We start from the raw sequence: 45,607 nt of genomic DNA, 5'->3' as shown, positions 1-45,607 counted from the left end.
CAGTTAAGCTCTCCATCGTCGATGATACTGCGCATTCTTACGTGGGAAAGTAGAACAACGCCAAGACTTTATTTCCAAAGGGCCGTCCTATCCAGGACGGCCCTTTGTTTTGCCCGAACTCATCCTCATCACAGGCCACCCCTCCCCAAGCCCCAGGCTAGGCGCAAGCCCCTCCTGCTCTTTCTCCCTCAGCCTTCCCTCCCCCTCGGGTTTCCTCCTCCCCCAGCTTCTTTTTCCTACGGTACCCGCCCGGTTCGCTCCTTAATCGGATCATTTGCTTCTTCTCCGCCTTCTTCTCTTTTCCCGCAAGCCTCATCGATTTGCCGAAGAAGGGCTTTAGATGCTGTGTCCGGAAGTAATGCATCACTTTTAGGCGTGTTGGGAAATACTTCCCTCCCAAGGGCATTGGGGGGCGCGTTGTTTCCGAATGAAAAAGAGATGAGAAGGTACAGCATAAGATGAAAAACCGTATGGATTTTCCTCATCATGAAAATACTGTACAAGCGAAACTAGTGCAGGAAGAGTATTCCCAAAGCGGCGAGTACTGTCAGTATGAGGCAAACACCGAGGCAACCCTTTTCTTTTCGTTTTTTCTCAGGTTGTGCCTTTTTTGAAGGGGTTGTAGGTTGATACTGGGGCTTTTGCTGATTTGACGAGGCCGCTTTCTCAATCAGGTCTTTCTTTTCGAAAAACTCTTGCATCTCGTGCGTAAAACGCTGCCTCCAGTCTTCAAACCAGTGTTCAGGGTGCTGGCGCTGATATTCCCGTTCAAGGTGTTTTGTGAGGTCGTCCGGATCAGAGATTTCCGCTGGAATGGCTGACGTATCCAACGGATAGAAGGACGTCGTGATTTCCCTAGCGATCTGAACGAAATATTTCATGCTGTGTTTGTCATCAAGCATGACTCCGGAAAGGTAGAGGAGCTTGGCGCACGCCTCGATGTTTCTTCTGTTCAGATGGCACTGGGTAAGGTTTACATAGAAATTGCCGGAATTCAGTTCAATGAACGATCCCAAGTATTGGCAGCAGCCGGCTACCCACGTGGAAAATTCTTTGTTGAACTCCTTTTTGATCTGGATGAAGGTCACAACAGGATGCTCATCCAGCTCATCCAGAAAACTGCCGGGAAGGGAGTAGGGCGCAGGGAAGGACGGAAGCTTGGCCGGAGTGCGCTTCATGACGCCGGCAGCGTTCAGGGATGCTTGGGCCATTTTTTTGATGGCCTCAGGATCAATGAGCGTTTGCTTGTATTCGTGTGGCAACGAATCGAAAGCTTCCCTTTTTTTTTCCGGGAGGCTGTTTCGGAACTCTTCAATCCGCTCGTCCAGATCCATGCGTGCACCTTGTTTGCTTGGAGTGGTGGCCAGCCGCGGTACGGGGCCGTGGGGAACGCCGCAAGTGTTCTATGCGGGAGAATATGATTCCAGCAGCATATCTGAGAATCATTTCCGTGACAACAGATGTCTTGAAAAGGTGCGTTGCTTGGGAATGTTTTCTCACACGATCGTTGAAAACGTGAAACGAAGAAGAGTGGGGAGAACCGGAACTGAGCGGCAAAACGGCCGGAAAGCACACGTCGTTATGTGCAGTTGGGGCATCGGAATTGCGGATTTACAAGGCATTCTCGGTATGCTAAGACTGAAGTCCTTATTGTTCGGCGTTGTATCCGTCCGTATGTAATCACACAAAGTGTAACGAAATTGTTAGGTTGTCTAGATGGACCTTCTCACGGAACTTGAAAGCCTGATCCCGGAACTTGAAAAGGGTTTGGATCAGGCTTCTTCGTTGCAGGAAATGGAAGCGCTCCGGGTTGAATTCCTCGGACGCAAGGGCCGCATTGCCCGCATCATGTCTCGTCTTCCCGAACTTGAGCCTGCGCAGCGTCCTTTGCTGGGGCAAACCGCCAACCGGGTGAAGGAAAGCCTGACAGCTCAGTTCGAAGCCAAGAAGACGGCTCTCGACAACGCCGAAGAGGCCGCCGCACTGGCACGCTTTGACGCGGGCCTGCCCGGCCGTTTGCCGTGGCGCGGTTCGCTGCATCCGGTGACCATGGTGATGGAAGAAATCTGCACCATCTTCAAGGGGCTTGGCTACGACATCGTGTCCGGTCCGGAAGTGGAGACGGATTACTACTGCTTTGAAGCGCTGAACATTCCGCCGGAACACCCCGCGCGCGACATGCAGGATACCCTGTACGTATCCGACGGCATCGTGTTGCGTACGCATACGTCCCCGCTTCAGGTGCGGACCATGCTCAAGCAGAAGCCTCCCGTCGCCGTGGTTGCGCCCGGACGCGTCTACCGCCGCGACTCGGACATCACGCACACGCCGATGTTCCATCAGGTCGAAGGCCTGCTCGTGGACAAGCACGTGACCATGGCCGATCTGCGCGGGACGCTTACCGCGTTCATGCGTGAAGTGTTCGGTTCCGACACCCGCATCCGTTTCCGCCCGAGCTTCTTCCCGTTTACGGAACCCAGCGCCGAAGCCGATATTTCCTGCTGTATGTGCGGCGGGAAGGGGCATGTCAACGGCACTACGTGCCGCGTGTGCAAGGGGACCGGCTGGCTGGAAATCCTCGGGTGCGGCATGGTCGATCCTGAAGTCTTCAAGGCCGTTGGCTACGACCCGGAAGAAGTGACCGGATTCGCCTTCGGGCTTGGCGTGGAACGTATCGCCATGCTGAAGTACGGCATCGGGGACCTGCGCATGTTCTTTGAGAACGATGTGCGTTTCCTCGGTCAGTTTGCCTAGGGCCAGTATCCCTCCTTCGGACAGGGAATCGGGATCGGACTTCAGTTCTTCTTTAAAAGGTATTTCTTCGGCTCATTCCGGAAAAATGCTGTTTGCGGTCCCGATCAAGAGAAGAATGCGCCGTCGTTGTGGGAAGGCTTTCCTCGGCGGTTTTTGGGGCGATGCCCCGAGAGGATTGAGCAATGCTGTTAAGTCTGAAATGGTTGCGCGAATTTGTTCCGGTGGAAGCCGGGGCTCAGGAAGTCGGCGATCGCCTGACGATGCTTGGGCTGGAGCTGGAAGACATCATCCATCCGTATGATGCCATCAAGGACATCGTCGTCGGGCACGTCCTGACGAAAGAGGCCCATCCCGATTCGGATCATCTGGCCGTATGCACGGTGGATGCCGGACAGGAAGAAGTGCTGAACATCGTGTGCGGCGCACCCAATGTGGCCGCCGGACAGAAAGTGCCGGTGGCGCTGGTGGGCACGACGATGCCCGGAGGTATGGTCATCAAGAAGGCCAAGCTGCGCGGCGTGCCTTCGTTCGGCATGATCTGCTCCGAGCGTGAGCTGGGGCTTTCCGAAGATCATAACGGCATCATGGTGCTGCCCGAAGGCTTCAAGGTCGGCACGCGCCTCATCGACGCGCTGGATCTGGATACGGAGATTCTGGAAATCGGCATCACCCCGAACCGCGGCGACTGCCTGTCCGTACTCGGCCTTGCCCGCGAAGCGGCGCTGGCTTTCAAGCTGCCCCTGACGCTGCCCAAGGTGCATGTGGAAGCACAGGGTGCGGATTGGTCGTCGGAATGGGCCGTGAATATCCCGAATCCCGACCTGTGCCCGTTCTACCAGCTGCGTCTCGTGGAAGGCGTGACCATCAGGCAGTCGCCCATGTGGATGCGCCACCGCCTGCACGCTGTGGGCGTCCGCCCCATTTCCAACATCGTGGACGTTACCAACTATATTTTGATGGAGCTGGGGCAGCCGCTGCACGCCTTTGACCGCGACAAGCTGGAAGGCGGACGCACGGAAATCTCCGTGGCCCGCGACGGTGAACGCATTGTGACCCTTGATGGGCAGGAGCGTGTGCTGACCTCCGCCGACCTGTTGATCCGTGACGGCATGAAGCCTGTTGCGCTCGCCGGCGTCATGGGCGGGCTCGATACGGAAATTTCCGACGCCAGCCGCAACGTCATGGTCGAGAGCGCGGTGTTCCGCCCTGAAACCATCCGCAAGACGGCCCGCCGCCTTGCCTTGGCCAGTGAAGCCTCCTACCGTTTTGAGCGCGGTGTGGATCAGATCAATTCCCGGTTCGCTATGGACAGGGCCGTCAGCCTGATGGCGGAACTTTCCGGCGGCGTGGTCCGCACAGGTGCCTGCACGCAGGAGCCCAAGCTGTGGGCAGCCCCGCACCCGCGTTTCCGTGTTCAGCGTACCGTGGATCTGCTCGGCATGGATGTCGAGCCCGCGTTCTGCGCGGATACGCTGGAACGTCTGGGTTGCGGCCTTGACCGCTCCGACGAGGCGGACTGGAAGGTCACGACCCCGAGCTGGCGTTCCGACCTGAGCCGCGAAGTGGACCTCATCGAAGAAATCGCGCGCGTGAAGGGCATGGACACCATCCCGGAAACCCTGCCCGCCGTTTCCCGCCCTCTCGATCGTTTCGGCCAGCCGGAATCCCGGTACGGTTTCCTGTCCCGCATCAAGGCGTGGGGACGTGGCCTCGGCCTGAACGAAGCCGAGAACTACAGCTTCGTCGGCCACAAGGATCTCGATCATCTCGGCCTTTCCAAGGAAGGCCGCATCGATATCATCAACCCGCTGACCGAAGAACAGAACGTGCTCCGCACCGAGATCGCCCCGAGCCTGTTGCAGAATGTGCGTACCAACATCGCGCACGGCAACATGGGCGTCCGCCTGTTCGAAGTGGCCAACGTGTTTGAGGCCGATCCCGCTTCCCAGACCACTGCGAAGGAAAGCGCCCGTCTCGGCATGGTGATGTACGGTTCCCTGTACGACACGGCGTGGCCGAATGCGGAAATCGACGCCGGATACGCGGACATCCGTGGGCTGGTGGAACATTTCGCGGCGTTCCTGAATCTCTCCGCGCCCGTGTTCACCCGCGACGAAAACACGCATCCGTTCCTCGCTCCGTGCGTGCGCGTGACCGTCGACGGAAAGCCCGTCGGCGTGGTGGGGCAGGTCAAGGCGCAGCTCGCCGACGCCTACCATGCCCGCAAGCCCATCTGGCTGGCGGAATTGGATCTGGAAACCCTATGGGATCTGCACCGGGCGGCCCGCATCGTGTTCAAGGCGCTGTCCGTGTTCCCGGCGTCCAGCCGCGACGTGACGGTCATTGCTCCGCTTACCCTGTCCGTGGCCGCCGTTGAGAAGCACATCCGCGACATGCGCATTGCCATCCTCGAAGACGTGACCCTCATCGACCTGTATGAGCCCAAGGATACGGAAGAACGTAACCTGACCTTCCGGCTCACGTTCCGCAAGGCCGACCGGACTCTTAAAGATGCCGAGGTGGACAAGGAGCGGGAAAAGGTGGCACAATCGCTCATCAAGAATCTGGGCGTCCGCATCTGATCGTGACGCATCGATGACGAGGCATGTCTTTTTGTCTGTAATCAATGGAGCATGACGCGTTCCGCATGGGAACTCTATGACTGGACGGACGTATCGCATCGGGGAAGCGGCTCGGCTGCTGAAGCTGGAAGGTTACGTATTGCGTTTCTGGGAAACGGAATTCGAGCAGTTGCGCCCCTTGCGTACGCCGAAAGGGCAGAGGTTGTATTCCGATGCGGACCTCGTCGTGCTCCGGCGCATTCGCACCTTGCTGCACGAGCAGGGTATGACCATCGAAGGGGCCAGGCGCGTTCTCGAACGGGAATGCGCCGAGTCCGGCGACGGAAAGGCCCGGACAAGCGCGGAAGACATGCTCCGCCATGTGGAAAGCGAACTGATGGCCCTGCAGGCATTGCTGGGGCGGCAGCGTCTTAAACCGACAAGGTAAGCTCCGATGATTCTTTCTCCTTCTCTTCTTTCCGCTGACGTGGGCAACCTTGCGGCGGAACTTTCGGCTTTGGAGGCCGCCGGTCTCCGGTGGGTGCACTGGGATGTCATGGACGGGCGGTTTGTGCCGAACATCACCTTCGGGCAGCACGTCATCAGGCAGTTGCGCAAGCGCAGCGGCCTGTTTTTTGATGTGCATCTGATGATTGTGGAGCCCGAAAACTATCTTTCCGAATTTCAGGCTGCAGGTGCCGACATGCTGGTCGTGCATGCCGAGGCTACCCGGCATCTGCAGCGTACGCTCGCGGAAATCCGGCGTCTGGGCATGAAGGCCGGAGTCGCGCTCAATCCAGCCACCCCGCTGTCCGCGCTGGAATACGTGCTGGAGGATGTCGATATGATCCTCCTCATGAGCGTGAACCCGGGATTCGGCGGGCAGAAATTTTTGCCGATCACCTATGAAAAGATCCGCCGTCTTCGCCGGATGCTGGACGAACGCCGCCTTGAGACGCTCATCCAGATCGACGGCGGCGTCACGCCCGACAACACCGCCGATCTCGTGCGTGCGGGTGCGGACGTGCTGGTGTCCGGTTCGGCGTTTTTCTCGGTTCCACCCTATGAGGCCCGTCGTCTGGCGTTTGAGAGCAAGGCGGAGGAAGCCCGTTCACTGACTTTGTAAGCTGACGGAGAGTAGTCATGCGTTCCCGTAAAGAACTTGCCGATGCCATTCGTATCCTTTCCATGGACGCCGTAGACAAGGCCAAGTCCGGCCACCCCGGCGCGCCTATGGGCATGGCCGACATGGCGGAAGCCCTGTGGCGCGGCGTGTTGCGTCATAATCCCGCCGATCCCCATTGGGCTAATCGTGACCGGTTCGTCCTGTCAAACGGCCATGCCTCCATGCTGCTCTACAGCGTGCTGCATCTCACCGGCTATGACCTGAGCATGGACGATATCAAGAATTTCCGCCAGCTCGGCTCCCGTACGCCCGGCCATCCCGAAAAGGGTGTGACCCCCGGCGTGGAAACCACCACCGGGCCGCTCGGACAGGGCTTTGCCACCGCCGTGGGCATGGCTGTGGCTGAAAAACTGCTCGCCGCCGAGTTCAACCGCGACGGCTTCCCCATTGTCGATCACCACACATACGTGTTCCTCGGCGACGGATGCCTCATGGAAGGGCTGTCGCAGGAGGCCTGTTCCCTCGCCGGGACTCTCGGCCTCGGCAAGCTCATCGTCATGTATGACGACAACGGCATTTCCATCGACGGCGACGTCCACCAGTGGTTCGGCGACGACACGCCCGCCCGTTTTGAAGCGTGCGGCTGGCACGTCATTTCCGGCGTGGACGGTCACGATGCCGCCATGCTCGACGCGGCGCTGGTCCTCGCCCGCAAGGAAACCGAGCGTCCGACCCTGATTTGCTGCAAGACGACCATCGGTTACGGTTCCCCCAAGAAGGGCGGGACGGCATCAAGCCACGGCTCGCCGATGGGGGCGGATGAAAACGCCGCCGTGCGTGCCGCGCTCGGCTGGAAGGACGAACCGTTCGTCATGCCGCAGGACATCAAGGATGCGTGGGACGCCCGCGAGCGCGGCGCAGCGCTTGAAGGCGAGTGGAAAGCTCTGTTTGCCGCCTATGCGAAAGCCTATCCCGATCTCGCTGCCGAATTCGAGCGCCGGATGAGCGGCACATTGCCTGCCGACTGGGAAAGCGTTTCCTCCTCCGCCATCGCCCGTTTTGACGCGGACAAGCCGAAGGTCGCCACCCGTATCGCCAACCGCGACGTCCTGAACGCCATCGCTCCGCATCTGCCGGAACTGTTCGGCGGTTCCGCCGACCTGACCGGTTCCGTGGGCACGTGGCACGAAAAGGCTTCCCGCATCGGCCGCAACGACTGGAACGGCAACTACCTGTCCTACGGTGTGCGTGAATTCGTCATGGGTACCGTCATGAACGGCCTTGCGCTGCATGGCGGGTTCATCCCCTACGGCGGCACGTTCCTTGTGTTCTCCGATTATGCCAGAAACGCCATCCGCCTGTCCGCGCTCATGAAGCAGCGCCTTGTCTGGGTATTGACGCACGATTCCATCGGCGTCGGAGAGGACGGCCCCACGCACCAGCCCGTCGAGCATGTGAGCAGCCTGCGCCTTATTCCCGATCTGCTCGTGTGGCGTCCCTGCGACGCGGTGGAAACCGCCGTGGCGTGGAAGGTGGCTCTTGAGTCCGCCCAGCCTTCCTGCATGGTGCTGACCCGTCAGGGCCTGACGCCGCAGACCCGCACGGAGGAACAGCTTGAAGCCGTGAAGCGCGGCGCGTATATCCTCAAGGATTGCGAAGGCACACCCGAGGTAATCCTCATCGCTACGGGTTCCGAAGTGCAGCTCGCCGTTTCCGCCGCCGAAGCGCTGGCCGGGAAGGGCCGTAAGGCGCGCGTGGTTTCCATGCCTTGCGCCGAGTTTTTTGACGCGCAGCCTGCCGAATACAAGGAAAACGTGCTGCCCCGCGCCGTGCGTGCGCGCGTGGCGGTCGAAGCTGCCTCCGTGGACGGTTGGTGGAAGTACGTGGGGCTCGACGGCGCGGTGGTCGGCATGTCCGGCTTTGGCGAGTCCGCCCCCGGCGACGTGCTGTTCAAGCACTTCGGGTTCACCGTCGATCATGTCGTTGACGTTGCCGAAGGCTTGTTGAAGTAGAAAAACGAATCGGGGGAGGGAGCTTTTTGCAAAAAGCTCCCTCCCCCGTACCCCCACCCGCAAAAACTTCAACTGGTGGGGAGGGGACACGGAAGGAGTTCAGGAAGGACGAGCGTTTTTTCTGTATTGTCGACGTGTCCCGTTTTTGTGTCCCGTAGTATTCTCCCTTTTTTCCATATACGGGAAACCTGCGGACAGGGATTCGATAAGGGCGAAAGTCTTGGGAAGAGAGGGGATGGGGTTTGGGGAAGGGGGGAGAAACCTTTCTTCAGAAAGGTTTCTCCCCCCTTCCCCAATCTTCATACAAAACAAAGCAATGCGAATTAATATACTGACTCTGTTCCCGGAATGGTTTGCATCCCCGCTGGATACGGCGCTGCTCGGCAAGGCGCGCGAGGCGGGGCTTGTCGAATTCGATATCCTGAACCCCCGCGACAGGACGGAAGACCGCCACCATATCGTGGACGACCGTCCTTATGGCGGCGGGCCCGGCATGGTCATGATGCTGGAACCGCTGGTAAAGACCTTGCGGGAACTGGAAACGGAGCGGGGCGGAGCGGGGCGGATCATCATGCTCGCCGCCGCCGGTAAGCCGCTCACGCAGTCGCTGGCCCGCGAGCTGGCGCGGGAAGAGACGCTGACGCTGGTATGCGGCCGGTATGAAGGCATCGACGCCCGGCTCATGGACATTTTGCCGGTCGAGCAGGTCAGCGTGGGCGAGGCCGTGCTCAACGGCGGGGAGGCCGCCGCCATGATGCTGGTGGAGGCCGCGACCAGGCTCATCCCCGGCTTCATGGGAAAAGAGGAATCCGGAGACGACGAAAGTTTTTCGGCGGGCCTGCTGGAGTATCCGCACTTCACGCGGCCCGAAGTCTTTGAGGATGTGCCCGTGCCGGATGTGCTGCGTTCGGGCGATCATGGCCGTATTGCCAAGTGGCGGCGCGAGCAGTCGCTGCGGACGACGCTGCGGGTCCGGCCCGACATGCTGGACGGGGCGCCGCTGACGTCGGACGACATGGAGTACCTGCGGGAAACGGTGGAGGCCGCTGGACGGCTCCGCCTTGGCCGCAACCTCCATTGTGCGCTGGTGCATTATCCCGTTTTCCTTGGCGATCGCAAAACCGGCGCAACCTCTTTGACAAACCTCGACGTTCACGATATAGCACGGTGTTCTCGCACATATGGACTGGGGAGTTTCACGGTTGTAACCCCCTTGAAGGATCAGCAGACCATTCTGGAAACGCTGGTCCGCCATTGGACGGAAGGGCCCGGCGGCGTCTCCAACCCGGATCGCGCCGAAGCGTTCAGCCTCGTCCGTATGGCTTCCGATGTGCAGGGAGCCATTGATCTTGTGGAAGCACGCACGGGACAGCGCCCGGTTCTGCTGGGAACCAGCGCGCGGGACAACGGCGTCATGACGCCTCAGGCTGTGCGGGATCTGCTTGTGGACCGTCCGGTCCTGCTCCTTTTCGGGACAGGGCACGGGATGGCCCCGGAGATTCTGGATGCCTGCGACGGCATACTGAGGCCGCTGCGGTGGATGGATGCGTACAACCATCTCCCGGTGCGTGGGGCGGTCGCCATTACCCTTGATCGGGTGCTCGGCGACTGCTGTTAGAGCCTCTTCACGGCCGCGCCTTTGCGGTACGGTGCAATGCTCTGTGTTGATACCTCCCCCGGCGACGGGGCGAGAGAGCGCAAGCGACAGCCCGTTTCGGGAGTCACCGACAAACGAAGCGACATAACTTCAGGTTGCCCGTCAGACGGGGCAACGACTTCTTTGAGGAGAAGGACATGACCATCATCGAAAAGATCGAACGCGAACAGATGCGCCTTGATATTCCCGCTTTCAAGCCCGGCGACGCCGTGAAAGTGCACTTCCGTATCGTCGAAGGTGAAAAGGAACGTATCCAGGTGTTCCAGGGCAACGTGATCCGTATGCACCGCGGCACCGTGGGCGCTACCGTGACCGTTCGTAAGGTCTCCGACGGCGTGGGCGTGGAACGTATCTTCCCCCTGCACTCCCCCTTCATCGATCACATCGAGCTGGTGACCGAAGGTTCCGTGCGCCGCAGCCGTCTGTACTACCTCCGCGATCTCAAGGGTAAGGCTGCCCGTATCAAGCCCAAGAAGCGCTACTAGTTCCCCATCAGGGAAGAGGGGAGTTTTTCCCCGCAGTGAGGCGTTTCCCGCCCGGCGACGGGCGTTCTGGAAAAAGGGATCTTTCCTGCAAAGATCCCTTTTTCCCTTTTTGGTCTTTTGTTACGGAGAGTGTATGGCTGGCCGCAAAAAATCCGTATCCGTGCAGGAAGAGCTGCTTCTGTGCCCTTCCGCGAAGCCGGGCGACTGGTTCCCCGGCATACCCGTTTCGGCGGTTGCCGGGATCGATGAAGCCGGGCGGGGCTGCCTTGCCGGTCCCGTGGTTGCGGCGGCGGTGATTTTGCCCGAAGGCGCGGTTATTCCCGGCCTTGCGGACTCCAAGGTGTTGTCGCCTACCCGCCGGGACGGTCTGGCCGCCGAGATCGGGGCCGTGGCGCTGGCTTGGGGGCTTGGCGTCGTCTGGCCTCCCGAAATCGATCGCATCAATATTTTGCAGGCGACGCTCAAGGCCATGTGCCACGCCGCCAGCGTGTTGAAAGTCCGGCCCAAAGGGTTGCTCATCGACGGCAACCAGACGATCCCCGAGCCGCTGTTCCGGCAGCGCGCGGCGTGCTGGCCATCGTCCCCGCGCCAGAAATCCATTGTGGACGGCGACGCGCTGGTCCCGGTCATTTCGGCGGCGTCCATCATCGCCAAAACATTCCGTGACATGCTCATGGATAAGCTCGACCACCGCTATCCCGGCTATGGTTTTGCCAAGCACAAGGGCTACGGCTCCAAAGAGCATTTTGCCGCCCTGCGCGAGCTTGGGCCGTGCCCCATGCACCGGAAGACGTTCCGGGGCGTTTTGCCCGAACAGCAGACGGCGCGGCAGGGCTCGCTTTTGTGACCTTGCGGCAGGAAAAGGGGCGCGCCGGAGAGGATGCCGCCGCGGATTGGCTGAAAAAGGCCGGGATGCGGATACTCGCCCGCAATTGGCGCAGCGGTTCGTATGAACTGGATCTTGTCTGCCGGGACGGGGACGAACTGGTTTTTGTCGAAGTCCGTCTGCGCGGCAAGGGGAGCCTTGCTTCGCCCGAGGCGAGCATGACGCCCGCCAAATGCCGCAGCGTGGTCAAAGCCGCCCGAGCCTACTTGTCCGCAAGCGGGGAATGGGATGTTCCCTGCCGATTCGATCTTGTCTGCGTCCGTGACGCGGGCGCAACCTTCGAACTGGATTATTACCGCCATGTCTTTGACATCTCCGAAATTATGGGTAGTGGCGACGCCGCTTGGCAACCCTGGTGATCTTTCTCCCCGTGCGCGGGAAGTGCTGGAAGGCGCGGATATGGTCCTTGCGGAAGATACCCGCCGGGCGGGGCTGCTGTGCCAGCGCTGTGGGGTGAAAGCCAAGCGGTTCATGAGTTTTCATGACCATAACGAAGAGAGCAAGCTGGACGAAGTGCTGGGCCTGTTGAATGGAGGCCGGACGCTTGCGCTTATTTCCGACGCCGGGCTGCCGTTGGTGGCTGACCCCGGCTACCGGCTGGTCCGGGCCTGCCGCGCGGCGGGGATTCCCGTATCGGTGGTTCCGGGGCCGAGTGCGCCCGTGACGGCGCTCGCCGGGAGCGGCATCGCGCCGCAGCCGTTCGCGTTTTTGGGGTTCCTTCCCCGCAGCCGCTCGGATCAGGAAAAGACGCTGGCGCCCTTTGCCAATCTGGCATTGACGCTTATCTTCTTTGAACGTAAGGACCGATTGAGCGAAACGCTCTCTGCTGCCCATGCTGTGCTCGGCCCACGGGAACTTTGCATTGCCCGCGAACTGACCAAAACGCATGAGGAATACCTTCTCGGGCGGTTGGAGGACGGCGTCCCGGCGGGCGTTGAGTTGCTTGGCGAGATCACGGTGGTGGTCGGACCGGCGGAGGCCGGAGGCGTGACGGACAGGGAAGAGGTGTTTCGCCTCATCGCCGAGGAGCGGGAACTGGGCGGTTCGCCCCGGGACGTTGCGCGCCGGGTGCAGACCCGGACGGCCGGATGGACGGTCAAGAGCATTTACGCGCTGCTGTCCGCAAGGAGGTAAGCTATGAGCGCCAAGAAATCGGGCGGCCCCCTTATTGGGGATAACCGTAAAGCCCGTCATATTTATGAATATCTGGAAACCATTGAAGCGGGTATTTCCTTGACCGGGCCCGAGGTGAAAAGCCTTCGTGCCGGGCAGGTGAACTTCACGGACAGTTATGTGGAGTTCAGGCGCGGCGAAGCGTGGCTGATCGGCCTGCACATTGCCCCGTATACGAATGCCGGGTACGTGGAGCAAAACGCGGACAGGCCCCGCAAACTGCTGATGCACGCACAGGAAATCGCGTCGTTTGCCGCGAAAGTGGAACAGAAGGGCCTGACCGTGGTTCCGTCGAAGCTGTATCTCAAGTACGGGAAGATCAAGGTGGAGTTGGCTCTTGGACGGGGCCGCAAGCTGCACGATCACCGCGTGGAACTGAAGCGCCGTGCCGAGACCCGGGATATGCAGCGCGAATTGCGCGGATAACGGCGCCATCGGGAAGCATGACGGGAAGACGCTTTCGGAGCGCTTCGCCAGCCGTGTTCCCTTTGGGATGTTCACGGGATTGAGGGGTATACGATGGAGGCGGCGTTTGGGAAAGCCCCGCTCATTTCTCGCAAAGGGAAAAATACGGATGCCCTGGGCCGTTTTGCTTGACAGCGTGAGGGTGATCCCGTATAGAGATTCCCGTTGCTACGGCGACCTTTGGGGATGTAGCTCAGCTGGGAGAGCGCAGCGTTCGCATCGCTGAGGCCAGGGGTTCAATCCCCCTCATCTCCACCAGAAAGACTTCTCAAGAACTCCCGTGAGTGCTCATAAGTGCTCACGGGAGTTCTTCTTTTGTCCTTTTCCCGTGCTCAAATGCGCTCATGTTTTCTCGATTGAAACCATTGCAGCTCACATTTTTTTGGGGCAACAATGTCTCTGACAGATACGCGCATCAAGACTGCGAAGCCCGCTGAGAAAATCTACAAGATATACGATACCGATGGGTTCCACAGGCCGTATATTCACAAGAAAGAAAAATAAAAATGGTACGTGGTCGCCTTGGTCGTCAGTTATCACTGACTCTCAGATTGGCGACGGCATCACTAACACCAACGGCATCATCTCCGTCCCCGAAGTCATTTCTTCCGGCACACAGTTACTCCCGCTTTTGGGGCTCCTTGCGGGGAGCCTGATGCGTGTGTGTTTGCACCGTCTGTGGACTCACACTGGTTGCTTTCTGTGAATGCAAGCCGATCGCGCACAGGCAAAGGCCCCTTTCCGTTGTCGAACGGGAAGGGGCCTTTGCCTGTTTATGGATATTCCGGAGTGCGGTGGTAACGCTAGGCGTCGTTTCGTGGCCCTTGGGGCATGAGAGGCATCCCTTTGCCACCCGAGGGCAGGGCCTTTGTTTCCGTTTCTGGCACTTCCCCGTACACGGCGAAGTGACCGCGCCCGGTGTTTTTGATCTGGTACAAGGCGGCGTCGGCCTTGGCGAACAGTTCGGCGTAGGTCTTGCCGTCACGCGGGAACAGGCTTATGCCGATGCTTGCCGAGATGACATAATCCTGCCCGAGGGAGACATGGGCGAGCTCGACGGAGAGCCGCCTGCATTTGGCTTTGAGGGTTTCGAGCCCATCGGAAAGGGAAATGTCCTTGGCGAGCACGACGAATTCGTCCCCGCCCGTGCGCCCGACGATGTCCGTGGCGCGGAACGTCGCGCGCAGGGTAGCCGCCACCGCCTTGATCACCGAGTCCCCGAACAAGTGCCCGAACGTATCGTTTGCGTATTTGAACTTGTCGAGATCCACAACGATGAGCGCGTGGTTCCTCCCCTCCTGCAACTCAAGGGAGACAAGGTGTTCCGTAGTGATCTTGTTGTAGATCTGCGTGAGCAGATCCGTGCTTGCTTCGTGGCGGAGGCGGTCTTCCTCGAGCTTCTGGTGGTGGATGTTCGTGAGCTGCCCGATGAGCTTGATGGCGCGCCCGGTTTCGTCACGGATGCTGCGGAAGCGGATCGAGTACCACTGATAGCCTGCTTCCGGCTGAAGCAGGCGGAGGGTGAGGGCATAGGAATCGACCCCCTGCTCAATGCGGCGATAGGCCTCCTGAAGCGTTTTCGCGTCCTCGGGCAGGAGCATGTTGAGCAGGTTGTCCTGATGCCGCCTGTAATTAGGGATGACCCGGGGCTTATGGAAAATGGTTTCGTAGCGTTCCGAGCACGTCATCTCGTCGGTGTCGTAGTCGTATTCGAAGATGATGTCGTTGGTCAGCTCCGCGACGATGCGGTTCCGCTGCTGTTCCAGCTCCAATGCCCGCATGGTGTTTTTCTGCTTGCTGACGTCCACGAACACGCCCTGAAATACGGGCACGCCGTCACGGTGTCCCACGAGGCTGGCTTGGAGATAGATCCAGACGACACCTCCGTCCCTGCGCAGGATGCGGTATTCGGTATGCACCGGGATGTTGCTTGCGAGGCTGGAACGGAACGCGCCGAGCAGGTGTGCCCGGTCGTCGGGGTGCACCACAAGCAGGGCTTCGTCGTGCACGTCCTGCTCATATTCCGCGTGGCTTCTCCCGGCAAGCGCGTAAAAACCGGCGTTTGCCCAGAGCACACGGAGGTTGTCCGTGAGTTCGAGCCGCGCCACCCCGCCTCTGACGCCGTTGATGACGGCTTCAAGCTCCTGCGAGGTTTCAGTCGCCCGGGCGCTGGCCTCTTCGGCCTCCCGTGCCCGTTCTTCTGCTATGCTGAAGCTTGCCTTGAGCCGCTGGACCATCGTGTTGAGGGCGCGGGCCAGCTTGCCGAGCTCATCCTCGCGCCGGATGTTTAGGGAACGATCGAGATCGCCCGAGGCTACGCGCTCGGCGAACTCCACCCCCTCTTGAAGGACACCGGTGACTTTACGCAGGATGAGGTAGATGAGCAGGGTGACGAGCAGCAGCGCGCCCACGCAGCTCAGGATGATGTCGCTGCGGAGGTTGCGTACCCCGGCGAGCATGGCTTCCTTGGATGCGGCGGCCACAATGATCCACCCGTTGGGCAGGGCCGTATAGGCGCTGTACATGATCTGCCCCTGCGGGTTCCTGTATTCCAGAAACCGATCTTTGTCCGCGGTGGCTTCCTTGATGAAGCGCTGTTCGGAGACATTGTCGGCGAACATCTTGTTACGGTCCCTGTGCATGATGACCGAGCCGCCCGGCGTGCAGACGAAAACGTACCCCATGCCGTTGAGGGTGACGGGATCGACGATAAGGCGCGTGAGGTGCTCCATGTTGATCGCGCCGACGAGCACGCCGGATACTTTGCCCCTGTCATAGATGGGGGTGGAGATGATGAACGCCTTTTCCTGCGTATAGGGAAGGACAAGCGGACCGTCGAGGGTTTGTGCGCCTTGCAGCGCCTTGTGGAAATAGGATGAGGTTTTCCGGCTGGTGGCGTTCTCGCCCGGATTGACGCTGGCGATCACGGTCCCCCTGCTATTGAGGACGGCCAGCCCGTCGATGCTTGGGAAGTCGAACACGGCCCGCCGCAAATGACGGGTAAGGAGCTTGCTCCGTTCGCCCTCGGGGGATTCATCAGGGTTGCGGAGCAGCTCGATGATGGCGATGCGATCCGCCACTGTGAGCAAATGCTGGCGGGTGAGGTTCATGACGGTGGTGAGTTCGCGCCCCACGGCGTCGAGCGTGGAAATTTCAAGGATGCGGGTAGCCTCGGCCACGGAATCCCGGGCGTCGCTGTATGCCTTCCATCCGATGAAGGACGTGGCGAGCGTCACAATGACGCTGATGGGAATGATCATGCGCGCGATAAGTGACATCGTATCTTTCTCGTGTTCAAAACCAGTAGGGGGGAGGAGCCCTGAAGGGCGAAGAGGGGGTTCGAGAGAAGATACGCGGGGAAAAGGAAATGTAAACTATAATCCGGGCGGAAGCGTTGCGGGAGCGAGGGATGGCCGCCGGATCGGAGCGGCTAGGGGCGGAGAGGCCGTTTTGCTGAAAGGCGGTGTCCGGGCACCGGGATCGCCCCGCAGGGGAGCGGGTGAAACGAAAGCCCCGAAAGCCGGGCTTTCGGGGCGAACCTATCCGCGCGTCTTGCGCCAGCCGTCAAAACGTTCCTGAAATATTTTTGAATCTTGCCTGGTCCGTGTGGACACCATCCAGAGGAAGACGCAGATTGTGAGGGCCACAAGGCCCACAAGGGCGAGCAGGATGTATACGATAACCGTCAGAATGGCAAAAATCGTTTCCATAGGGTTGCCTCCATGTCCAATCTTAGCAGAGAACGGCTCCGCGTCAAAGAGGGCACAAGGGTGCGGGCGGGGAAGGCGTAAGGGGGAAGGTTCCGGACATGCAGCCGACGGGATGGGGGACGGCCCGCCATACTGCGGCGTGCCCCAACATCCTTGACTTTAGCGTGTTCAGAGCTATTGTGGAGACAGAGGAAAAGGCGTTTCCTATCACTTCATTACGGAGGCATCATCTATGGAAGTGAAGAAGATTCTCTGTGCGGTGGACTTGGAAGACACAATTGCCCCTTCCGTTGAATATGCGAAGATGATGGCGTCCATGACCGGGGCCTCCATTTTGGTTGCCTATGTCATCCCGGCTCACACGCCGTATGAGGATGTGTATCTTTCCGTCAACAACCAGCCGAATGAAGTGAACAATCCCAACGAAACCATCCAGAAGTCCATGAACGACCTCTTGGCGGAACAGTTCGCCGGGATGGATGCCACGGGCGTCATTCTTGTGGGGCGGCCTGCCGAAGAGCTGGTAAAGCTGGCTGAAGAGAAGGGTGCCAACCTCATCGTCATGGGCACGCACGGGCGGGCGGGGTTTGACCGCCTGCTGTTCGGGTCCGTCGCCCATGAAGTGGTGCGGGCAGCGCCATGCCCGGTGATGACCGTCCGGCCCCTCATGCCGAAGAAGTAAGCGATAAGGGTGCCCTTCCGATTGGGGAAGGGCGCTTTTTTTACGCTCTGAGCCCATCCGGTCAATCGTTCTCCCCGGAAGGGGGCGCCTCCCGGCGCCTTGCCTGGGCGCTTCCGGAAAGGCGGGCTTTTTCCTGCTGCTTCAGTTTACGGTTTTCCGCGAATTGATTGACGATCATGGCGACGATGACCAGTGAGTACATGTACGCGATCAAGGCCACGAGGATGGTGGCGTTCTTGGCGACCCATGTATGGGGCGTGATGTCGCCGTAGCCGATGGTCAGGATGGTCACGTAGCTGAAATAGAACAGATCACGGAAACCCTGCCCGCCGGGCGTGAGCCCGGAAAACGAGCCCGGTTGATGGAACTCCACGGCGACGAAGACGAAAAAACCGCAGTAGCCGATGAGGAGCAGGCCGCACAGCGCCGCGAGCACGCTTTCCCGGTCCACCAGCGGGGCCGTGTAGATCTGCCGGAAGAGTTCGAGCGTCACCCACCCAAAGAACACGACATAGGCGAATACAAGATACTCTCGCAGATTCAGGGGCGTGAAGCTGTCCAGCAGGCGCCCGACGATGAGCAGGCCGCCGAGGAAGAGCAACAGGGTCAAGAGGTATCCCTTCCGCCGGATATCGAAGAGGGTGATCCCCGCGATGAGCTGGATCGGCAGGTAGATGGTCTGCGCGATGCCGTCGTAGATGTCTTCGGGGAAGAAAATGTTGACGACGATCGTGCACAGGAGTGAAGCGAAGAGGAGGTCGAAACGGTATTTGTAGGCTTCCGATCGGATGTGGTGCGGATGCTCGGGCATGGGCGGCGATCCCTCGTTGGAGGATTGAGCGGGTGTGCTTCCGTTCTTAGGAGAAAAATGCGCGGCGGTATAGGGGGATATCCGGAGATCCGCCGTGAAAATGAAGCAGGTATAAAAGAGGTTGCGGCGCGGCCTGATTTGAACGTGATGAAAAGGGGAAGGGAGGCGTCCATAACCCCAGGGGCATGGCGGCGTTCCTCCGGTGGCCGGAAGCGCGGGGCGGCGGAAAAGTTGAAAAGTATGGCGGGAACATTTGCGAAATGCCGACTGGGCAGGTATGCTCCCACTGCGTCTGAGCGCGCCGGGGAGAGGCGCTTTCCTTGGCGCTGTGGGGATGTGATACGGGCGGTTCCGGGGGGAGATCCGCCAGACAACGGAGGGGAATGGTGAGAGCGGTCCGCACCTTTCGGGGGAGAAACGTCTACGTTTTGTGCCTCCTTGGCATTTTTGCGCTTTCGGTTCTGGTCGCGCTCTCCTTCCTGGAGTTCAGGAGCGAAAACCGGGAACGTATCCAGGCCGTCAACAACGCCTATCTTGAAGAGATTGCCCGCCAGTCCAATCTCCGCATCTCCATCAGGATGAATGCCGCCATTGCCTATACGGCCATGTTCGCGGAGCTTTTTTCATCGGTTGAGCGCCTGACCGGGCCGGATGCCGCGGCTTTGCTGCAAAACATGGCGGGCCATTACGACTTCCACGATGTCCGCGTGTTCACGCCCGATGGGAAAGGCCGCGATTTGGAAGGTTCCGTCCGCGTGGAGCCCGGCGAGCCGTGGTTCCAGGACGTGCTGCGCGGCAATCACGACGTGCGTTTCATCCGTAACGGGCATGGCCCGGACAATCTGCTCTTTTATTCGCCCATCATCAGGGACGGGGAGATCGTCGGCGCGGTAGCCGGCGTGTATGATATGTCCATCCTCTCCCGGATCATGGATATGAGCTACTTCCACGAGCGCGGCTACAGCAATATCCTGACGTCCAGCGGCGAGTCGGTCACGACCTCGCGCCACACGTCGAACATCATCGGCGGCAGTGAAAACGGGCTGGAAGCGTTTGAAGCCAACGCCGTAATGCTGGACGGCTATACCTTTGAAGGGCACAGGACGATGCTCCGTGACGGGACGTCGGGTTTTATCCGGTTCTCCGTGGGCGGATACGGGCGCACGGCCTATATCACGCCGCTGGGCATCAACGATTGGCGCCTTGTGACCATCGTGCCCGACGCCGTCACCGAGGACATCTGCGATCCGATCAACCGGGGCGCGTTGTCGTTCTCCATCAAACTTTTCCTTGCTTTTGTGATGAGCGCCATGCTTATCAGTTTCATCATCTTCCGTACCCGGCGGGAGGTAGAGGGCGTGAATCAGGAAAGAGACTCGATGGCCGACATTTCACCGGGCGGCATCGTAAAGTGTACGCGCGATGATTTCCGGATGCTCTATATCAACCAGGGATGCCTGGAGCTTGCGGGCTATTCGCGTGAAGAGCTGGAAGACAGGTTCCAGAACGTGTTTCTTGGGGTCGTGTACCCTGAAGACCGGGATCGGCTTACCGCTCTGATGCGGGAATGCGGTTCGGAGCCGCTGCAATGCGAATACCGCATCGTGACGCGTTCCGGCGAAGTGCGGTGGATTCTGCACCGTATGCGCCTTGCGGTGGAACAGCGCGGCGCGGCGTGCCTCTATTGCAGCATGACCGACATCACGGACGCCAAGGAAGCGGAGTTGAAGCTCCGCATGAGCAACGAGCGTTTCCTGATCGCCATTTCCCATACCGACGACATGCTGTTTGAATATGTATACGCCACGGGGCGGATCATGCGCATAGCCGGGAAGGGGGCCTCTCTGACGGAAGCGTCGCTGCACGAAGCGATGGATGAGATCGGCATGGACGAAGAGAGCAGGAAGGCCATGGAGGGCGTCCTGGAGACATTGCGGTCCGGGGAAGCCTCGGCCTCCGTGGTGATGCGCTCCGGAAACGGCTGCAGCCGATGGTTCCGCGTCACGCTGACCAATCTTTTCGATGACGAGGGCCGCCCATACTCCGCGCTCGGCACGCAGGAAGACATTACCGAACTGAAGGAAGCCGAGCTCCGTTTTGCCCGTGAGGAGCGGTACCGGGAGGCCATGCTGTCCAAGACGATAGCGTCTTATACCGTGAACCTGACGCGGGACAGGCTGCTGTCCCGGTACGCGGATGGTGAAGAGCTGGGCGTGGAAGAGCCGGACGCGTCAGCCGCCGCACGGTTCCGCAAGGCTGTGGAGGTGTCCGTACACCCCGAAGATCAGCAGGGCGTCCTGCGTTTCTATGCCACGGAATCCCTGTTGCAGCTGTACGCGGCGGGGCAGGGGGAAACGTCGCTGGAATACCGCACGCTGCGCGGCGACACCTTCATCTGGGTGTCCGCCTCCATTAACCTGTTGAAAGATCCGGCCTCCGGGGATCTGCTGGCTTTTGGTTACCTGACGGACATCACGGAACGGCGGCAGCGCGAGGCTGAATTGGTCTATAAGTCCGAGCGGGACTTTCTGACGAAGCTGTATAACCGGTCCGCTGTGGAAAAACGGTTTTCCGAGTATGCTGCTTCGGCCTCTGGGGACGGATTACTTGCCTTCTTCAGCATGGATTTGGACGGGTTCAAGAATGTCAACGATACGCTGGGGCATCTTGAGGGCGACAGGCTGCTGCAATTGGTCGCACGTGAGCTGGAGTCGTGTTTCCGTATGGACGACATTGTGGGCCGCTTGGGCGGGGATGAGTTCATTGCGCTCATGTATGGCGTCTCAACCCGGGAAATCATTGAGCGCAAGGCTGAGGAGCTGTGTGCGCGCATCCGGTCCATCCGCATGGCGCACCCCCGTTACAGCGGGGTTTCGGTAAGCATCGGCGTGGCCATTGCCCCGGAACACGGGGATTCGTTCGAAGAGCTGTATGCCAAGGCTGATGTCGCCTTGTACCACGCGAAGCAGGGCGGGCGGGATCGCTTCGTCATATACGGCGGGGAATAAGGCCCGGATTCCGCAAAGAAGGCGGGCACGGGCTGTTGACAGGAGTGCCGTGAGCATGGAAAATCGGTTGTCTGATGGGTGCCGCCGTCCGAGGGCTGGCGGGCCGAATGATTTGTATTGCCGGGAGACAGGATGTTGACGCTGGAAGAGATTCGTGCACATTTTCGACGGCATGACCCCGTGTCCTCCTCGTTGGGGATTGAGGTGCTGGACGTGGGAAGGGAGTACAGCCTTGTCGAGATGCCGCCGCATGGATGCCAGCTCAACGGCATGGGAGCGGTGCACGACGGAGCCGTTTTCGTTCTGGCGGATGTGGCGTTTGCGGCGCTTTCCAATGCGAACGGCCTGTACTGCACGAATGCCCAGACCTCCATTTCGTTTGTGCGTTCCGGCCGCGTGGGGCCCCTGCGTGGGGAAGCGCGTGTGCTCCGTTCGGGGAAGCTGCTTTCCACATACGAGGTCCGGGTAACCGATGCCGAAGGGGGCCTTGTGGCCGTGGCGACCATAACAGGCTATGGCGTCGGCGCGCGGCTTCCTCTGGGGGATGCATAGCGTTTGCGGGTTCCGCATCGGGTGTTCCGTTGCGGGGTGTACTCAAAGAAGGAGGAGGGTGCCGTGTCTGTCGCCGCCATGTGGTTTATTCTGGGCATAATCTTGCTGGCCGTGGAGCTGGTGTCTCCCGTGTTCGTGCTGTTTTTTTTCGGCCTTGGCGCGTGGGCGGCGGGGGTGACGGCGCTGTTCGTGGACGATCTGGCCATTGAAGTGGTCGTCTTCGGAGCCTCGTCCGTTGTGTTTCTCCTTTCGCTGCGTCGGTTGTTTGTCCGCAGCTTTCGAGGAAAGACGCAGATTTCATCGGATGCCGCGTCGGTGGGGCTGCCGAATCTGCATGCCGGGAAAATGGGGACGGTAACCCGGCCCATTCCGGTAAACGGGGTAGGGGAGATTTCGGTGGGCGGCAGTTTTTGGCGCGCGGTGTCCCCGGAAGCGCAGCCGGAGGGGGCGCAGGTGCGTGTCTTGGGGCATATCCCCGATGACGAACTGACGCTTGAAGTGGTTTCCGGTGGGGAAAACTCCCGGAATCCTGCGTAGCTATTCAAACATGGAGAGCATAATATGCTTGATTTGATCGGTTCTTCGTTGACGGTTTTCGTTTTCTTGGCGTTGCTGGTTATTTTCGTCCTGTTCAAGACGGCGCTTGTCGTGCCGAACCAGCAGGCGGTGGTGGTCGAGCGGCTCGGCAAGTTCCACGCCGTTCTGTTCGCAGGCTTTCATATCCTCATCCCCTTCATTGACGCCGTGGCCTACCGCCGCTCCCTGAAAGAAGACGTTCTGGACGTGCCCAAACAGACCTGCATCACGAAAGACAACGTGAGCGTGGATATCGACGGCGTGCTTTACCTTCAGGTGGTGAACCCCGAGAAATCCGCCTACGGCATCAGCGATTACATGTTCGGTTCCGTGCAGCTTGCCCAGACGGCTTTGCGTTCCGCCATCGGCAAGCTGGAATTGGACAGGACTTTTGAGGAGCGCAGCACCATCAATCAGGAAGTCATCTCCGCGCTGGACGCCGCCACCGCGCCGTGGGGCATCAAGGTGCTGCGGTACGAGATCCGTGACATCACGCCGCCTTCCGGGGTCATGCAGGCGATGGAAAAGCAGATGCGCGCCGAACGTGAAAAGCGCGCGCTCATCGCGCAGTCCGAGGGCGAGATGCAGGCCCGGATCAATATGGCGGAAGGCGCTAAGGCCGCCGCCATCGCCGAATCCGAAGGCAAGTTGCAGGCGATGAAAAATCAGGCCGAAGGCGACGCCGTACTGATCCGGGCGGTTGCGCAGGCCACCGCCGACGGCCTTGCCACCGTCGCCGACCAGATGGAAAAGCCGGGCGGTACGCAGGCGGCGAACCTGCGCGTTGCGGAAAACTATCTGGAACAGTTCGGCAAGCTCGCCAAGGAGGGCAACACCATGATCCTGCCCACGGATCTGGCGAACATTTCCGGCCTCGTCAGCAGCCTCACTTCGGTGATCAAGCAAGCCAAGGCGTAAGAAAGAAATCACGAACAGGGCGGCTTCGGCCGCCTTTTTTGTTGTCTCCACGGGGGGCGGCGCGTAGGTGCGGGCGAGGCTTCGCGGGGCTCACCGGGCCTGCATGATGAAGCCGTGAGCCTGGAACGGCGGTATTGTTTTGATTATAGCCCTTTATACTAAAAGGTTTTTTCCGTGCCCCATGCTACGGTCCTTCCATACCAAAGCATTGGAGGCTTATTATGCAGAATAAATGGCATGAACACTCCGTTGGCAACATCGTGGTGAATTTCCCTCTGTCTTCCGCCATATTCCGTGCTGCGGGCATCGACTACTGTTGCGGCGGTGGGCGTCTGCTCGGCGAAGTCATCAAGGAACAGCGCCTTGTCGACAGCAATATTTATAAAGCGCTGGATGAGCTTGCCGCCCGTACGGAAAAGCCCGCTGAGCCTTTTTCCGAAATGAGCGCCGAACGGCTCGTGGAGTTTATCCTGACGAAGCACCACAGCTATCTGTGGGGAGCACTTCCGGAAGCGCATGAACTGATTGTGAACGTGCTCAAGGCCCACGGAAGGCGCCATCCCGAGCTGTACGACGTGTATAAACTGTTTGGCCAGTTGTCGCATGAGATGGAACCGCACCTGATCCGTGAAGAAACGGAACTCTTCCCGGCCATCGCCAACAGTGAGGCGAAGGAACACTGCCAAGCTCTGGTGCATATCCTGGAAGAGGAGCACGAAGCCGCGGGGACTCTGCTCAAAAAGCTCCGCCATGCCACAAACGACTACAGCGTCCCCTGCGACGGATGCGATACCTTCCGCGAACTGTACAAGAAACTTACTGAAATCGAAGAAGATACCTTGCAGCACTACCATCTTGAAAACAACATCCTCTTCAAGAAAATTCTTGCGTAGTCCGTTGGAATCGTAAGAGGTTTACTCCTGTGGCGGACAATCCGCCCGTCCGGCGTCTTCGCCGTGACTCAGAGGATGGCATCTCCAGTTACGGGGTGGCGCTGAACCGAAGTCGGGCGGGAAAACGGAAGGCAGAGTGGTTTTCGCTGAAATTTCTTCCGAAAGGGCGTTTTTTCGCTTGCCAGCTCTGAATGTTTTGGGTATACCTCCCTTCCATGCCGAAGTGGTGGAATTGGTAGACACGCTAGGTTCAGGGTCTAGTGAAGGTTCCTTCATGGGAGTTCGAGTCTCCCCTTCGGCACCAACAAGAAGTCCAAAATAGTCCATAGGAGACCGAAACCACAAAGAAAAATGTGATTTCGGTCTTCTCTTTTTGTCCAGTAAAAACCAAGTACCCACGTGGACACCCCCAAAAATCGTTGGTAGATTCGCAGGTACCAATACCACAACGCCATTTCGGCACGGCGAAATATCAGCACGCTAAAAATTTTCTTTGAATTTAAATAGATAGAGGTAGATTTTTCTGGTTTTCGCCGCACACTTCCGGACTGTTTTGGAGGATACCAACATGAAACTTTCCGATGCCGCTGTGCGGAACGCCAAGGCCAACGGCAAGGTGCAAAAGCTTTCTGACGGCGGCGGTTTATACCTGCATGTGACGGCGACAGGCAGCAAATTATGGAGAATGGCCTACAGATTTGAGGGCAAGCAGAAACTTTTGAGTTTTGGCGCATATCCGGCGGTTTCGCTGAAAGATGCCCGCCATAGGCGTGATGACGCCAGAGAGTCGCTTGCCAAGGGGATTGATCCCGGTGAGGAAAAAAACAGGCCAGAGAGGCCGTACTCGCAAAAGAGCGGGAAGAACGGGACACCTTTGAATTTGTGGCGCGGGAGTGGTTCGCCAAGTACGAGCCGACGCTCTCCGAAAAACACGCCAAAAAATTACGTCGCTATCTTGAAAATACGAGTTTCCCGGCCATTGGCGGGAAACCTGTCACCCAGCTTGAACCTGCCGACTTTTTGCAGATCGTTCAGCCCTCGGAGCGTCTCGGCCATCACGAAACAGCCCACAAGCTCATGCGCCTGTGCGGACAGGTGACGCGCTATGCCCGCATCACAGGCCGCGTGAAATACGATGTGGCCGCTGGATTGACCGAAGCTTTGACGCCGGTACAGACAACCCATTTCGCCGCTGTTACCCTGCCGGACGACATTGGCCAGCTTCTGCGGGATATTGATGCCTATGTCGGCTATACCTCCGTTGTCTATTGCCTGAAAATCCTGCCCTACGTTTTCACTCGCCCTTCGGAATTGCGGCTTGCGCACTGGAGCGAGTTTGACTTCAAAAACGCCACATGGATCATTCCGGCATCGCGCATGAAAATGCGGCGCGAGCATGTGGTGCCGTTGTCCAAACAGGTGCTGGTCTTGCTGAATGAGCTTCACGCCTATACCGGCAACGGAAAACTGCTTTTCCCCAGCGTCCGCGCACTCACTACTCCCATCAGCGATGCCGCGCCGTTGGCCGCGTTGCGGCGCATGGGCTATGGCAAGGAAACCATGACTCTGCACGGCTTCCGGGCAATGGCCAGCACAAGACTCAATGAACTTGGCTTCCGAGCGGATGTTATTGAAGCGCAGCTTGCGCACAAGGAGCCGGACACCGTTCGCCTTGCCTACAATCGCGCGGAATATATGGATGAACGGTGTCGTCTTATGCAGGCATGGGCGGATTATCTGGATGGACTACGCAACACACAACAGAAAAGAAGCAAGGAGGAAGTATGAAAGAGAAGGCCAGGTCCGATCGTGAGGTTTGTATCTCCATTGGGAAAATAGAAGGAGAAGCCCAGGTGACGAGCAACGACACCGGCTGGAGCGAAGAAGAAAAGGAGCGTATGAGGCAGGCCGGTTACGACGACATGGATATAATCCGGGAGTGGTATAGCTGAGCAATGCCTTTCATATTTAAACGGGCGGCACGAGTTTTTGCCATGAAAATTCGTGCCGCCCGTTTCCATATTGTCCAGCTACGATGTTTGAGCTATTTTTTCCCATGTCAGACCAGCAAAAAATATCCATGGGCAGGGTACGGCAGGCATACGATCTGACCGCCAATGAAGTCGAACAGCTTATTCAGTCCCTTTGGCCCGACGCCGTGTTTCCTGTGGAGTTATGGAACAGGACGCATGAGACATTTTGGCGGGCTTTTGCGGATGCTCGTCAGGCCGTCTACAAAATGGAAAGCCCGACGTTGCCTCAGGTGGACCTGTCGCTCAAAAGATTTCAAACATACCTGCTCGCCCATGACATCATGGACTTTTTCAGGAGGCTCTCCCTGAATATCCATGTCAATGTGCTGAAACCGGGACTGACATCTATTCTTGAAGAGTCCTATGAAGATATGGAGTCCATATTTTCAAAGGAACGAGAATTTCTGTTCAACAGTCTGGATAGGCTGAACACAGAAAATATTTTCGAGCAGTATTCACCGGATTCGGCACTGTTTGAGAAGCCGGTATGTTCCATTCCCGTTTCAAGCTACCACTTTATTGCGCATATCTTTGTCGATACCATAATGGTGGATAGAGACTCCGCTATCAGGCATCTCCGTCATTATCCCCTGCGCCGGGAAGTAAAAGGCATCACCCGCGCCCTTGTGGAATCCGTTTTACGGGCAGCTCCGTCGGAATCGGCTGTTGCTGATAAAGCGGCGGTACTTCCCACATGTGAACGGTCGCCACAGGATGGAAAACTCGTTTTTTACGTTCCTGGCGCCATCTGGGAAGGAAGACCCGACACGGCTGTCCGTGACGCCATGAAAGAGAAGTATCCCCTCGCGGTGATCGCCTACGTTCTGCTGTACTGGTGCGGTCCCCAAAAATCCGAGGCAGGCCATAAAGCCCCACAGGGCCGGAAGACGCATGTGGGCCGCCTGCTTGCGGAAAAAGAGTACAAGGACGAAAAATCCTATCGCAATCTGATGGATATGCTCCTCAAGGAAGCGGATGCATACTCCATACTCAAGGTATGACCAGTCTGCTGTTTTCCCGTCTTTTTTAGATTTTCCCGCCATTTTTCCGTCCGATTCCCTCACGGGAATCTTTTGACGTGTGCCAGACTCTCCTGAAATTCAGCAAGATTCAGGAGAGTTTTTATGTCACGATCTGATACGAAAATCCCCTCGTGTGGTTTTTTTCGTCTTCCTCAAGTCATCGCCCTGATTCCCATAAGCAAGAGCGCCTGGTGGGAAGGCTGCCGTACCGGTCGCTATCCCAAGCCCGTGAAGCTTGGCCCTCGCACAACAGTCTGGCGAGTTGAAGACATCAAGGCGTTCATCGAAAGCGTGGGTAAGGACGGCAGCCATGAATAGCGATATCCAGCAGCCCGGTTCCTTTCGGAGATATAGTGAACGTCTATCGCCTTGTCTCATCTCGACTGAATATCCGCGACTCGCCAAAGGAAATTTGTTCTTCAGGAACACCAAGACCGTAAAACAGAAAGGCATTTCTCGCCTCTCAAGGCTCTCCCCTATACAGACACGTAGCGGACACGATACACACAAGGCCGCCCCGGTTTATGCTCCACAGAGTTTTCCCGATACATGCGCTGTTACCGTCCGTCATGCGTTCATGGACCCGCCCCGGCCCGCTCACCATGCTGACTACACTTTGAGCCGGACACTGGCCGGAGGTGTTTCGTATGGTGTTCAGGCTCATGCCGCATACCGTCTCTCCATGAGCTGGATGTTTACCCGGTGCTGTCGTCATACCCACCAGCGACATGCTGGATACAACTCCGCTTCACCCCCGGTACGTACCCGCCACATTCCTGATGCCCGCATCATGCATCCCCGTTTTTGCGCGGATGCCTGTTCATTCGTCCGGCCTTGTCTCCGAAGGCCAGCCTACGTTTCGTATAGACGCTTCGCGTCATACTGCACGGCTGGCGAGGGGCGTTGCCCCTTCGAACCCCGGAAAGCCCAAAGGCAGGGAAAGCGGTGAAGCGCGTCAAGCCCGTCCGCAACGCCGCCGTCGTCGTGCGCGTGTTCCCGGAGGAGCGTGACATTCTCCGCTTCAATGCCGCGCTGCACGGCATGAGCATGTCGGACTACATCCGCCAGACCTGCCTTGGCATCCGCCTGCGAAAAACGCCGGAAGAGAAACGGCGGCTGCGGGAGCTGTCCCGCATCGGCGCGAACATCAACCAGCTTGTGAGATGGGCCAACACCTATAAGCGGGCGGCGGAAGCCGTGGAGGTATTGACGGCGCTGGCGGGCATCGAACAGCGTATTATCGAGTTCGCATCATGCGCCTCAACGGAAGATGAACCGGAGGCGAAGCCATGCTGATGAAAGTCTTTCCGCACGGCACCGGGGAAGGCGACAAGCCCAGCCGCTATCTTGTACGCCCGGACTATCCGGGGAGAGACACAGCCCCGCCCCAGGTGCTGCGCGGCGACCCAGCTATGACCCGCGCGCTTGTCGACAGCATAGAGCGGCGATGGAAATTCACTTCCGGCGTTCTGTCATGGCACCCGGATGATAAGGTGAGCGAAGAGCAGGAAGAGGAAGTCATGGACGCCTTCGAGCAGGTGGCCTTCGCCGGGCTGGAAGCGGATCAACGCAATATCCTTTGGGTGCGGCATACGCACGCCGGGCATCACGAGCTGCATTTCCTCATTCCACGCTTGGAACTTTCCAGCGGCAAGGATTTCAATGCTTGTCCTCCCGGCTGGCAAAAAGACTTTGACGTGTTCCGCGACCTGTTCAACTGGCGCGAAGGCTGGGCGCGTCCCGACGACCCGGCACGGGCGCGGGATGAGCTTCCGAAAAAGGCCGACCTGTTCAAGGCGCGAATGGCGAGATGGGGCAAGGAAATCAGGGAAAGCGACCGCGACCGGGCTAAAGAGGTCATTCACGCCTTTCTCAAGGAAAAAGTGGCGCGGGGACTTGTCCGGAACCGGGAAGATATTCTGAGCGCCCTGAAGGAACAGGGGCTGAGCATCAACCGCGAAGGCAGGGACTACATCAGCGTCATTGCCCCGGACAGCGGCATGAAGATGCGCTTCAGGGGAGGCTTTTACGCCAGGTGCTGGACGCCCAAAGATATCCCAGAGGAAGAGTCCGAGGAAAAAAAGAAGGAAACGGCGCGGCGCATGGTCGCCCGTCTGCAACAGGACTTTGAGCGCGTCATTGAAAAACGCGCCGCCTGCAACATCAAACGCTATCCGGTAAAATGGAAACAGCTCCCTGACGAGGAAGCCCTCCTTTTGCCCCAGCTTCAGGAGGATACCATTCATGACCGAAACAGAACGGATGCTGATGCAGAGCCTGAAACGGATGGAGGAGAACTGCAACGCCCGGCTGACGGCCTTCGGCACGAGGATGGACGTACTGGAGGACAGGCAGATGCTGATTCAGACGGAACTGCGCGCCTTGAAGCGATTGTTCACCGATGTCAGCGAAGTGTACAGCAGCTTGCGGACCTTGTTGGCGACCTTGAAAAACGGCGCATAGCGCGGGAACGGCAGAGCCGACCGCGTATGCGGATGCGATAGGGAGCGTCACACATGGGAAAGTTCAAACGCATTCCGGTGAAAGACATCAATGCCATGCGGAAAATCCTTGACGACCTGCCGGACAGAAATCTCGGCAAGACACGGGAGGAAGCCGCCGAACTGCTCAACGCCAACATCCTGAAAGCGATTGAGAAGGGATACACGGTGAGGGAACTGGCGGACATCATGGCCCAGGGCAATGTGGTCATTCCCGCGCCCGTCATCCGGGCAAAGGTGCTTCCCCAAAAGGCGGTTCCGCGAAAACGCGAGCTGAAGCCCCGGCCTGAAGCCGTGAAACCCGTCGCGGTTCCTCCCGTCATGTCCCAAACACAAGAAGATATACCGGAATACTACACGCCGGACAAACCCGATACGGAGCTTTGATCATGAACATTCAAAACAGCGTGTTCTATGTCGGCGGCAGCAAGGGCGGCGTCGGCAAGAGCCTCTTTTCCTTCGCCCTCGTGGACTATCTGCTCAACAGAAACACGAACATTCTGCTTGTGGATACCGATACCGACAACCCTGATGTCTTCAAGGCGCACAAGGAGCTTGTCCTGTCGAATCTGCTTTGCCGTCTGAACAGTCTGGACGATGCCGATGGATGGGCCGACCTGCTGGACACTGTGCAGAGCTACCCGGAGCATGCCGTGGTCATCAATGCCGCCGCCCGCACCAAGACCAGCACGGCCAGTTACGGCGACATCATGAAGGAAGCCCTGCGGGAGATGCGGCGGGAACTGGTTGTTTTCTGGATAATCAACCGGCACCGCGATTCCATAGAGCTTTTGCATTCCTTTCAGGAAGTGTTCACAGACGTGCCCATCCACGTTTGTCGGAACCTGTATTTCGGTGAAGCGCGGCGTTTTGATTTGTATAACACTTCCAAAGCGCGGGAAGCGGTGGAGAAGAACGGCAGGACGCTGGACTTTCCGGCTGTCGGCAACCGCGTGGCCGACTGGCTCTATTCCAGACGCATGTCCATCCGCGCCGCCCAGCCTGAAATGCCCTTCGGCACACGCGCGGAACTACAACGCTGGCGGGGAGTGTGCGCGAAAATGTTTGATTCCGTCATGGGAGAAGCTTCATGAGCATGGATACTGTGATTGCTCTCGGCAAGGCGTGCGGCAGGGAATTGTCCGAAACGGAGGCGACCCGTCTGCGGGAGGTCGGCAACAGCTTGAATCTCCGGGAGGACGACGCGCTCTGGCCGCTGCTGGCCGCGATGGAATATCAGCGCATCTACTATGAAGCCCTGCCGGAGAAAATCGCCGAGTCGTCCAGAGCCATCATGGACGGCATGGCCGCTGCCGCAGAAAAGGAAACTGCCGCCGCCCAAGCCCGGCTCACCGATAGCGTGGTGAAGGAATCGCGGAATCTTGCCTCGAAAATTCAATACGACAGGCTGGTGCCGATGGGACTGCTTGCCCTGATTTGCCTGCTGGCCTACGGGAGTCTGATGCTCTGGGCAGGCTTCCGTATCGACACCGGGCGGGATATGCCTCTGGCGGCGGTTCTGCATATGCCCTCCGGCTGGCTTATCAGTGGGCTGTGTCTCGCGGCGGGTGTATTTTGCGGTGCTTTGACCGCAAAGAGGTTCGCTGAAGCCAAGAGAGGCTGGTGGAAGAATGGGGGCATTGCGGTACTTTTTATAATGCTTGGTACGCTGTTATTCTCCCTTTCTCTCTCACGATTAGGATAGGTTATTCCAAAAAACCAGGAGGGATACCCAGCTTTCCCTCATTACTTTCAGCAGTTCTCCCTTGATGTTGTCCGGGCTCAAGCTCCAGCCCCGCCGCTTTGGCCGTCTTTTCAAAGGAGGCATCGTTCAGGCGCAGCGCGCCCACAGGCTCAACCACAATGGCCGGAGGAGATTTGGGGCAGTGCTTTTCACAGAACCCGCATCCGTAGCAGCGTTTTTCATGAACAACCGGCACCGGGGCTCTATGTCCTTTCTGCACAACGACATCCACCGCGCCGTAAGGGCAGTTTTCTTTGCACACCATGCAGCGCCTGTCTTCCGCCTAGGCAAGGCAGGTTTTCCGGTCAAGGACGGCGGTGCCTGCTTTGGCCCATTTCTTTTCTTCCAGCGGCAGGGCGTGTATGGCCTGCGTCGGACAAACGGCCCCGCAGGACGCGCAGTCCGGTCGGCACGCGCCGGAACGAGGGTCAAGAAATGGTGTGAATATCCCAGAAAAACCGGCCTGAAACCAGATCAGCTGCAAGCCTCCTGTCGGACAGGCTTTCATGCATTCGCCACAGCGTAGACAGCGGTTTAGAAAATCCGTTTCCGGGCGGCTGCCGGGTGGCTTGACCAGACCTCCCGATGCCGTTGATGGGTATAAAGCATCGGCATGAGAAAGGCCCGCAAGATTAGCTCCAGCGGCCAAAGACGTACAGAAGGCTCTCCGCGCGGGAAGTGGGGGGTGATGTGAAAAAGAGAATGCCGATGGGCTGTTGCCAAAGCCGAAGGAAACGGCCTTGTGGTTGCATACGGAAACACATGCCTGGCAGGTCAGGCATTCGGAAGGTTGCGACAGAACGGGGTTTTCTTTCAGAATCCCCGCCGGGTACTGTGCGGAGCAGCGCCCGCAGGAAGTGCAGTTTGTCGAAACATGCCTCTTCCAGAATGCGAACCGGGAAAACAGCCCCAACAAGGCCCCGGCCGGGCAGAAGCAGCGACACCAGAAACGCGGCCTGGCGCTCTCCAGCACGATGAGGACAAACCAGAATGCGCCTACAAACCATGAAGTATAAAAATATCGTGTGTCCGGGTGCCAGTATAACCAATCGATCGCTCCCGCCCGTTCCAGAAGCGGCGAGACCGCTTCCAGGCCCTGACCGATGCCTTCCAGCCCCAGCGGATGCAGGACAAGCGCATAAAGCCGTGTCGTCAGAGGAATGGGGCTTGCCCAGAAGGCAAGATTTACTCCACAGAGAGCGGCGGTCAGGATTACGGCCAGCACAAGGTATTTGAGGCTTCGCGGCACAGGGGCCGAAACGTGGCGCTTACCGCTTTTTCCCCTTCCCAGGAGGCGGCGAACTGCACCTCCGAAAATGTCCAGCGTCGCTCCCATCGGACAGAGCCAGCCGCAGAAAATGCGCCCGGCCAATACGGCAAGCAGGATGGTAAACACGGCGGGAAAAAGACCCGGGATAAGGGTTCGGATGACCAGAGGTATCGCCGTATCGGTAAGGGGATCAAGCAGCAGGAAAAGGTCTGACGGCAGACCGAAAAAACTCCCGGTTTCAGCCGTTCCCAGAAGCAGACAAAAAAGAACCAAACAGCTCGCCTGCACAAATCGTCTCAACTTGCCGCCCATACGATGCCCTTTTTCCAGTTACAGGCTCAAACGCCGGACATGCATGTTTTCAATATCCATGCGCCCCAGCCCTCGTGCGTGAGCTTGGGCGATATGAGCCACCTGACGCGGCTGGATACGGCGGCCATACCATTCATACGAGGCGACCGTCATGGCGTCGGCGGCGACCGGGTCGGTGGAGGCGATGATTTCTCCCGGCGTCAGCACCTTGCCCGGCCCATAAGGGCCGTTGGTGCTGAGGACGCGGGATGCGTCGATCACCGCCAGCGCAGGCTTCAGCCGGAAACAGAGATCGACGATGGCCGTATCAAGGTCGTAGCGCCAGTGCATGACATTACGGTCCAGAATCAATCCCATCTGGCCCTTGAGCGACAGGCTGACGCCCGTGGACGTGTTGGTTTTCGCCACAGGCGCGGCGATGAGCACGTCGGCGTCCAGCACGTCGTTCATGACGGCGTTGGTTTTCATGTCCCTTGCATCATTGAGCGTGGTTTCCTGATAATAGCGTTCATGGGTGAGGTTGTGGCAGACGCCGTTCCTTACGCCGTTGCAGGCGTCAAGGATGCCCGACCGCTCAAGCGGCTGCGTTCCGCTCTGGAAGGCGTGGTCAAGGATACGGACTGTTCCCGCACCGGCTTCCAGGCACATGACCAGAAGTTCCCGCACCACTTCGGGATGAGTATTGGTTGCGCTGGCGACATCCGCCGCAAAACTCATATTGGGCTTGATGACCACCTTCTGTCCGGGCCTGACGAAAGCCGACATGCCGCCGAGCAGCTCCACGGCGGCTCTGGTCGCGGCCGCCGGGCCGCCCTTGACCACGGCGATATCGGGAGAAGCATCAGCCAGAAGCCGGGGCGGGAACCCTAGCGCGGCAGCGCCGATGGAAAGCGCCGCTGCGGCCTGAAATTTGAGGAAATCGCGTCGGTGCATGTGGCCTCCTGATTGCCTGATGAGGGGGACGGGGTATGTCTTCCGTTCGCTCAGTACCAGCCGAACAGGGTTTTTCCCCCGTCCAAAGCGCGTATCCGCTGCATGTCCTCGTCTGGCAGCTGAAAATCGAAGATGCCGAGGTTTTCCCTCATCCTTTCCCGGTGAGACGATTTGGGAATCACGGAAATGCCCAATTGGACCAGATACTTCAGGGCTATCTGCGCCGGAGTCTTGTTGTGGGCGAGACCGAGGGCACGGAGTACGGGATTGCTGAAGAAATCGTTTTTCCCGGCGGCAAAGGGGCTCCAGGCCTGCATGTGCGTACCGTGCTTTTTCATTTCCTCAAGCAGTCCCCTTTGCTGAAAGAAGATATGGGCCTCGACCTGATTGACCGCCGGAATCACCGTGCAGGCACGCAGGAACGCTTCGCAGCGGGATGCGTTGAAATTGGAAACACCTATGGCCTTGAGCCGCCCGGCCCGGTAGGCCTCTTCCAGCGCGGGATACATTTCTTCCGCTTCCCGATACGGCTCATGAATCAGCAGCAGGTCAATGAAGTCGAGTTGCAGGGCGTTCAGTGAGGCTTCAATGCCCTGTTTCGCTCTCGCATAGGATGCGCTGGGCCGATACAGTTTCGTGGTGACGAACAGCTCGCCGCGCGGTACGCCCCCGCGCCTGAGCGCGTTCCCCACCTCCCGCTCGTTGCCGTACATCTGGGCCGTATCAAACAGACGGTAGCCCAGCTCAAGAGCTTCCAGCACGCAGCGTTCGCAATCCCCGCCGCGAAGCGCATACGTGCCGAGGCCCAGCATGGGCATGTTCACACCATTGTTCAACGGAACCATGTCCATATCTGTTCTTCCTTTCATATCTTTTCTAACGATAATCCGAATCCTCTCAATTCACGCAGCTTCTCCGCGGAACCGTTCTTCTCTCCGTGCGCCGTAAAGACCCCCATATTTTCCAAGCCGAGAAAACCCAGAAAATCCCCGCGAAAAGAGAAGAGGGCACCATCATACATATCGGCGTCACCGGAGCTTAAAATCATGGCAATCTTTTCAGACGAGGCGGTCTTGACGGATACGCGATGGAGTACAGACGGTCGATGGCGCATTTCAACTGTCCGGAAAGGCCGTGATAATAGATAGGGGATGCCAAGACGAGCATGTCCGCATCCAGAAGAAGCGCGTAGACATTCTGCATATCATCCTTCTGAATACATTCTCCGGGGGCTTTGGTATGGCAATGTTCGCATCCCAGGCAGCCATTGATTTTTTTACGGCAGACATCCACGATGGTTACCTGATGCCCGGATGCGAGGGCACCCTCCCGGAAGGCTTCAACCATTTGCTTCGTATTGCCTTTGGGACGAGGACTTCCGTTCAATACCAGAATATGCATGATGACCTCCTGATTTTTTGGCCGGGCGTTTCCGAGCTGCGGCAGGTGCGCCCCAAAACGCCCGCCAATCGTGCTTTTGGGCTATCTGTATGATTTTTCAAAGATGCTGGCGCTATCCTCGTCAGTCATTTCGCACGGGTTGGCCGCGAACAGCCCTCCCTGCATGGAACGCGCCCCTTTCGCCAAGGTCATGAACTCATCCGGCGTAAAACCGTAGTCGCTCATTTTCAAATCAGCGACGCCGCAGGCTTCCTGCAACGCGACAAGGGCCGTGATGAAATCCTGCGGTTTATCGGCTCGCTCCATGCCCATGGCCCTTGCCATTTTGACGAATTGGGCGTCGCAGGCATGACGTTCCATGAAAAACTCGGCGAAAGCTTTGGAAATCATGATCAGGCCTGTACCATGAGGCAAATTATGGTGGTAGGCGCTCATGGAGTGTTCCATGCTGTGCTGGGCGGTTGTGCTGGTCAACTGCATGGTCATACCCGCCATCGTGCTGCCATAGGCGATATGTTCCCTCGCTTCCAAATCATGACCATCTCTGACCGCACGGGGAAGGTACATGGCAATGTTTCTGATGGCCGACAGCGCGATGGTTTCGCTCAGGATATTCACGCCGTTGGACATCATGACTTCCGTATTGTGGAACAGCGCGTCAAAGCCCTGATAAGCCGTATAACGCGCAGGAATCGTCCTCATCAGTTCCGGGTCCACAATGGCGAGAACAGGATTGAGCATCGGATCGCCAAAACCGATTTTTTCCTGAGTTTCCGGATTGGAAATAACGCCCCAACAGTTGATTTCCGAGGCCGTTCCTGCCGTAAGCGTGATCGTCACCACAGGCAGACCGGGACGGCTTAGCGGTTTGCCCTTGCCCGTGCCTCCGCAGACATAGTCCCACAGGTCGCCTTCGTTGGTCGCCATGGCGGAAATGGCCGTTGCGGAATCCAGCACGGCCCCGCCCCCCAGGGCGACGATGAAGTCGCAGCCGTTATCTTTGGCGAAGGCCGCGCCTTCCATCACCATATCTTTCAGGGGATTTTCCATGACCTTGGCAAATTCGGCCACTTCCACGCCCGCCTTTTTCAGTTGCTCCAGTGTGCGGTCATAGGCACCGCTCACTTTTGCCGACTTGCCGCAGGACATCAGCAGCAGAGCCTTTTTGCCGGGCAAAGCCTGATTCCCAAGTTCGTTCAGTGTGCCGGAACCGAACACTATCCGGGTAGGATTGTAAAAATGAAAGCTCATACGCATGGTTATCACTCCTTATTATCTTGTGGTCTGAGGTCGCGGGGAAAGAAACGGAACGGTCTATCGGGTCAGAAAGTTTTTCTCCTGAAGCCAGGCCAGGACATCATCCTGGGCCTTTGCCGCACGTGAACCACGGACGGCAAATCCCTCGACAAGAGTTGCTTGCGGGCAGCTTTGGGCTATATCGCGCGGAGAGTCGGCAAGCCCGTTCCCTCCATGCGTGCAGAAGGGGACGAGGGTTTTCCCGGCGAAGCCGAACTGTTCAAGAAAGCTACGGACAATCATGGGCGTGGTTCTGAACCAGTTCGGGTACCCTATGAAAATGGTGTCATAGGCGTTCATATCAGCGGGAAATGTCACGGCCAGAGCCGGGCGCGCATTGTCTTCCCATTCCTTTCTTGCTCTGCGTTCCGTAGCGGAATGTTCGGACGGATAGGGTTCCGCAGCTTGTATTTCAAATATGTCTCCGCCTACGGCGGCATGGATCATCCTGGCCACGGCCCGGGTATTGCCGGTATGGGAAAAATACGCGATCAGGATTTTGCGCGAGGAATCAGCCGCAGCGGCAGCAAACGATGCAAGAGGAAGAATCCCCGCCGCCACGGCGAATCCGGCCAGCCCCTTCAATGCGTCACGCCGGGTATGACGTGGCGGCGTATTCCCAAAAGCCATATGTTTTTCCATAATGATTCTCCTGTGACGATGACATTCAACGTTGCGCGGGGGACGCCGCCCCTCCAAGGAAATGCTGCCGTTGGAGCATTTCCTCCGTATGGGTATAATGATACGGCGTACTGTAGAAATCACTGACAAGTTCCGTCCATGTACCGACACGGTTGTTGAAGGGTCTTTCCTTGAGGTATTCGGCATACTGCGCGTCATAGAACTTCAGTGCGTCTTCGAGGTTGGTATCGTACTGCTCCTCAAAGAGCATCGCACGCATGGGCAGACGGGGTTTCAGGCCGGGGTCTTCAGCGGCATAGCCGATGCAAAGGCCGAGCACGGGAAAAACATAGGGAGGCAGGCCCAATTCACTGATAACTTCAAGCGGGTTTTGACGGATGTCGCCGATGACGACGGTTCCCAGCCCCAGAGATTCGGCTGCGGCAACCGCCGTTCCCACGGCAATGCCCGTTTCGTGAGCGCCGACAATGACGGTATCCATATCTTCCAGAACAGTATCCAGAGATTGTCCTTTTACTCTACAGGCAAGCCAGGTTCGATAATAATCGGCGCAGAACACAAGGAAAACCGGAGCTTCGGCAATATGTTTCTGATTGCCGCACAAGACGGAAAGGTGATTTCTCCGCTCAGCGTCTTTAATGGCGATGACCGAAACCAGCTGCACATTGACCCAGTTCGGAGCGGCCTGCACAGCCTGTATGATTTGGGTCAGGTCTTCCTCGGAAACGGGCCTGTCCTGATAGGAACGGATGGAACGGTGCGACAACAGGCTCTTCATGACGGCGTTCATCACTTCCTCCCCAGGTCGTTTTTCTTCAGCCACGCGGCGGTTTTTTCCCCCGCGGCAGTCAGACCGCCTTCGTAAACCTCAAGGCCGTCCCGTACGGCGGCGCCGCTTGCCAACTTTTTAACATCCTTCAGGATATGGCCCATTCCTCCCCCGCCGTTGGTGCAGAAGGGAAGAATGGTTTTCCCGGTGAAATCATGGGCAGCCAGAAAGGCGGCGACAGGCGGAGCCATCGTATTGAACCAGTTGGGCGTGCCGAGCAAAATGGTACTGTACGGTGCGATGTCGCACTTTTCCGCCAGTTCCGGCTGATACCCTTCGCGGGTTTCCTTTTTGGCCTGGGCCTCGCAGGTATCGTAATCGTCCGGGTATGCCTGAGCCGGTTTGATTTCAAACAACGTCCCGTCTGTAGCTTTCTGAATGTGCTGTGCCAGCTGACGGGTGTGCCCTTGATAGGAAAAGTACGCAATCAATGTTTTATTCATAACACTATCCTTCAAATGATGGTTTTGTTTTGCTGAACAGAGTAAGAGGGTATCTCTGTGAACTATGGGCTTTATCTGTCGGCATCATGCCGCATTTTGAAGAGAAGAAAGTCGAGGGCGTCAATTTTCTTCTGGCCTTCATGAACATCATCAAGCAGCGTCATTCTATGCCTTTGGAGAAGATGGATTCCTTCCTTCAGTTTTCCCTGAGAACATAAGTCCAGAAAAGTCTTCTTGGTCGTTTCGTCACATCCCGCATCATTCAGGTTGCGGTCTACCGCAAATCGAGGATCAATCACTCCCTTTCACCTCCTGTCTGATGGGAAAATAGGATTGCCCTCTATAAATAGCAAATACTTATATCAAATAATATGAAATGCTTGACAGGCATTTCTTAAGAAACTACGATCAATCCGGTCAAGGAGGTCCATCGCTATGGAGTTACGGGTATTGCGGTATTTTCTGGCGGTCGCCAGAGAGGGGAGCGTGACGGGGGCGGCGAATTTTCTGCATGTGACGCAGCCGACGCTTTCCCGGCAGATCAAAGAGCTTGAGGAAGAGCTGGGAACCAAACTTTTTGTGCGGCACAGCCACAGCGTTTCCTTGACGCCGGACGGGATGCGCCTGCGCAAGCGCGCGGAAGAGGTTGTGGACATGATTGAAAAGACGGAGGCGGAGTTTGCCGTCAAGGAAGAAAGCGTTGAAGGCGATGTTCACATCGGAGCCGGAGAAACGCGCGTCATGCGGCATGTCGCCGAGGTCATCCACGAGCTGCGGAAGGATTACCCGAATATTCATATCCACTTGTACAGCGGCAATCTGGAAGACGTGGCGGAACGGCTGGACAAGGGGCTGCTGGATTTCGGCGTCCTGATCCAGCCCGCCGATCTCTCCAAATACGACTACGTCAACCTGCCTGAAAAGGACGTCTGGGGGGTCGTCACGCGCAAGGACAGCCCCTTGGCCGCACGGCAGGCCATCACCCGGCAGGATTTGCTCGGCGAGCCGCTCATCCTTTCGCGGCAGGCCATCCGCCGCACGTCGACAAAAAATGAATTCATCGAGTGGTTCAAGGACGATTTTGAAAAGCTGGATGTGGTGGCGACGCTCAACCTTGTCTATAACGCAGCCCTCCTCGCCGAAAGCGGGGTGGGCCATGTCGTCACTCTGGACGGGCTGGTCAACACTTCGGAACACAGTCACCTGTGTTTCCGCTTTCTGGAGCCCAGGCTGGAGTCGGGGCTGAACATCGTCTGGAAAAAGTATCAGGTCTTTTCCCCGGCAGCAGAGGTCTTTCTTCAGAAAATTCAGGCGGCTTTCGGAGAAACGGTCTGAGCCGTCCTCCTGAAGAGCCTGAAGGCAGTATGACGTTTTTGTTCCGGCCTGCCCCGGGCGGTTCCGCTTCTTTCGCAAAATGATATTCTTTAAAGCTATATCATCATATTTGATATAAGTATTTGCCATGATTCATTGCTCAGGGTAAACGGGAAAAAACGTCGGAAGGAAGGCGGCCAACGTCCTTTTTTCCGGTCCACCTGAAAACCGGGGAGATACCATGAACATGAGCAAGAAAGTGGCGGCGGGGATTTTTCTGGGAATGACTGCCCTTGCGGGCAGCGCATGGGCGGCAAGCAACGGCACATCTGACACCATTATTCCGAAGGACGGCAAAGCCATGAGGCTGGAACAAAGCTGGGACAAGATATTCCCGAAGAGCGACAAGGTTGACCACAGGAAGGTGATTTTCACCAACCGCTACGGCATTGCCCTTGCGGGCGACCTCTACATGCCCAAGGGGGCCGAAGGCAAGCTGGCGGCCATCGCCGTGAGCGGCCCCTTCGGCGCGGTGAAGGAGCAGGCGTCCGGCCTCTATGCCCAGACGATGGCCGAGCGCGGCTTTCTGACGCTCGCCTTTGATGCCTCCTACACGGGAGAGAGCGGTGGCGAACCGCGCTATGTGGCGTCCCCCGACATCAATACCGAGGATTTCAGCGCGGCGGTGGATTTCCTTACCACCCTGGAGAACGTGGATGCGGGGCGCATCGGCATCATCGGCATCTGCGGCTTCGGCGGTATGGGGCTGAATGCGGCGGCTATGGATACTCGCATCAAGGCGACGGTCGCCTCCACCATGTACGACATGAGCCGCGTCAACGCCAACGGCTACTTTGACGCCATGAACGCCGACGCACGTTATGAGGCCCGCAGGCAGCTGAACGAACAGCGCACCAAGGATGCACAATCTGGAACCATTGCTCCATCACAGGCAGGGCTGCCCGCCTCCCTTAAGGGAAATGAACCGCAGTTCGTCAAGGATTACTTTGACTACTACAAGACCAAGCGCGGCTTCCATCCCCGTTCTATCAATTCCAACGGAGCGTGGAACGCCACCTCTTCCCTCTCGTTCATGAATATGCCGCTGCTGGCCTACGCGGGCGAGATACGCAACGCGGTGCTTCTTATCCACGGCGAAAAGGCCCATTCGCGCTACTTCAGCGAAGACACCTTCAAGAAGCTCAAGGGCGAGAACAAGGAACTACTGATTATTCCTAATGCCAGTCATACGGACCTATATGACAAGATAGATGTCATTCCTTTCGATAAAATCGAAGCTTTCTTCAAGTCCAATTTGTAGATTCTGACTTGTACCCTTTCTGGAAGCGAAACCGTATGTTGATGCGGTTTCGCTTTTTTATGCATAATTGGATGTCTATACTTGCGTTAGTGATATTGTGAAAAATTATATCATCATATTTAATATAAGTATTTGCTATGACAATCCACAAAGATTATCTCACTTTGGAGTACGACGCCAACAAGTCGTACAACTACTTTGAAGCGGACTTTTGAAAAAGGAGCTTGATATGCATAACAAGACAAACGATGGCAGCGGCATGCTTGTCCTTATTCTGACCTTTGGCGTCTTCGGCATCCTGAATACTGAAATGGGAGTCATCGGCATGTTGCCCCTGATCGCCGATACTTTTCAGGTCTCGGTGCCGGAGGCGGGATGGACGGTGACGATTTTTGCTCTGGTGATCGCCGTATGCGGTCCGATCACGCCCATGCTTTTTTCACGGTTTGACCGAAAGACGGTCATGCTGTCAGCCCTTGGCGTGTTCATCATCAGCAATGTCGTTTCCATGTTTACGGAGAGCTTTGCTGTTCTGCTGGTCTCACGGGCTGTCCCGGCAATATTCCACCCGGTCTATGTTTCGATGGCCTTTACTGTCGCCGCCACGTCGGTTGCCAAAGAAGACGCGCCCAAAGCGGTCGCAAAGGTTTTCATCGGAGTTTCCGCCGGGATGGTGCTGGGAGTTCCCGCCGCCAGCTTTATTGCCAGCGAAACGTCCTACGCTATGGCAATGTTTTTCTTTGCCGCCGTGAACGGTATGGTGTTTTTGGCTACCATCGTTTGCATTCCGTCCATACCGGTGACAGGCAGACTTTCCTATGGGGAACAATTGCGTGTGCTGAAAAAGCCCGCTCTCTGGTATGCCGTGAGCGCCGTTGTTTTCACAAACGGCGCCGTATTCGGCTTTTTCAGCTATCTTTCGGACTATCTCAAGAGCGTTACACAACTGCCGTTTACCATTATCAGCATTGTTCTCTTCATCTATGGAGCGGCGAATATCGTGGGAAATGTCCTTGCAGGCAAACTGCTTGCCGTTGATGCTCACCGGACGATCAGGCTCACCCCCTTCGCGCTGGCCTTTGTGCTGGCATCATTGTTTCTTCTTGGAGACAGTTTTACCCCCATGCTGGGAATCGTCCTGCTGTTTGGCATCCTCACCGGCCTTTCCAGCAATAACAGTCAGTATATGATAGCCAACGCCGCTCTTGAAGCGCCCGAGTTCGCCAATGGGCTTTTCCTGACCTCGGCAAACTCGGGCACGGCTATCGGCACAGCACTTTGCGGATTGTTTATATCCGAAATGGGAATTCACTATTCCGTCTTCGGAGCGCTGATCTGCCTCGCGGCGGCAACAGTGGCCATATTCTGGGCGACCCGCTTATATAGATGTACCCCACTCATGAAAAAATATCCTGAGTTGGCGGAATCCATGCGCTAATACTCTCGCTTACAGTTACGTCTCTAACATCCTAAATATGGTCTACCCCCTGAACGCCTCACCTGTTTCTATTGGTGGGGCGTTCAAGCTATTTTATTGGCTGGCTTTAAAGACCAATATCATTCTGGAACGTATTTTTTCATCCCAATTTCTGCCGGGTAGATTTTAGGGTATTAAAAATTTCTTAAAATTTTTTACCTTTTATTTTTACATAGTTAACTAACAAAACAAGTGTCAACTACAAACGGCTGTACCTACAAAGTCCCTTTTGCCGCTCCCGGTACATGTTCAAAGACACGACGCAGGGCTGCAACCGGAGCAGCAGGCCGACGGCAGGTACGCCGGAGCCGGCTTGGCGCGGGCAAAACCGGCTCCAAGAGAGCGCATGATTTTGCTTTTTGGTCGGACAAGGTATAATCAGATTGACCTGATGAAAAAGGCCATCCTGATCAGAGCTTTTCGAGGAGAGCTGATGGGGCAAGTACATAACTAAAAAAGCAACAATTATAAAAACAGATACCGCTGACCCAATTATAACCTAATAATTTTGTCTACCGCTCCAACATGCCAATTATGGACACAGAAAACTACCTTTCTTGCCTGCCTACATCATCAGTTTTCTTCGGAACTCGACATATTGTAGCGATCTTAATATTTATGCTCATCATGTGGTTGTGTGGTATTAGTATTTATCTCTTGAGAAGATTGTTGAGAAAATTGAGTCATCATACCTCTCATTTGTGCCTTTCCCATTTTTTCCCAACTATAATCACTTCTATCTATTACTGAAATACTATCTTGTAAATTTCTAAAAATACTTGTATTCAAATCTATTGCATCATCAAAATCAACAATTGATTCAATTCCATCTTTCTTTATTTCAATACGCCGATCATTACGTATTTCTATTTCATAGGCATACGTAATACGTTGATTAGCAAGAGTCGAATACTCAATTTTACATATAAAATTTAATAAACTTTGAATAGAGTTTTTGTTCATATCGATGGTATTCTTGAATTGTTCTTGGTTTGTTAGTCTTATCATTATTTTTTTCATAACTACGCAAGAAACTTATTTCATTTTTGGTGGAATATCTATAAACTGAATCAGTATCAAGATTCCTTAACTCAGTATTAGTTGTTGCAATAATATCTTTAATTCCTACATCTGAATTATTCTCAATTTGTAAAATTCTACATTTTTGATTTAATAGTTTATTAAAATCATCATAAAAATCAAAACCATCTTCGCCTGAAAAAAGTAATATTCTATTATAATCGTTATTCACTATTAATCTATCAAGTATGTTGCTAAATGTTTGCAACATAAGAGAAACTTTTATCAGCACATACTTACTTTGTTTAAATTCGTCTTTACGTACTTTTTCAAAATTATCTGCTTGTTCTTTCAATTGTTTTTTTTTGTACGGTTATTAGTATATATTACCGCGCCAAAAGTTGAAAATGCAGTTAATAAACCTGCAATTATTGTGGCCCCCATTTCCCACCAGCCCGGCGATATAAAAATTATTTCGTTTGACATTATACTATTCTTCCTACGTGAAAATTAAATAAAAGCGAGTATGATGAGATCTGACATTTGTGCCTAAATAACGCCTTGTTCTAATTTGGTAAGAACCCAATTATTCAAACTTACCCCAGCATCGGCAGCCTTTTTTGCAATTTTTTGATGCAATTCTGGCGAAATCCTAATATTAAATCGGCCAGAAAACGGCTTTTCAGGTTCTTTGCCTACTTCAGAACAAAGCGCTAGATAATCCTCTACGGAATCCGCAAGCGTCTGTTTCAGCTCATCAATGGACCGGCCTTGAAAGGTCACGACGTCATTGAGATGCAGGACTTCGCCGTGGAAAATATCGGCATTAGAATCGTATTCAAAACGTCCCTGATAGCCTTTATAGGTGAGTGTATTCATGGCTTCAATCCTAATATTCGCAAAAAAGCGTCTTACTGATTTGACCGCGCCCTTATCGGTAGTGGGCTACGGGTGAGGGCGGTGGAACACGGCTACCTGTTTTTCCCAAATAAACCAGACTCGCGAACCTCGCCCTTCTTTGATGATACCACCGTACCCTTTGAATACGCCCTCAATGTCGGCCCAAGAAATGGCAGGGCTGACCGGACCGGCAAATATGGCTTCTAAGATTTTACGGTGTTTATTGTTTATGACTCATGGTACTATCAATAGGTGTCAAGTTAAGTGGTAAGGCTTTTTACAGCTTCCAGAAAAATGGGATAGAATAGACGTATATGGACAAAAATGGCTTATAAAATACCATAGTGGGGTGCCCGAAATAGAGTCGAACTCCGGTAATAAATCCAGTTTGTTGGTATGGACGTTGGTATAAAAATTTTTAATATTTTTTATTCAAATAAAAACAAATAGATGACTTCACAATCTGTTCTCCCCTTCGCACCATAAGAAAGCAAGCGGGCTGACAGAGCAATCTGTCGGCCCGTTTTTCTTGTATAAAAAGAAAACCTCCCGCTAGGCGGGAGGTTCCGAAAAGCTTACAGCTTTGCATATGTTATAAAAACTCCTTTTGATTTGTTAGTAAAGCTTGCGGTCTGGCAACTGCAAGCGGCAACAAATCAAAAGGAGGTCACAATGAGTGGCGTTCAAAGTTTAGCCCACACAAAATGGAACTGCAAATACCATGTGGTATTTGCCCCCAAATATCGCAGGCAGGTTTTCTATGGGGAAAAGAAGCGTGAGATCGGCGAGATATTGCGCAGGCTTTGTGAATGGAAAGGAGTGACAATTCTCGAAGCGGAATGCTGCCCGGATCATGTATATATGCTGCTGGAGATACCAC

The 45,607-nt window shown here is 56.6% G+C and carries 47 protein-coding genes, 2 tRNA genes and 1 pseudogene; 32 read left to right on the top strand and 18 right to left on the bottom strand.

Features of this window, described 5'->3' with window-relative positions:
• Nucleotides 1-509: 509 nt before the first annotated feature.
• A complete protein-coding gene (locus tag T370_RS0110925; RefSeq protein ID WP_029435742.1) occupies nt 510-1,334 on the bottom strand; it encodes a hypothetical protein in 825 nt (274 codons plus the stop codon).
• A 382-nt stretch (nt 1,335-1,716) separates the two neighbouring features.
• Here T370_RS0110925 and pheS point away from each other — a divergent pair, with 382 nt between their 5' ends.
• The 12 genes from pheS to T370_RS0110865 all read left to right on the top strand — a co-directional run bounded on the left by pheS (nt 1,717) and on the right by T370_RS0110865 (nt 13,377).
• On the top strand, nt 1,717-2,754 hold the full coding sequence (pheS, locus tag T370_RS0110920; RefSeq protein WP_005029467.1) for a phenylalanine--tRNA ligase subunit alpha: 1,038 nt from the start codon (nt 1,717-1,719) through the stop codon (nt 2,752-2,754).
• 182 nt (nt 2,755-2,936) lie between these two features.
• Nucleotides 2,937-5,336 (top strand): phenylalanine--tRNA ligase subunit beta, encoded by a 2,400-nt coding sequence (gene pheT / locus T370_RS0110915; protein ID WP_029435741.1) that lies wholly within the window; start codon nt 2,937-2,939, stop codon nt 5,334-5,336.
• A gap of 76 nt (nt 5,337-5,412) precedes the next feature.
• On the top strand, nt 5,413-5,763 hold the full coding sequence (locus tag T370_RS0110910; RefSeq protein ID WP_005029474.1) for a MerR family transcriptional regulator: 351 nt from the start codon (nt 5,413-5,415) through the stop codon (nt 5,761-5,763).
• Between the two features lie 6 nt (nt 5,764-5,769).
• On the top strand, nt 5,770-6,441 hold the full coding sequence (gene rpe, locus T370_RS0110905) for a ribulose-phosphate 3-epimerase (RefSeq protein WP_005029476.1): 672 nt from the start codon (nt 5,770-5,772) through the stop codon (nt 6,439-6,441).
• A gap of 17 nt (nt 6,442-6,458) precedes the next feature.
• The gene (gene tkt / locus T370_RS0110900) at nt 6,459-8,453 is read left to right on the top strand and encodes a transketolase (protein ID WP_029435740.1); all 1,995 of its coding nucleotides are present in this window, start codon (nt 6,459-6,461) and stop codon (nt 8,451-8,453) included.
• Nucleotides 8,454-8,769: 316 nt separating this feature from the next.
• Entirely contained in the window at nt 8,770-10,071 is a 1,302-nt protein-coding gene (gene trmD, locus T370_RS0110895) for a tRNA (guanosine(37)-N1)-methyltransferase TrmD (RefSeq protein WP_005029481.1), read from the top strand.
• A gap of 176 nt (nt 10,072-10,247) precedes the next feature.
• Nucleotides 10,248-10,595, top strand: a complete 348-nt coding sequence (gene rplS, locus T370_RS0110890) for a 50S ribosomal protein L19 (protein ID WP_005029482.1) — start codon at nt 10,248-10,250, stop codon at nt 10,593-10,595.
• A gap of 133 nt (nt 10,596-10,728) precedes the next feature.
• Nucleotides 10,729-11,442 carry a ribonuclease HII gene (locus T370_RS0110885; RefSeq protein WP_005029484.1) on the top strand — a complete coding sequence of 238 codons (714 nt, stop codon included), beginning with the start codon at nt 10,729-10,731 and terminating at the stop codon, nt 11,440-11,442.
• Nucleotides 11,439-11,840 (top strand): YraN family protein, encoded by a 402-nt coding sequence (locus tag T370_RS0110880; protein ID WP_005029486.1) that lies wholly within the window; start codon nt 11,439-11,441, stop codon nt 11,838-11,840. The genes T370_RS0110885 and T370_RS0110880 overlap by 4 nt, the downstream gene beginning before the upstream one ends.
• Complete coding sequence (gene rsmI, locus T370_RS0110875) at nt 11,782-12,615, top strand: 16S rRNA (cytidine(1402)-2'-O)-methyltransferase (RefSeq protein WP_005029487.1); 834 nt, start codon at nt 11,782-11,784, stop codon at nt 12,613-12,615. Before T370_RS0110880 ends, rsmI begins: the two co-directional genes overlap by 59 nt.
• A gap of 3 nt (nt 12,616-12,618) precedes the next feature.
• A complete protein-coding gene (gene smpB / locus T370_RS0110870) occupies nt 12,619-13,080 on the top strand; it encodes an SsrA-binding protein SmpB (RefSeq protein WP_029435738.1) in 462 nt (153 codons plus the stop codon).
• A gap of 221 nt (nt 13,081-13,301) precedes the next feature.
• Nucleotides 13,302-13,377, top strand: a tRNA-Ala gene (locus T370_RS0110865).
• Between the two features lie 545 nt (nt 13,378-13,922).
• On the opposite strand, the gene T370_RS0110860 is transcribed toward T370_RS0110865, so the two are convergent.
• Together T370_RS0110860 and T370_RS25525 are read right to left on the bottom strand one after the other, a co-directional pair.
• The gene (locus tag T370_RS0110860) at nt 13,923-16,397 is read right to left on the bottom strand and encodes a diguanylate cyclase (RefSeq protein ID WP_029435737.1); all 2,475 of its coding nucleotides are present in this window, start codon (nt 16,395-16,397) and stop codon (nt 13,923-13,925) included.
• Between the two features lie 261 nt (nt 16,398-16,658).
• Complete coding sequence (locus T370_RS25525) at nt 16,659-16,829, bottom strand: hypothetical protein (protein ID WP_005029495.1); 171 nt, start codon at nt 16,827-16,829, stop codon at nt 16,659-16,661.
• A gap of 232 nt (nt 16,830-17,061) precedes the next feature.
• Between T370_RS25525 and T370_RS0110850 the strand changes: the two genes are divergently transcribed.
• The gene (locus T370_RS0110850) at nt 17,062-17,511 is read left to right on the top strand and encodes a universal stress protein (RefSeq protein ID WP_029435736.1); all 450 of its coding nucleotides are present in this window, start codon (nt 17,062-17,064) and stop codon (nt 17,509-17,511) included.
• A 61-nt stretch (nt 17,512-17,572) separates the two neighbouring features.
• On the opposite strand, the gene T370_RS0110845 is transcribed toward T370_RS0110850, so the two are convergent.
• Nucleotides 17,573-18,322: a potassium channel family protein gene (locus T370_RS0110845; RefSeq protein ID WP_029435735.1), complete on the bottom strand. Its 750-nt coding sequence runs from the start codon at nt 18,320-18,322 to the stop codon at nt 17,573-17,575.
• 383 nt (nt 18,323-18,705) lie between these two features.
• On the opposite strand from T370_RS0110845, the gene T370_RS0110840 reads away from it, so the two are divergent.
• The 15 genes and pseudogenes from T370_RS0110840 to T370_RS23615 all read left to right on the top strand — a co-directional run bounded on the left by T370_RS0110840 (nt 18,706) and on the right by T370_RS23615 (nt 31,530).
• Complete coding sequence (locus T370_RS0110840) at nt 18,706-21,330, top strand: sensor domain-containing diguanylate cyclase (protein ID WP_248604250.1); 2,625 nt, start codon at nt 18,706-18,708, stop codon at nt 21,328-21,330.
• A 132-nt stretch (nt 21,331-21,462) separates the two neighbouring features.
• Entirely contained in the window at nt 21,463-21,882 is a 420-nt protein-coding gene (locus T370_RS0110835) for a PaaI family thioesterase (RefSeq protein WP_029435733.1), read from the top strand.
• A 63-nt stretch (nt 21,883-21,945) separates the two neighbouring features.
• Nucleotides 21,946-22,419: an NfeD family protein gene (locus T370_RS0110830; RefSeq protein ID WP_005029506.1), complete on the top strand. Its 474-nt coding sequence runs from the start codon at nt 21,946-21,948 to the stop codon at nt 22,417-22,419.
• Nucleotides 22,420-22,443: 24 nt separating this feature from the next.
• Nucleotides 22,444-23,376 carry an SPFH domain-containing protein gene (locus tag T370_RS0110825; protein ID WP_005029508.1) on the top strand — a complete coding sequence of 311 codons (933 nt, stop codon included), beginning with the start codon at nt 22,444-22,446 and terminating at the stop codon, nt 23,374-23,376.
• A 221-nt stretch (nt 23,377-23,597) separates the two neighbouring features.
• Nucleotides 23,598-24,269, top strand: coding sequence for an iron-sulfur cluster repair di-iron protein (ric, locus tag T370_RS0110820; protein ID WP_029435732.1), 672 nt, complete (start codon nt 23,598-23,600; stop codon nt 24,267-24,269).
• Nucleotides 24,270-24,486: 217 nt separating this feature from the next.
• Nucleotides 24,487-24,573 (top strand) — tRNA-Leu (locus T370_RS0110815).
• 264 nt (nt 24,574-24,837) lie between these two features.
• A pseudogene (locus T370_RS22865) lies at nt 24,838-26,057 on the top strand (tyrosine-type recombinase/integrase).
• Nucleotides 26,054-26,221, top strand: coding sequence for a hypothetical protein (locus tag T370_RS25520; protein ID WP_169739150.1), 168 nt, complete (start codon nt 26,054-26,056; stop codon nt 26,219-26,221). The pseudogene T370_RS22865 and the gene T370_RS25520 overlap by 4 nt, the downstream one beginning before the upstream one ends.
• Nucleotides 26,222-26,325: 104 nt before the next feature.
• A complete protein-coding gene (locus tag T370_RS0110800) occupies nt 26,326-27,303 on the top strand; it encodes a hypothetical protein (RefSeq protein WP_248604249.1) in 978 nt (325 codons plus the stop codon).
• A 123-nt stretch (nt 27,304-27,426) separates the two neighbouring features.
• Nucleotides 27,427-27,642 (top strand): helix-turn-helix transcriptional regulator, encoded by a 216-nt coding sequence (locus tag T370_RS0110795; protein WP_029435730.1) that lies wholly within the window; start codon nt 27,427-27,429, stop codon nt 27,640-27,642.
• Nucleotides 27,643-28,269: 627 nt separating this feature from the next.
• Complete coding sequence (locus T370_RS0110790; protein ID WP_029435729.1) at nt 28,270-28,620, top strand: plasmid mobilization protein; 351 nt, start codon at nt 28,270-28,272, stop codon at nt 28,618-28,620.
• The gene (locus tag T370_RS0110785) at nt 28,614-29,828 is read left to right on the top strand and encodes a relaxase/mobilization nuclease domain-containing protein (RefSeq protein WP_029435728.1); all 1,215 of its coding nucleotides are present in this window, start codon (nt 28,614-28,616) and stop codon (nt 29,826-29,828) included. The genes T370_RS0110790 and T370_RS0110785 overlap by 7 nt, the downstream gene beginning before the upstream one ends.
• A 12-nt stretch (nt 29,829-29,840) precedes the next feature.
• Nucleotides 29,841-30,212, top strand: coding sequence for a hypothetical protein (locus T370_RS0110780; protein ID WP_029435727.1), 372 nt, complete (start codon nt 29,841-29,843; stop codon nt 30,210-30,212).
• A 2-nt stretch (nt 30,213-30,214) separates the two neighbouring features.
• Nucleotides 30,215-30,919: a nucleotide-binding protein gene (locus tag T370_RS0110775; protein WP_029435726.1), complete on the top strand. Its 705-nt coding sequence runs from the start codon at nt 30,215-30,217 to the stop codon at nt 30,917-30,919.
• Complete coding sequence (locus tag T370_RS23615) at nt 30,916-31,530, top strand: hypothetical protein (protein ID WP_029435725.1); 615 nt, start codon at nt 30,916-30,918, stop codon at nt 31,528-31,530. Before T370_RS0110775 ends, T370_RS23615 begins: the two co-directional genes overlap by 4 nt.
• Before the next feature lies 1 nt (nt 31,531).
• On the opposite strand, the gene T370_RS23610 is transcribed toward T370_RS23615, so the two are convergent.
• The 11 genes from T370_RS23610 to T370_RS25010 form a co-directional block, all read right to left on the bottom strand.
• Nucleotides 31,532-31,834, bottom strand: a complete 303-nt coding sequence (locus T370_RS23610; RefSeq protein WP_051643821.1) for a 4Fe-4S dicluster domain-containing protein — start codon at nt 31,832-31,834, stop codon at nt 31,532-31,534.
• An 18-nt stretch (nt 31,835-31,852) separates the two neighbouring features.
• Nucleotides 31,853-33,151 (bottom strand): 4Fe-4S binding protein, encoded by a 1,299-nt coding sequence (locus T370_RS24345; RefSeq protein WP_081847541.1) that lies wholly within the window; start codon nt 33,149-33,151, stop codon nt 31,853-31,855.
• A gap of 18 nt (nt 33,152-33,169) precedes the next feature.
• Nucleotides 33,170-34,084: a DUF362 domain-containing protein gene (locus tag T370_RS0110760; protein WP_029435724.1), complete on the bottom strand. Its 915-nt coding sequence runs from the start codon at nt 34,082-34,084 to the stop codon at nt 33,170-33,172.
• Nucleotides 34,085-34,134: 50 nt separating this feature from the next.
• Entirely contained in the window at nt 34,135-34,935 is an 801-nt protein-coding gene (locus T370_RS0110755) for an aldo/keto reductase (protein ID WP_051643817.1), read from the bottom strand.
• A 14-nt stretch (nt 34,936-34,949) separates the two neighbouring features.
• Entirely contained in the window at nt 34,950-35,132 is a 183-nt protein-coding gene (locus T370_RS25685; protein WP_211250518.1) for a hypothetical protein, read from the bottom strand.
• Nucleotides 35,129-35,485, bottom strand: a complete 357-nt coding sequence (locus T370_RS22850) for a flavodoxin family protein (protein WP_211250515.1) — start codon at nt 35,483-35,485, stop codon at nt 35,129-35,131. Before T370_RS22850 ends, T370_RS25685 begins: the two co-directional genes overlap by 4 nt.
• Nucleotides 35,486-35,566: 81 nt before the next feature.
• On the bottom strand, nt 35,567-36,742 hold the full coding sequence (locus tag T370_RS0110745; protein WP_156034406.1) for an iron-containing alcohol dehydrogenase: 1,176 nt from the start codon (nt 36,740-36,742) through the stop codon (nt 35,567-35,569).
• A gap of 57 nt (nt 36,743-36,799) precedes the next feature.
• Nucleotides 36,800-37,423, bottom strand: a complete 624-nt coding sequence (locus tag T370_RS0110740) for a flavodoxin (protein WP_051643816.1) — start codon at nt 37,421-37,423, stop codon at nt 36,800-36,802.
• Nucleotides 37,424-37,448: 25 nt separating this feature from the next.
• Nucleotides 37,449-38,213: an NADPH-dependent oxidoreductase gene (locus T370_RS0110735; RefSeq protein ID WP_029435720.1), complete on the bottom strand. Its 765-nt coding sequence runs from the start codon at nt 38,211-38,213 to the stop codon at nt 37,449-37,451.
• Entirely contained in the window at nt 38,213-38,695 is a 483-nt protein-coding gene (locus T370_RS0110730; protein WP_029435719.1) for a flavodoxin, read from the bottom strand. The genes T370_RS0110735 and T370_RS0110730 overlap by 1 nt, the downstream gene beginning before the upstream one ends.
• A 71-nt stretch (nt 38,696-38,766) precedes the next feature.
• Complete coding sequence (locus T370_RS25010) at nt 38,767-38,994, bottom strand: hypothetical protein (protein WP_156034404.1); 228 nt, start codon at nt 38,992-38,994, stop codon at nt 38,767-38,769.
• Between the two features lie 136 nt (nt 38,995-39,130).
• Between T370_RS25010 and T370_RS0110720 the strand changes: the two genes are divergently transcribed.
• The 3 genes from T370_RS0110720 to T370_RS0110710 all read left to right on the top strand — a co-directional run bounded on the left by T370_RS0110720 (nt 39,131) and on the right by T370_RS0110710 (nt 42,768).
• Complete coding sequence (locus tag T370_RS0110720) at nt 39,131-40,030, top strand: LysR family transcriptional regulator (RefSeq protein WP_029435718.1); 900 nt, start codon at nt 39,131-39,133, stop codon at nt 40,028-40,030.
• A 220-nt stretch (nt 40,031-40,250) separates the two neighbouring features.
• Entirely contained in the window at nt 40,251-41,330 is a 1,080-nt protein-coding gene (locus T370_RS0110715; RefSeq protein ID WP_029435717.1) for an alpha/beta hydrolase, read from the top strand.
• Between the two features lie 229 nt (nt 41,331-41,559).
• A complete protein-coding gene (locus T370_RS0110710; protein WP_029435716.1) occupies nt 41,560-42,768 on the top strand; it encodes an MFS transporter in 1,209 nt (402 codons plus the stop codon).
• Nucleotides 42,769-43,416: 648 nt separating this feature from the next.
• Here the strand turns inward: T370_RS0110710 and T370_RS25005 are convergent.
• The 3 genes from T370_RS25005 to T370_RS0110700 all read right to left on the bottom strand — a co-directional run bounded on the left by T370_RS25005 (nt 43,417) and on the right by T370_RS0110700 (nt 44,706).
• Nucleotides 43,417-43,770, bottom strand: coding sequence for a hypothetical protein (locus T370_RS25005; RefSeq protein ID WP_156034403.1), 354 nt, complete (start codon nt 43,768-43,770; stop codon nt 43,417-43,419).
• The gene (locus tag T370_RS25000) at nt 43,727-44,182 is read right to left on the bottom strand and encodes a hypothetical protein (RefSeq protein WP_156034402.1); all 456 of its coding nucleotides are present in this window, start codon (nt 44,180-44,182) and stop codon (nt 43,727-43,729) included. Before T370_RS25000 ends, T370_RS25005 begins: the two co-directional genes overlap by 44 nt.
• Before the next feature lie 194 nt (nt 44,183-44,376).
• Entirely contained in the window at nt 44,377-44,706 is a 330-nt protein-coding gene (locus tag T370_RS0110700; protein WP_029435715.1) for a type II toxin-antitoxin system HicB family antitoxin, read from the bottom strand.
• Between the two features lie 693 nt (nt 44,707-45,399).
• Between T370_RS0110700 and tnpA the strand changes: the two genes are divergently transcribed.
• A partial coding sequence (tnpA, locus tag T370_RS0110695) for an IS200/IS605 family transposase (protein WP_029435714.1) occupies nt 45,400-45,607 on the top strand: 208 nt, incomplete at its 3' end.

It is taken from the genome of Bilophila wadsworthia ATCC 49260 (genome assembly GCF_000701705.1).
GTDB classification, from domain to species: domain Bacteria; phylum Desulfobacterota; class Desulfovibrionia; order Desulfovibrionales; family Desulfovibrionaceae; genus Bilophila; species Bilophila wadsworthia.
This window is presented reverse-complemented; position numbering and strand designations above follow the sequence as displayed.

What these genes read in the sequence shown, in the direction of transcription:
- T370_RS0110735 (WP_029435720.1), bottom strand. Translation starts at nt 38,213, where the DNA reads ATGAACGCCGTCATGAAGAGCCTGTTGTCGCACCGTTCCATCCGTTCC.
- rplS (WP_005029482.1), top strand. Translation starts at nt 10,248, where the DNA reads ATGACCATCATCGAAAAGATCGAACGCGAACAGATGCGCCTTGATATT.
- T370_RS0110780 (WP_029435727.1), top strand. Translation starts at nt 29,841, where the DNA reads ATGGGAAAGTTCAAACGCATTCCGGTGAAAGACATCAATGCCATGCGG.
- T370_RS0110860 (WP_029435737.1), bottom strand. Translation starts at nt 16,397, where the DNA reads ATGTCACTTATCGCGCGCATGATCATTCCCATCAGCGTCATTGTGACG.
- rpe (WP_005029476.1), top strand. Translation starts at nt 5,770, where the DNA reads ATGATTCTTTCTCCTTCTCTTCTTTCCGCTGACGTGGGCAACCTTGCG.
- T370_RS24345 (WP_081847541.1), bottom strand. Translation starts at nt 33,151, where the DNA reads ATGGGCGGCAAGTTGAGACGATTTGTGCAGGCGAGCTGTTTGGTTCTT.
- T370_RS23615 (WP_029435725.1), top strand. Translation starts at nt 30,916, where the DNA reads ATGAGCATGGATACTGTGATTGCTCTCGGCAAGGCGTGCGGCAGGGAA.
- T370_RS25005 (WP_156034403.1), bottom strand. Translation starts at nt 43,770, where the DNA reads ATGAACAAAAACTCTATTCAAAGTTTATTAAATTTTATATGTAAAATT.
- tkt (WP_029435740.1), top strand. Translation starts at nt 6,459, where the DNA reads ATGCGTTCCCGTAAAGAACTTGCCGATGCCATTCGTATCCTTTCCATG.
- ric (WP_029435732.1), top strand. Translation starts at nt 23,598, where the DNA reads ATGCAGAATAAATGGCATGAACACTCCGTTGGCAACATCGTGGTGAAT.
- T370_RS23610 (WP_051643821.1), bottom strand. Translation starts at nt 31,834, where the DNA reads ATGGTGTGCAAAGAAAACTGCCCTTACGGCGCGGTGGATGTCGTTGTG.
- T370_RS0110715 (WP_029435717.1), top strand. Translation starts at nt 40,251, where the DNA reads ATGAACATGAGCAAGAAAGTGGCGGCGGGGATTTTTCTGGGAATGACT.
- T370_RS0110745 (WP_156034406.1), bottom strand. Translation starts at nt 36,742, where the DNA reads ATGCGTATGAGCTTTCATTTTTACAATCCTACCCGGATAGTGTTCGGT.
- T370_RS0110785 (WP_029435728.1), top strand. Translation starts at nt 28,614, where the DNA reads ATGCTGATGAAAGTCTTTCCGCACGGCACCGGGGAAGGCGACAAGCCC.
- T370_RS25520 (WP_169739150.1), top strand. Translation starts at nt 26,054, where the DNA reads ATGAAAGAGAAGGCCAGGTCCGATCGTGAGGTTTGTATCTCCATTGGG.
- T370_RS25525 (WP_005029495.1), bottom strand. Translation starts at nt 16,829, where the DNA reads ATGGAAACGATTTTTGCCATTCTGACGGTTATCGTATACATCCTGCTC.
- T370_RS0110885 (WP_005029484.1), top strand. Translation starts at nt 10,729, where the DNA reads ATGGCTGGCCGCAAAAAATCCGTATCCGTGCAGGAAGAGCTGCTTCTG.
- T370_RS0110710 (WP_029435716.1), top strand. Translation starts at nt 41,560, where the DNA reads ATGCATAACAAGACAAACGATGGCAGCGGCATGCTTGTCCTTATTCTG.
- T370_RS0110825 (WP_005029508.1), top strand. Translation starts at nt 22,444, where the DNA reads ATGCTTGATTTGATCGGTTCTTCGTTGACGGTTTTCGTTTTCTTGGCG.
- T370_RS0110720 (WP_029435718.1), top strand. Translation starts at nt 39,131, where the DNA reads ATGGAGTTACGGGTATTGCGGTATTTTCTGGCGGTCGCCAGAGAGGGG.
- T370_RS25685 (WP_211250518.1), bottom strand. Translation starts at nt 35,132, where the DNA reads ATGATTTTAAGCTCCGGTGACGCCGATATGTATGATGGTGCCCTCTTC.
- T370_RS0110775 (WP_029435726.1), top strand. Translation starts at nt 30,215, where the DNA reads ATGAACATTCAAAACAGCGTGTTCTATGTCGGCGGCAGCAAGGGCGGC.
- smpB (WP_029435738.1), top strand. Translation starts at nt 12,619, where the DNA reads ATGAGCGCCAAGAAATCGGGCGGCCCCCTTATTGGGGATAACCGTAAA.
- T370_RS0110910 (WP_005029474.1), top strand. Translation starts at nt 5,413, where the DNA reads ATGACTGGACGGACGTATCGCATCGGGGAAGCGGCTCGGCTGCTGAAG.
- T370_RS0110730 (WP_029435719.1), bottom strand. Translation starts at nt 38,695, where the DNA reads ATGAATAAAACATTGATTGCGTACTTTTCCTATCAAGGGCACACCCGT.
- T370_RS0110840 (WP_248604250.1), top strand. Translation starts at nt 18,706, where the DNA reads ATGGTGAGAGCGGTCCGCACCTTTCGGGGGAGAAACGTCTACGTTTTG.
- rsmI (WP_005029487.1), top strand. Translation starts at nt 11,782, where the DNA reads ATGTCTTTGACATCTCCGAAATTATGGGTAGTGGCGACGCCGCTTGGC.
- T370_RS0110835 (WP_029435733.1), top strand. Translation starts at nt 21,463, where the DNA reads ATGTTGACGCTGGAAGAGATTCGTGCACATTTTCGACGGCATGACCCC.
- T370_RS0110925 (WP_029435742.1), bottom strand. Translation starts at nt 1,334, where the DNA reads ATGGATCTGGACGAGCGGATTGAAGAGTTCCGAAACAGCCTCCCGGAA.
- pheS (WP_005029467.1), top strand. Translation starts at nt 1,717, where the DNA reads ATGGACCTTCTCACGGAACTTGAAAGCCTGATCCCGGAACTTGAAAAG.
- T370_RS0110850 (WP_029435736.1), top strand. Translation starts at nt 17,062, where the DNA reads ATGGAAGTGAAGAAGATTCTCTGTGCGGTGGACTTGGAAGACACAATT.
- T370_RS0110700 (WP_029435715.1), bottom strand. Translation starts at nt 44,706, where the DNA reads ATGAATACACTCACCTATAAAGGCTATCAGGGACGTTTTGAATACGAT.
- T370_RS0110760 (WP_029435724.1), bottom strand. Translation starts at nt 34,084, where the DNA reads ATGCACCGACGCGATTTCCTCAAATTTCAGGCCGCAGCGGCGCTTTCC.
- trmD (WP_005029481.1), top strand. Translation starts at nt 8,770, where the DNA reads ATGCGAATTAATATACTGACTCTGTTCCCGGAATGGTTTGCATCCCCG.
- T370_RS0110845 (WP_029435735.1), bottom strand. Translation starts at nt 18,322, where the DNA reads ATGCCCGAGCATCCGCACCACATCCGATCGGAAGCCTACAAATACCGT.
- pheT (WP_029435741.1), top strand. Translation starts at nt 2,937, where the DNA reads ATGCTGTTAAGTCTGAAATGGTTGCGCGAATTTGTTCCGGTGGAAGCC.
- T370_RS0110795 (WP_029435730.1), top strand. Translation starts at nt 27,427, where the DNA reads ATGTCACGATCTGATACGAAAATCCCCTCGTGTGGTTTTTTTCGTCTT.
- T370_RS22850 (WP_211250515.1), bottom strand. Translation starts at nt 35,485, where the DNA reads ATGCATATTCTGGTATTGAACGGAAGTCCTCGTCCCAAAGGCAATACG.
- T370_RS0110755 (WP_051643817.1), bottom strand. Translation starts at nt 34,935, where the DNA reads ATGGACATGGTTCCGTTGAACAATGGTGTGAACATGCCCATGCTGGGC.
- T370_RS0110800 (WP_248604249.1), top strand. Translation starts at nt 26,326, where the DNA reads ATGTCAGACCAGCAAAAAATATCCATGGGCAGGGTACGGCAGGCATAC.
- T370_RS0110740 (WP_051643816.1), bottom strand. Translation starts at nt 37,423, where the DNA reads ATGGAAAAACATATGGCTTTTGGGAATACGCCGCCACGTCATACCCGG.